Annotated in this window: 58 protein-coding genes and 2 tRNA genes (1 of these 60 only partly in view); 52 read left to right on the top strand and 8 right to left on the bottom strand. The window is 66.6% G+C overall.

The annotated features are described in order from the left end of the window. The 26 genes from AGI3411_RS26370 to AGI3411_RS26495 all read left to right on the top strand — a co-directional run. Positions 1–679 (top strand): YbfB/YjiJ family MFS transporter (locus tag AGI3411_RS26370; RefSeq protein ID WP_129530276.1); only part of this gene is annotated, 679 nt, incomplete at its 5' end. Then, positions 676–1,653, top strand: a complete 978-nt coding sequence (locus tag AGI3411_RS26375) for a tripartite tricarboxylate transporter substrate binding protein (protein WP_129530277.1) — start codon at positions 676–678, stop codon at positions 1,651–1,653. The genes AGI3411_RS26370 and AGI3411_RS26375, both read left to right, overlap by 4 nt. A gap of 18 nt (positions 1,654–1,671) precedes the next feature. Then, the gene (locus AGI3411_RS26380) at positions 1,672–2,733 is read left to right on the top strand and encodes an NAD(P)H-dependent flavin oxidoreductase (RefSeq protein WP_129530278.1); all 1,062 of its coding nucleotides are present in this window, start codon (positions 1,672–1,674) and stop codon (positions 2,731–2,733) included. A 243-nt stretch (positions 2,734–2,976) separates the two neighbouring features. Further along, positions 2,977–3,813: an ABC transporter ATP-binding protein gene (locus tag AGI3411_RS26385; RefSeq protein ID WP_129530279.1), complete on the top strand. Its 837-nt coding sequence runs from the start codon at positions 2,977–2,979 to the stop codon at positions 3,811–3,813. Then, positions 3,810–4,598 (top strand): lipid asymmetry maintenance ABC transporter permease subunit MlaE, encoded by a 789-nt coding sequence (gene mlaE / locus AGI3411_RS26390; RefSeq protein ID WP_129530280.1) that lies wholly within the window; start codon positions 3,810–3,812, stop codon positions 4,596–4,598. Before AGI3411_RS26385 ends, mlaE begins: the two co-directional genes overlap by 4 nt. A gap of 12 nt (positions 4,599–4,610) precedes the next feature. After that, positions 4,611–5,108, top strand: a complete 498-nt coding sequence (gene mlaD / locus AGI3411_RS26395; protein ID WP_129530281.1) for an outer membrane lipid asymmetry maintenance protein MlaD — start codon at positions 4,611–4,613, stop codon at positions 5,106–5,108. A gap of 79 nt (positions 5,109–5,187) precedes the next feature. After that, complete coding sequence (locus AGI3411_RS26400) at positions 5,188–6,012, top strand: MlaA family lipoprotein (RefSeq protein ID WP_129530282.1); 825 nt, start codon at positions 5,188–5,190, stop codon at positions 6,010–6,012. 39 nt (positions 6,013–6,051) lie between these two features. Continuing rightward, the gene (locus AGI3411_RS26405; RefSeq protein ID WP_129530283.1) at positions 6,052–6,678 is read left to right on the top strand and encodes an MlaC/ttg2D family ABC transporter substrate-binding protein; all 627 of its coding nucleotides are present in this window, start codon (positions 6,052–6,054) and stop codon (positions 6,676–6,678) included. A 170-nt stretch (positions 6,679–6,848) separates the two neighbouring features. Next, positions 6,849–7,655, top strand: coding sequence for an ABC transporter ATP-binding protein (locus AGI3411_RS26410; RefSeq protein WP_129530284.1), 807 nt, complete (start codon positions 6,849–6,851; stop codon positions 7,653–7,655). Then, positions 7,652–8,464, top strand: coding sequence for an ABC transporter permease (locus AGI3411_RS26415; RefSeq protein ID WP_129530285.1), 813 nt, complete (start codon positions 7,652–7,654; stop codon positions 8,462–8,464). The genes AGI3411_RS26410 and AGI3411_RS26415 overlap by 4 nt, the downstream gene beginning before the upstream one ends. Positions 8,465–8,469: 5 nt before the next feature. Then, positions 8,470–8,715: a BolA family protein gene (locus tag AGI3411_RS26420; protein ID WP_129530286.1), complete on the top strand. Its 246-nt coding sequence runs from the start codon at positions 8,470–8,472 to the stop codon at positions 8,713–8,715. Then, positions 8,715–9,983 carry a UDP-N-acetylglucosamine 1-carboxyvinyltransferase gene (gene murA, locus AGI3411_RS26425; RefSeq protein WP_129530287.1) on the top strand — a complete coding sequence of 423 codons (1,269 nt, stop codon included), beginning with the start codon at positions 8,715–8,717 and terminating at the stop codon, positions 9,981–9,983. Before AGI3411_RS26420 ends, murA begins: the two co-directional genes overlap by 1 nt. A 76-nt stretch (positions 9,984–10,059) precedes the next feature. Then, positions 10,060–10,731, top strand: coding sequence for an ATP phosphoribosyltransferase (gene hisG, locus AGI3411_RS26430; RefSeq protein ID WP_129530288.1), 672 nt, complete (start codon positions 10,060–10,062; stop codon positions 10,729–10,731). A 53-nt stretch (positions 10,732–10,784) separates the two neighbouring features. Further along, complete coding sequence (gene hisD, locus AGI3411_RS26435; RefSeq protein WP_129530289.1) at positions 10,785–12,089, top strand: histidinol dehydrogenase; 1,305 nt, start codon at positions 10,785–10,787, stop codon at positions 12,087–12,089. Beyond that, the gene (gene hisC, locus AGI3411_RS26440) at positions 12,086–13,174 is read left to right on the top strand and encodes a histidinol-phosphate transaminase (protein ID WP_129530290.1); all 1,089 of its coding nucleotides are present in this window, start codon (positions 12,086–12,088) and stop codon (positions 13,172–13,174) included. The genes hisD and hisC overlap by 4 nt, the downstream gene beginning before the upstream one ends. Position 13,175: 1 nt before the next feature. Continuing rightward, positions 13,176–13,763, top strand: a complete 588-nt coding sequence (hisB, locus tag AGI3411_RS26445; RefSeq protein ID WP_043545036.1) for an imidazoleglycerol-phosphate dehydratase HisB — start codon at positions 13,176–13,178, stop codon at positions 13,761–13,763. A gap of 33 nt (positions 13,764–13,796) precedes the next feature. Further along, positions 13,797–14,495, top strand: coding sequence for an imidazole glycerol phosphate synthase subunit HisH (locus AGI3411_RS26450; protein WP_129530291.1), 699 nt, complete (start codon positions 13,797–13,799; stop codon positions 14,493–14,495). Positions 14,496–14,550: 55 nt separating this feature from the next. Next, a complete protein-coding gene (hisA, locus tag AGI3411_RS26455; RefSeq protein ID WP_129530292.1) occupies positions 14,551–15,291 on the top strand; it encodes a 1-(5-phosphoribosyl)-5-[(5-phosphoribosylamino)methylideneamino]imidazole-4-carboxamide isomerase in 741 nt (246 codons plus the stop codon). Then, positions 15,288–16,106 (top strand): imidazole glycerol phosphate synthase subunit HisF, encoded by an 819-nt coding sequence (gene hisF / locus AGI3411_RS26460; RefSeq protein ID WP_129530293.1) that lies wholly within the window; start codon positions 15,288–15,290, stop codon positions 16,104–16,106. Before hisA ends, hisF begins: the two co-directional genes overlap by 4 nt. A 243-nt stretch (positions 16,107–16,349) precedes the next feature. Next, a complete protein-coding gene (gene hisI, locus AGI3411_RS26465) occupies positions 16,350–16,754 on the top strand; it encodes a phosphoribosyl-AMP cyclohydrolase (RefSeq protein ID WP_129530294.1) in 405 nt (134 codons plus the stop codon). After that, positions 16,751–17,101 (top strand): phosphoribosyl-ATP diphosphatase, encoded by a 351-nt coding sequence (locus AGI3411_RS26470; RefSeq protein ID WP_129530295.1) that lies wholly within the window; start codon positions 16,751–16,753, stop codon positions 17,099–17,101. Before hisI ends, AGI3411_RS26470 begins: the two co-directional genes overlap by 4 nt. Positions 17,102–17,118: 17 nt before the next feature. Next, on the top strand, positions 17,119–17,487 hold the full coding sequence (locus AGI3411_RS26475; RefSeq protein WP_129530296.1) for a histidine triad nucleotide-binding protein: 369 nt from the start codon (positions 17,119–17,121) through the stop codon (positions 17,485–17,487). A gap of 14 nt (positions 17,488–17,501) precedes the next feature. Beyond that, complete coding sequence (gene tatA / locus AGI3411_RS26480; RefSeq protein WP_129530297.1) at positions 17,502–17,729, top strand: Sec-independent protein translocase subunit TatA; 228 nt, start codon at positions 17,502–17,504, stop codon at positions 17,727–17,729. 72 nt (positions 17,730–17,801) lie between these two features. Continuing rightward, entirely contained in the window at positions 17,802–18,320 is a 519-nt protein-coding gene (gene tatB / locus AGI3411_RS26485) for a Sec-independent protein translocase protein TatB (RefSeq protein ID WP_129530298.1), read from the top strand. Further along, positions 18,317–19,108 carry a twin-arginine translocase subunit TatC gene (gene tatC, locus AGI3411_RS26490; RefSeq protein WP_129530299.1) on the top strand — a complete coding sequence of 264 codons (792 nt, stop codon included), beginning with the start codon at positions 18,317–18,319 and terminating at the stop codon, positions 19,106–19,108. The genes tatB and tatC overlap by 4 nt, the downstream gene beginning before the upstream one ends. 75 nt (positions 19,109–19,183) lie before the next feature. Then, positions 19,184–19,549, top strand: a complete 366-nt coding sequence (locus AGI3411_RS26495) for a helix-turn-helix domain-containing protein (protein WP_129530300.1) — start codon at positions 19,184–19,186, stop codon at positions 19,547–19,549. Positions 19,550–19,572: 23 nt separating this feature from the next. Here AGI3411_RS26495 and AGI3411_RS26500 read toward each other — a convergent pair whose 3' ends face one another. Next, complete coding sequence (locus AGI3411_RS26500) at positions 19,573–20,733, bottom strand: trypsin-like peptidase domain-containing protein (RefSeq protein WP_129530301.1); 1,161 nt, start codon at positions 20,731–20,733, stop codon at positions 19,573–19,575. Between the two features lie 19 nt (positions 20,734–20,752). Here AGI3411_RS26500 and AGI3411_RS26505 point away from each other — a divergent pair, with 19 nt between their 5' ends. From AGI3411_RS26505 to AGI3411_RS26515, 3 genes are all read left to right on the top strand, one after another. Next, complete coding sequence (locus AGI3411_RS26505) at positions 20,753–21,529, top strand: Nif3-like dinuclear metal center hexameric protein (protein ID WP_129530302.1); 777 nt, start codon at positions 20,753–20,755, stop codon at positions 21,527–21,529. Positions 21,530–21,772: 243 nt separating this feature from the next. Continuing rightward, positions 21,773–22,399 (top strand): glutathione S-transferase family protein, encoded by a 627-nt coding sequence (locus tag AGI3411_RS26510; RefSeq protein WP_129530303.1) that lies wholly within the window; start codon positions 21,773–21,775, stop codon positions 22,397–22,399. A gap of 45 nt (positions 22,400–22,444) precedes the next feature. After that, the gene (locus AGI3411_RS26515) at positions 22,445–23,776 is read left to right on the top strand and encodes an MFS transporter (RefSeq protein ID WP_129530304.1); all 1,332 of its coding nucleotides are present in this window, start codon (positions 22,445–22,447) and stop codon (positions 23,774–23,776) included. A gap of 17 nt (positions 23,777–23,793) precedes the next feature. On the opposite strand, the gene AGI3411_RS26520 is transcribed toward AGI3411_RS26515, so the two are convergent. Further along, the gene (locus tag AGI3411_RS26520; protein WP_129530305.1) at positions 23,794–24,822 is read right to left on the bottom strand and encodes a helix-turn-helix transcriptional regulator; all 1,029 of its coding nucleotides are present in this window, start codon (positions 24,820–24,822) and stop codon (positions 23,794–23,796) included. Between the two features lie 146 nt (positions 24,823–24,968). On the opposite strand from AGI3411_RS26520, the gene AGI3411_RS26525 reads away from it, so the two are divergent. Continuing rightward, complete coding sequence (locus tag AGI3411_RS26525) at positions 24,969–25,730, top strand: aldolase (RefSeq protein ID WP_129530306.1); 762 nt, start codon at positions 24,969–24,971, stop codon at positions 25,728–25,730. A gap of 75 nt (positions 25,731–25,805) precedes the next feature. Here AGI3411_RS26525 and mscL read toward each other — a convergent pair whose 3' ends face one another. Further along, a complete protein-coding gene (mscL, locus tag AGI3411_RS26530) occupies positions 25,806–26,252 on the bottom strand; it encodes a large conductance mechanosensitive channel protein MscL (protein WP_129530307.1) in 447 nt (148 codons plus the stop codon). Between the two features lie 140 nt (positions 26,253–26,392). On the opposite strand from mscL, the gene petA reads away from it, so the two are divergent. The 6 genes from petA (at position 26,393) to AGI3411_RS26560 (ending at position 30,736) form a co-directional block, all read left to right on the top strand. Then, the gene (gene petA, locus AGI3411_RS26535; protein ID WP_129530308.1) at positions 26,393–27,034 is read left to right on the top strand and encodes a ubiquinol-cytochrome c reductase iron-sulfur subunit; all 642 of its coding nucleotides are present in this window, start codon (positions 26,393–26,395) and stop codon (positions 27,032–27,034) included. A gap of 70 nt (positions 27,035–27,104) precedes the next feature. Then, the gene (locus AGI3411_RS26540; protein ID WP_129530309.1) at positions 27,105–28,493 is read left to right on the top strand and encodes a cytochrome b; all 1,389 of its coding nucleotides are present in this window, start codon (positions 27,105–27,107) and stop codon (positions 28,491–28,493) included. A gap of 23 nt (positions 28,494–28,516) precedes the next feature. Beyond that, positions 28,517–29,368 carry a cytochrome c1 gene (locus tag AGI3411_RS26545; RefSeq protein WP_129530310.1) on the top strand — a complete coding sequence of 284 codons (852 nt, stop codon included), beginning with the start codon at positions 28,517–28,519 and terminating at the stop codon, positions 29,366–29,368. A 153-nt stretch (positions 29,369–29,521) separates the two neighbouring features. Next, positions 29,522–30,133 (top strand): glutathione S-transferase N-terminal domain-containing protein, encoded by a 612-nt coding sequence (locus AGI3411_RS26550; protein ID WP_006388039.1) that lies wholly within the window; start codon positions 29,522–29,524, stop codon positions 30,131–30,133. 12 nt (positions 30,134–30,145) lie between these two features. Next, positions 30,146–30,595 carry a ClpXP protease specificity-enhancing factor gene (locus AGI3411_RS26555; RefSeq protein ID WP_129530311.1) on the top strand — a complete coding sequence of 150 codons (450 nt, stop codon included), beginning with the start codon at positions 30,146–30,148 and terminating at the stop codon, positions 30,593–30,595. Between the two features lie 65 nt (positions 30,596–30,660). After that, a tRNA-Thr gene (locus AGI3411_RS26560) sits at positions 30,661–30,736 on the top strand. A gap of 58 nt (positions 30,737–30,794) precedes the next feature. On the opposite strand, the gene AGI3411_RS26565 is transcribed toward AGI3411_RS26560, so the two are convergent. Next, positions 30,795–31,760: a Bug family tripartite tricarboxylate transporter substrate binding protein gene (locus tag AGI3411_RS26565; RefSeq protein ID WP_129530312.1), complete on the bottom strand. Its 966-nt coding sequence runs from the start codon at positions 31,758–31,760 to the stop codon at positions 30,795–30,797. 30 nt (positions 31,761–31,790) lie between these two features. Next, positions 31,791–33,212 (bottom strand): amidase, encoded by a 1,422-nt coding sequence (locus AGI3411_RS26570; RefSeq protein ID WP_129530313.1) that lies wholly within the window; start codon positions 33,210–33,212, stop codon positions 31,791–31,793. 147 nt (positions 33,213–33,359) lie between these two features. On the opposite strand from AGI3411_RS26570, the gene AGI3411_RS26575 reads away from it, so the two are divergent. From AGI3411_RS26575 to AGI3411_RS26595, 5 genes are all read left to right on the top strand, one after another. Continuing rightward, entirely contained in the window at positions 33,360–34,178 is an 819-nt protein-coding gene (locus AGI3411_RS26575) for an IclR family transcriptional regulator (protein ID WP_129530314.1), read from the top strand. Positions 34,179–34,246: 68 nt separating this feature from the next. Beyond that, a tRNA-Asn gene (locus AGI3411_RS26580) sits at positions 34,247–34,322 on the top strand. A 126-nt stretch (positions 34,323–34,448) separates the two neighbouring features. Continuing rightward, positions 34,449–35,363, top strand: a complete 915-nt coding sequence (gene gcvA, locus AGI3411_RS26585) for a transcriptional regulator GcvA (protein ID WP_129530315.1) — start codon at positions 34,449–34,451, stop codon at positions 35,361–35,363. Positions 35,364–35,459: 96 nt separating this feature from the next. Further along, positions 35,460–35,933, top strand: a complete 474-nt coding sequence (locus AGI3411_RS26590; RefSeq protein WP_129530316.1) for a RidA family protein — start codon at positions 35,460–35,462, stop codon at positions 35,931–35,933. A 23-nt stretch (positions 35,934–35,956) separates the two neighbouring features. Next, complete coding sequence (locus AGI3411_RS26595) at positions 35,957–37,153, top strand: aminotransferase class V-fold PLP-dependent enzyme (RefSeq protein WP_129530317.1); 1,197 nt, start codon at positions 35,957–35,959, stop codon at positions 37,151–37,153. Here AGI3411_RS26595 and AGI3411_RS26600 read toward each other — a convergent pair. Then, positions 37,150–38,046, bottom strand: a complete 897-nt coding sequence (locus AGI3411_RS26600) for a DMT family transporter (RefSeq protein ID WP_129530318.1) — start codon at positions 38,044–38,046, stop codon at positions 37,150–37,152. The two genes, AGI3411_RS26595 and AGI3411_RS26600, sit on opposite strands and share 4 nt — an antisense overlap. Before the next feature lie 165 nt (positions 38,047–38,211). On the opposite strand from AGI3411_RS26600, the gene AGI3411_RS26605 reads away from it, so the two are divergent. The 8 genes from AGI3411_RS26605 (at position 38,212) to AGI3411_RS26640 (ending at position 49,083) form a co-directional block, all read left to right on the top strand. Next, positions 38,212–39,102, top strand: a complete 891-nt coding sequence (locus AGI3411_RS26605; protein ID WP_129530319.1) for an AraC family transcriptional regulator — start codon at positions 38,212–38,214, stop codon at positions 39,100–39,102. 87 nt (positions 39,103–39,189) lie between these two features. Beyond that, positions 39,190–40,632, top strand: coding sequence for a DUF2868 domain-containing protein (locus tag AGI3411_RS26610; RefSeq protein ID WP_129530320.1), 1,443 nt, complete (start codon positions 39,190–39,192; stop codon positions 40,630–40,632). Then, entirely contained in the window at positions 40,625–42,013 is a 1,389-nt protein-coding gene (locus AGI3411_RS26615) for a GTPase/DUF3482 domain-containing protein (RefSeq protein ID WP_129530321.1), read from the top strand. Before AGI3411_RS26610 ends, AGI3411_RS26615 begins: the two co-directional genes overlap by 8 nt. Before the next feature lie 366 nt (positions 42,014–42,379). Continuing rightward, positions 42,380–43,987, top strand: a complete 1,608-nt coding sequence (locus AGI3411_RS26620; RefSeq protein ID WP_129530322.1) for an ABC transporter substrate-binding protein — start codon at positions 42,380–42,382, stop codon at positions 43,985–43,987. Between the two features lie 175 nt (positions 43,988–44,162). Further along, positions 44,163–45,134 (top strand): ABC transporter permease, encoded by a 972-nt coding sequence (locus tag AGI3411_RS26625; protein WP_129530323.1) that lies wholly within the window; start codon positions 44,163–44,165, stop codon positions 45,132–45,134. Positions 45,135–45,152: 18 nt separating this feature from the next. Further along, positions 45,153–46,079, top strand: coding sequence for an ABC transporter permease (locus tag AGI3411_RS26630; protein WP_129530324.1), 927 nt, complete (start codon positions 45,153–45,155; stop codon positions 46,077–46,079). Between the two features lie 7 nt (positions 46,080–46,086). After that, positions 46,087–47,817 (top strand): dipeptide ABC transporter ATP-binding protein, encoded by a 1,731-nt coding sequence (locus AGI3411_RS26635; RefSeq protein WP_129530325.1) that lies wholly within the window; start codon positions 46,087–46,089, stop codon positions 47,815–47,817. Between the two features lie 57 nt (positions 47,818–47,874). Beyond that, positions 47,875–49,083: a metal-dependent hydrolase family protein gene (locus AGI3411_RS26640; protein WP_129530326.1), complete on the top strand. Its 1,209-nt coding sequence runs from the start codon at positions 47,875–47,877 to the stop codon at positions 49,081–49,083. Positions 49,084–49,107: 24 nt separating this feature from the next. Here AGI3411_RS26640 and AGI3411_RS26645 read toward each other — a convergent pair whose 3' ends face one another. Both AGI3411_RS26645 and AGI3411_RS26650 read right to left on the bottom strand, forming a co-directional pair. Next, positions 49,108–50,028, bottom strand: coding sequence for a polysaccharide deacetylase family protein (locus AGI3411_RS26645; protein ID WP_129530327.1), 921 nt, complete (start codon positions 50,026–50,028; stop codon positions 49,108–49,110). A 127-nt stretch (positions 50,029–50,155) separates the two neighbouring features. Continuing rightward, positions 50,156–51,631 carry a YdgA family protein gene (locus AGI3411_RS26650; RefSeq protein WP_129530328.1) on the bottom strand — a complete coding sequence of 492 codons (1,476 nt, stop codon included), beginning with the start codon at positions 51,629–51,631 and terminating at the stop codon, positions 50,156–50,158. 303 nt (positions 51,632–51,934) lie between these two features. Between AGI3411_RS26650 and AGI3411_RS26655 the strand changes: the two genes are divergently transcribed. The 3 genes from AGI3411_RS26655 to AGI3411_RS26665 all read left to right on the top strand — a co-directional run. Continuing rightward, entirely contained in the window at positions 51,935–53,491 is a 1,557-nt protein-coding gene (locus AGI3411_RS26655) for a DEAD/DEAH box helicase (RefSeq protein ID WP_165359281.1), read from the top strand. A 42-nt stretch (positions 53,492–53,533) separates the two neighbouring features. Beyond that, positions 53,534–54,163 carry a LysE family translocator gene (locus AGI3411_RS26660; protein WP_129530329.1) on the top strand — a complete coding sequence of 210 codons (630 nt, stop codon included), beginning with the start codon at positions 53,534–53,536 and terminating at the stop codon, positions 54,161–54,163. A gap of 109 nt (positions 54,164–54,272) precedes the next feature. Beyond that, positions 54,273–54,744: the 5' end (the start) of a peptide chain release factor 3 gene (locus tag AGI3411_RS26665; RefSeq protein ID WP_129530330.1), read on the top strand. The gene runs 1,136 nt beyond the window's last position; the window shows 472 of its 1,608 coding nt (coding positions 1–472); the start codon lies at positions 54,273–54,275; the stop codon falls past the right edge of the window.

A 54,744-nucleotide genomic window follows, 5' to 3' on the forward strand; every position in this document is an offset into this window, starting at 1 on the left:
CGGGCTGCGCCGCCGGGCCGCGCCCGTCCCGCCGCGCGCCGCCTCGGCGCCGGCCGCTGGCCTGCCTCCCGGCATGCTGGGGCTGGCCCTGCACTACGGCATCTTCGGCGTGGGCTACATCATTCCTGCCACCTTTCTCCCCGCAATGGCCAAGGAGACCATCCCGGACCCCGCCGTCTTCGGCTGGGCCTGGCCGCTGTTCGGGCTGGCCGCGGCGGTATCCTGCCTGCTGGTTCCGCGCCTGAGCCGGGGCCGCGACGACAGACGGATCTGGCGCGGCGCGCAGGCCCTGATGGCCGTGGGCATGCTCACCGTGGCGATATGGCACCATATTGCCGCCGTGATCCTGGCCGCCTTGCTGGTGGGCGGCACGTTCATGGTGATCACGCAGGCGGGTATGCTGGCGGCCCGGCGGGACGCCGGCGCGTCGGCCTCCCGCGCCGCCGCGATCATGACCGCGGCCTTCGCGGCGGGCCAGATATTGGGGCCGCTTCTGGCCTCATGGGCGGCGGACTGGGGCGCGGGCCTGCCCCAGGTGCTGGCGGGCAGCGCGGCGCTGCTGGCGCTTTCGGCATGGCGCTTGGGAAAAATCACGACAGATCGCGAAGGCGCTGGGCATAATGCGATCGGCCCGCAGGGCTGTTCCACTAGAAAGCAGAAAGAGGAGTTCCCAGCATGAAACCGTTGCGCCCCCTGATCGCCGCCGCCGCGGCAGCCGCCGCCTTCAGCGGCGCCGCCCAGGCCCAGACCGCGGACTGGCCGGTCAAGCCCATCACCATGATCGTGCCCTACGCGCCGGGCGGCTTCGCCGACACCCGCGTGCGCCTGCTGGCGCGCAAGCTGGGTGACACGTTGGGCCAGCCCATCGTGGTCGAGAACAAGGCGGGCGCGGGCGGCGTCGTCGGCACCAACCTGATCGCGCGCGCCGCCCCCGACGGCTACACCATCGGCACGGGCAACCTCGCGCCCATGGCGGTCAACCCGTCGCTGATGAAGGACATGCCCTACGATCCGCAAAAGGACCTGGCGCCCATCATCCTGATCGAAAACAGTCCGCTGGTGCTGAGCGTGAACAACACGCTGCCCGTGAAAACGCTGGCGGACCTGATCGCGCTGGCCAAGAAAGAGCCCGGCAAGCTGTCGTTTGGCTCGTCCGGCGTGGGCGGCGCCCACCACCTGTCCGGCGAGATGTTCCGCGAACAGGCCAAGATCGACATCGTCCACGTGCCCTACAAGGGCGGCAGCCTGGCCGCGACCGATCTCATGGGCGGCCATATCTCGATGATGTTCGAAATGGGCTATTCCGCGCTGCCCGCGATCCAGGGCGCCAAGATCCACCCCATTGCCGTCACGTCCGCCAAGCGCCTGGCCGTGCTGCCCGACGTGCCCACCATGGCCGAATCCGGCCTGCCCGGCTTCGAGTCGTACAACTGGCAGGGCATCGTGGCCCCCGCCGGCACGCCCGCCCCGATCATCGCCAAGCTCAATGCCGAGTTCAACCGCATCCTGAAGGAGCCCGACGTGCAGAAGGCCATCGCGGACACCGGCAGCCAGGCCGGCGGCGGCACGCCCGAGGAATTCGCGGCTTTCATCAAGAGCGAAACCGAAAAGTGGGCGCACGTCATCAAGGCTGGAAATATCCAGCTTCAATAATCTTCCAGGAGACATCCCATGGCTTCCCGTCTGATTGATCTGCTCAAGCTGCTTCACCCCGTCGTCCAGGCGCCCATGGCCGGCGGCGCCACGACGGTGGAATTGGTGTCCGAGGCGTCGAAGGCGGGAACCCTCGGTTCGCTCGGGGCGGCCTATATGAGCCCCGAGCAGATAGCGGCCGCGGCGCAGGCGATCCGCGCGCGCACCGAACGCCCCTTCGCCATCAATCTGTTCGCGTCCGTGCCGGAGGAGGCCATACGCGGCGACGCCAGCCGCATGCTGGCCCTGATGGCGCGCTATCACCAGCAGTTGGGCCTGCCCGCGCCCGCCGAACCCGCCCCCCAGCCGGACCCGCTGAAGGGACAGATCGAGGCGATCCTGCTGGCGCGCCCTGCCGTTTTCAGCTTCACCTTTGGCCGCATGCCTCCTGAAGCACTCGCGCGCTGCCGCGAGGCGGGCATCCTGACCGTGGGCACCGCGACCACCGTGCGCGAGGCCGTCGTGCTGGAGCAGGACGGCGTGGACGCCATCGTCGCGCAGGGCGCCGAGGCTGGCGGGCACCGGGGCACCTTCCTGGGCGGCTTCGAGGAATCGCTGATCGGCACCATGGCGCTCGTGCCGCAAGTGGCCGACGCCGTCTCGGTGCCCGTGATCGCCTCGGGCGGCATCATGGACGGGCGCGGCATCGCCGCCGCCCTGGCCTTGGGCGCCGACCTCGCACAAATGGGGACGGCTTTCCTGACCACGGAAGAATCCGGCATCACCGAGGCCTACAAGGCCGTCCTGCCCGCCTCGCGCTCGGAGCAGTCGCGCGTGACCCGGGCGTTTTCCGGCCGCCCGGCCCGCGGCATCGAAAACGCGTTCATGCGGGACGCCGATGCCCTCGCGGACGACATCCTGCCGTATCCGCTGCAAAACGCCCTGACGCGGCCCATGCGCACGGCGGGCGGCAAGGCGAGCAATATCGACGTGCTTTCCCTGTGGGCCGGCCAGGCCGCCCCCCTGGCCCGGCGCGAAACCACGGCGGACCTGATCCAGCGGCTGGCCCGGGAAATGGCCGCGGCGCAGGCGCGCCGCTGAACCGGGATTGTTCCCTGGTCCGAAAACACTGTTCCACGGGCAGCCCGTCGCGTTGTGATTGCAAAGCGTCGGGCTACAATGGCGCCTCGCCGCCGGGAGCCAAGGCCTGACTTTGTCCCGGCATATGAGTAACAGGGCGCTTCCCGACGCCGCCTGTCTTGTCCGCGCCGGCCTCATGCTCCGCCAGACGCGTCGACCAGACAGCAGGGCAAGCTCCGCCGCCGAAACACCCTTTCGTTGCCCATGCCCGCTCAAACAAGCAGCACCCCGGAATTCGCCCTGCGCCTGGAAGGCGTGGCGCTCGGCTACGGCGATTTCACCGTCCTGCGTGATATCTCCATGGATGTGCGCGCGGGCCAGGTGGTCGCCATCATGGGCGGCTCGGGCTCGGGCAAGACCACCCTGCTGCGGGCGGCCACCGGGCAGCTCACCGCGCAGCAGGGCCACGTGCTGGCCTTCGGCCAGGACATGGCGCACGTCACGCCGGCCGAACTGCAATCGCTGCGCACGCGCATGGGCGTGCTGTTCCAGCAGGGCGCGCTCTTCACCGACCTGAACGTCTTCGAAAACGTCGCCTTCCCGCTGCGCGAGCACACCCGGCTGGAAGAAGCGGAAGTCACCGAGCGCGTGCTGGACAAGCTCGACGCCGTGGGCCTGCGCGCCGCCGCGCACCTGAAGGTCTCCGAAATCTCGGGCGGCATGGCCCGGCGCGTGGCGCTGGCCCGCGCCGTGGTGCTGGAGCCCGAACTCATCCTGTACGACGAACCGTTCGCCGGGCTGGATCCGATCTCGCTGGGCATCACCGCCCGCCTGATCCGCAGCCTCGCCGACCGGCTGGGCTGCGCATCGGTGCTGATCACGCACGACGTGCAGGAATCGTTCTCCATCGCGGACCAGGTGTACCTGGTGGGCCAGGGCAGGCTTGCGGCCGCCGGCACCCCGGAAACGCTGTCGGCCTCGCAGGATCCCTATGTGCAGCAATTCCTGAAGGGCGAACCCGACGGCCCCGTCGCGTTCCAGTATCCCGAAACGCCCGCTTTCCAGAAGTGGCTTTCGCAACAGAAGGGGCGCAAGGCATGAGCGGATCCCGCAACGCCGTCGGCGCGCTGGGCAGCTGGGTGCGCACCCGGGTCTCGGGCATCGGCTACTTCACCCGGTTCTTCGGTGCCATGCTGGCGCGCAGCGGCATTGCCCTGTCGCGCCCCCGGCTGGTGTCGCAACAAGTCCATTTCATCGGCAACTATTCGCTGCTGATCATCGCGGTGTCCGGCATGTTCGTGGGCTTCGTGCTGGGGCTGCAGGGCTACTACACGCTGAACCGCTATGGCTCCGAAGAGGCCCTGGGCCTGCTGGTAGCCTTGTCGCTGGTGCGCGAACTGGGGCCGGTCGTCACGGCGCTGCTGTTCGCGGGCCGCGCCGGCACCTCGCTCACGGCGGAAATCGGCCTCATGAAGGCCGGCGAGCAACTCGCGGCCATGGAAGTCATGGCCGTAGACCCGATCCGCCGCGTGCTGGTGCCGCGCCTGTGGGGCGGCATCATCGCCATGCCCATCCTGGCGGCCGTGTTCTCCATGGTGGGCGTCCTGGGCGGCTGGGTCGTGGGCGTGGTCATGATCGGCGTGGACGCCGGCGCCTTCTGGTCGCAAATGCAAAATGGCGTGGACGTCTGGAAGGACGTCGCCAACGGTGTCATCAAGAGCCTGGTGTTCGGCGTCTCGGTGACGCTGGTCGCGCTTTACGAAGGCTGGCAGGCCAAGCCCACCCCCGAAGGCGTTGCCCGCGCCACCACGCGCACCGTGGTCGTGGGCTCCCTGGCGGTGCTCGGGCTGGACTTCCTGCTCACCGCCTTGATGTTTGGAAATTGATACGGATCGATCATGTCACGCGAAAAAACCGACTTCTGGGTAGGCCTGTTCGTATTGCTGGGCGCGGTCGCGCTGGCATTCCTGGCGTTGCGCGCCGGCAACTTGAGCACTTTTTCTTTCGCGCCGACCTATACGGTAACGGCCAACTTCGATAACGTAGGCGGCCTCAAGGTCCGCGCGCCCGTCAAGAGCGCCGGGGTCGTGGTGGGCCGGGTCGACGGCATTTCGTTCGACGACAAGACCTTCCAGGCGATCGTATCGGTCAAGCTGGAGACGGCCTATCAGTTCCCCAAGGACACGTCGGCGTCCATCCTGACGTCGGGCCTGCTGGGCGAACAGTATCTGGGCCTGACCGCGGGCAGCGAAGAAGAAAACTTTGCCGACGGCGGAAAGATCCGCTACACGCAGAGCGCCGTCGTCCTTGAACAGCTGATCAGCCAGTTCCTGTACGGATCGGCCGAGAAGCAGGGCACGACTTCGGCAGAGCCCGCCACGAAGACGCCTAATTAAAGACAATGCGAAAGACGCGGTAACAAGCCGCGCGACAGTACGCAATATCATAAGAATTATGGATAGGGATGCCCTGATCATGAATAAGAAAGCGATTTCCCGGATTGCCACGGTCGCAGCGGCTGGCGCCCTGATGGCGGGCTGCGCCGCGCCACAGAACCCGGATCCGCGCGACCCCTGGGAAGGCTTCAACCGGGGTATCTACAAGTTCAACGACACCGTCGACCGCGCCGTCTTCAAGCCGGTGGCCCAGGCGTACACCTTCGTCACGCCGGAACCGGTGCGCAGCTGCGTCCACAACATATTCAGCAACGTCGGCGACCTCTGGTCCGGCACCAACAGCTTCCTGCAGGGCCGGGGCCACGACTTCGTCAACACGCTCGGCCGCTTCCTGTTCAACACCACCATGGGCGTGGGCGGCTGCTTCGACGTCGCCTCGGCCAACGGCGCGCGCCGGATCCCGAACGACTTCGGTACCACGCTGGGCGTCTGGGGCATCGGCCAGGGCCCGTACCTGGTGCTGCCGTTCTTCGGTTCGTCCACCGTGCGCGACGGCGCCGGCCTGATCGGCGACTACGCCGGCACCACCTACGGGTACATGGGCGTGGACGCCATCGACAACGTCCGCCTGCGCAACTCGCTCTGGGGCCTGCGCGTGGTCGACACGCGCGCCAGCCTCCTGGACGCAACCGACACGGTCGACCGCGTGGCGCTCGACCCGTACAGCTTCGTCCGCGACGCCTACCTGCAGCGCCGCGCCGCCATGGTGCTCGGCCACAAGGTGGATGACGAAGCCTCGCTGCCCAACTACGAAGACGACGAGGACGACGCTACGCCCGCCGCCCCCGCCACGCCCGCCGCGCCAGCCCCCGCTGCGCCCGCGGCGCAACCCGCAGCCAAGTAGGCGGCGGGACTGCGCCATCAGTACCAGTAAGGAGTTTTGATGCGAGTTTCTTTTGTTTCCCTGCTGCAACGGCTGGTTTTCGCAAGCCTCCTGGGGCTGGCCGCCACCGCTGCGCAGGCCAAACCCGATCCCAACGGCCCTCCGGACCAGTTCGTGCTGGCCGCGGCCAATGAAACCCTCGATGTGCTCAAGGCCGACGGCGCCGTCAAGGCCGGAAACACCGCCCGCATCAACGAGGTCGTCAACGCGCACATCCTGCCTTACGTCGACTTCCAGAAAACGACGCGGCTGGCCGCCGGCCGCTACTGGCGCCAGGCCAACGACCAGCAGAAGACGGCCCTGGCCGAGGCTTTCCGCGGCACGCTGGTGCGCACCTACAGCGGCGCCCTGACCCGCGTCACGTCCAGCACCACCATCCGCACCCTGCCGTTCCGCGGCGATCCCAAGGCCGATGACGTCGTTGTGCGCACGCTGATCAGCCAGTCCAACGGCCAGCCGACGGGCGTGGACTACCGGCTGGAAAAGACCCCTCAGGGCTGGAAGATCTACGACATGAACGTCGAAGGCATCTGGCTGATCGAGAACTACCGCAACCAGTTCGCCCAGCAGATCAACCAGAATGGCATCGATGGCCTGATCGACGCGCTGAACCAGCGCAACAAGTGATCCCCATCCAGGCGATCCCGGCCCGGCGCGCCCCTTGAGGCCCGCCGGGCCGATCATTTCGGGGACGGATACCGCGCCGATCCGCACGGGCGCCAGGGGCATCGCCGCTTGCCGCCACAGGGCGCTTATATAATGAGCGATTCGCTCTTTTCGGGCCACTTCCCCCCGTCATGTCTGCTGTCAGTCTAGAAAACGTCTCCAAGATCTACTCCCCGCGCCAAAGCGGCTGGCGGAAGCTGCTCGGGCGCGCGCCCGGATCCGGCTTCCAGGCCCTGGACAACGTCAGCCTGAACATCGAACACGGCGAGTTCTTCGGGCTGCTCGGCCCCAATGGCGCCGGCAAGACCACGCTGATCTCGATCCTGGCCGGCCTGGCGCACGCCACCTCCGGGAGCGCCACGGTCTGTGGATACGACGTCGTGGCCGACTACAAGTCGGCTCGGCGCGCCTTGGGCGTGGTGCCGCAGGAGCTGGTCTACGACCCGTTCTTCACGGTGCGCGAGACCCTGCGCATCCAGTCCGGCTATTTCGGGCTGCGCAAGAACGACGACTGGATCGACGAAATCCTCTTCAACCTGGGGCTGGCGGACAAGGCCAATTCCAATATGCGGGCGCTGTCCGGCGGCATGAAGCGCCGCGTGCTGGTGGCCCAGGCGCTGGTGCACCGCCCCCCCGTAATCGTGCTGGACGAGCCGACCGCGGGCGTGGACGTGGATCTGCGCCGCACGCTGTGGGAATTCATCTCGCGCCTGAACAAGGCCGGCCACACCATCATGCTCACCACCCACTACCTGGAAGAAGCCGAAGCGCTGTGCGGCCGCATCGCCATGCTCAAGGGCGGGCGCATCGTGGCGCTGGACACCACGCAGGCCCTGCTGGCCCGCGTCGGCGGCGTTGACCTCGAAGACGCGTTCGTCCGCATCATGCACCAGGACGAGTCCGCCGCCGCTCCGCAACCCGAAGAGATCCCGTCATGACCCAGCCCATCGCGAGCGCCAGCCAGCCGCTGGTGCAGCCCCGCCTGGACGCGGGCTCCGGCTTTCCCACCCTGTTGCGCAAGGAATTGCTGCGCTTCTGGAAGGTCAGCTTCCAGACCATTGCCGCGCCGGTGATCACCGCGCTGCTGTATCTGCTGGTTTTCGCGCACGTGCTGGAAGGGCGCGTCATGGTGTATGGCAGCGTGCCCTACACGGCGTTCCTGATCCCCGGGCTCATGATGATGAGCATGCTGCAGAACGCGTTCGCCAACCCGTCATCGTCGCTCATCCAGAGCCGCATCACGGGCAACCTCGTGTTCATGCTGCTGCCGCCGCTGTCGCACCGCGACATCTTCGGCGCCTACGTGCTGGCGGCGATCGTCCGCGGCCTGGCGGTCGGCCTGTGCGTCTGGGTGGTGGCGCTGTTCTTCGTGTCGCTGGTGCCCTCGCATCCGCTGTGGCTGATCGTCTTCGCCGTGCTGGCTTGCGGCATCATGGGCGTACTGGGCCTGATCGCGGGCCTGTGGTCCGAAAAATTCGACCAGCTCGCAGCCTTCCAGAACTTCCTGATCATGCCGGCGACCTTCCTGTCCGGCGTGTTCTATTCCATCCACACGCTTCCCGCCTTCTGGCAGAGCGTGTCCCACTGGAACCCCATCTTCTACACCATCGACGGTTTCCGCTACGGATTCTTCTCGGTGTCGGACGTCTCCCCGTGGCGCAGCCTGGCGGTGGTGACGGGAGTGTTCCTCGCGCTATCGCTTTATGCGCTGCGGCTCCTGGCCAGCGGCTACAAACTCAGGAATTGACGTCCATGCTTCCCACCCCCGCGCAAGTCCGCCAATACATCGCGGAAGGCCTGCCCTGTGAACATCTCGACGTGCAGGGCGACGGCTCGCATTTTGACGCGGTCATCGTCAGCGCCGCCTTCGAAGGCAAGCGCCTCATCCAGCGCCATCAGCTGGTCTATGCCGCGCTGGGCGACCGCATGAAGGCCGAAATCCATGCGCTGTCCATGCGCACCCTGACGCCCGCCGAATACCAGCAAGCAGGCAAGTGATGGACAAGCTACGCATCACCGGAGGTTCGCGCCTGCACGGCGAAATCTCCATTTCCGGCGCCAAGAACTCGGCCCTGCCGATCCTGTGCGCCGGCCTGTTGACCGCAGACGCCCTGACCCTCAGCAACGTGCCGCATCTGAACGACACCGCCACCATGCTGCGCCTGCTGGGCCGCATGGGCATGCGCGCCGAGCGCGCCGCGGACGGCACGGTCACGCTGCAGGCCAACCAGATCGACAAGCTGGAAGCCCCCTACGACCTGGTCAAGACCATGCGGGCTTCGATCCTGGTGCTGGGTCCGCTGCTGGCGCGCTTCGGCGAAGCCCGCGTCAGTCTGCCCGGCGGCTGCACCATCGGCCAGCGCCCCGTGGACCAGCACATCAAAGGCCTGGCCATGCTGGGCGCCGAAATCAGCATCGAACACGGCTTCGTGGTGGCGCGCGCCAAGCGCCTGAAGGGCGCCTCCGTGCGCACCGACATGGTCACCGTCACCGGCACCGAGAACCTGCTGATGGCCGCGGTGCTGGCCGAAGGCCGGACCGTGCTGGAAAACGCCGCCTGCGAACCCGAAGTGGTGGACCTGGCCGAACTGCTCATCAAGATGGGCGCGCGCATCCAGGGCCACGGCACCAGCCGCATCGTGATCGACGGCGTGGATCGCCTGCACGGCGCCGAACACCGCGTCATATCCGACCGCATCGAAGCCGGCACCTTCCTGTGCGCGGTCGGCGCAGCGGGCGGCGACATCGTCCTGCGCAACACGGACGCGGACATCCTCGGCGCCACCCTGAGCAAGCTGACCGAAGCCGGCCTCACCATCGAGACCGGTCCCGACTGGATCCGCTGCGCCATGTCCTCGCGTCCCCGCGCCGTGGGCTTCCGCACGGTGGAATACCCGGGCTTCGCCACCGACATGCAAGCCCAGGTCATGGCGCTGAACACCGTGGCCGAAGGCACCTCGGTCATCGTCGAGACCATCTTCGAAAACCGCTACATGCACGTGCAGGAATTGCGGCGCATGGGCGCGGACGTCGACATCGACGGCCACACCGCCATCGTGCGCGGCGTGCCGAAGCTGTCGGGCGCCACCGTCATGGCCACCGACCTGCGCGCCTCGGCCAGCCTGGTCATCGCCGGCCTCGCGGCCGAAGGCGAGACCCTGGTCGACCGCATCTACCACCTGGACCGCGGCTACGACCAGATGGAAGTGAAACTGCGCGCCCTGGGCGCGAACATCCAACGCGTTACCGGCAAGGAACAGGCATGAACAATAGTTGCCCCCACGCTGCGCCTTCGGCTTGCTGCCCCCCGAGGGGGCGCGTTCATCTTGAGGCGGCTCGGCGATGAACACCACCGTCCCCCCCCTGACCCTGGCCCTGTCCAAAGGGCGCATCTTCGAAGAGACCATGCCCCTCCTGGCCGAGGCCGGCATTGAAGTCCCCGAGAACCCCGAAAGCTCGCGCAAGCTGATCCTGCCCACCAGCGATCCCGGCCTGCGCCTGATCATCGTGCGCGCCTCGGACGTGCCCACCTACGTGCAATACGGCGCGGCCGACCTGGGCATCGCGGGCAAGGACGTGCTCATCGAGCACGCCAAGGAGCAGCCCGGCGGCCTGTATCAACCCATCGACCTGAACATCGCCAAATGCCGCCTGGCCGTCGCGGTGCGCAAGGGCTTCGACTACGACGGCGCCGTCCACCAGGGCGCGCGCCTGCGCGTGGCCACCAAGTACGTGCATTCAGCCCGTGAACACTTTGCGTCCAAGGGCGTGTACGTCGACATCATCAAGCTGTATGGTTCGATGGAGCTGGCGCCGCTGGTGGGCCTGGCCGACTGCATCGTGGACCTGGTGTCCACCGGCGGCACCTTGCGCGCCAACGATCTGGTCGCGGTGGAGGACATCATGCCGATCTCATCGCGCCTGATCGTCAACCAGGCCGCGCTGAAAACCCGCGGCGCCCGCCTGCAACCGCTGCTGGACGCCTTCGAAAGAGCCGCCTCCCGTAACGCCTGACCCTCGCCCGCCGCGATGCCGCGGCGGCCGTTATCTGCTTGCTCCATGACGCCATGGCCCTGATCAATCGTCTCGACTCCCGCGATCCCGGATTCAAATCCGCCCTGTCCAAGCTGCTGGCCTTCGAAGCCACCGAGGACGAGTCCATCGACCGCGCCGCGGCCGGCATCCTGGCCGACGTGCGCGCCCGCGGCGACGCCGCGCTGGTGGAATATACGCAGCGCTTCGACCGCATGCCCGGCGTCTCCGCCGAGGCGCTGGAGATCCCCAAGGCAGACTGGCATGCGGCCCTGGCAGCGCTGCCCGCCGCCCAGCGCAACGCGCTGGAAGCCGCCGCCGACCGCGTGCGCGGCTACCATGAGCGCCAGCGCGTCGAAACCTGGACCTACACCGAGCCGGACGGCACGATGCTGGGCCAGCAGGTGACTCCGCTGGACCGCGTGGGCCTCTACGTGCCCGGCGGCAAGGCCGCCTACCCCTCGTCGGTGCTGATGAACGCCATCCCGGCCAAGGTCGCGGGCGTGCAGGACCTGATCATGGTCACCCCCACGCCGGACGGCGTGCGCAACCCCATCGTGCTGGCCGCCGCCGCAATCGGCGGCGTGGACCGCGTGTTCGCCATCGGCGGCGCGCAGGCCGTCGGCGCGCTGGCCTACGGCACCGCCACCGTGCCGGCAGTCGACAAGATCGTCGGCCCGGGCAACGCCTACGTCGCCGCCGCCAAACGCCGCGTGTTCGGCGTGGTCGGCATCGACATGATCGCCGGCCCCAGCGAAATCCTGGTCATCTGCGACGGCAAAACGCCGGCCGACTGGATCGCCATGGACCTGTTTTCGCAGGCCGAACACGACGAGCTGGCGCAATCCATCCTGCTGTGCCCCGACGCCGCCTTCATCGAAGAGGTCCAGGCCGCCATCGAACGCCTCCTGCCCACGATGCCGCGCGCCGACATCCTGCGGGTCAGCCTGGCCAACCGCGGCGCGCTGATCCAGGTCCGGAGCCTGGAAGAGGCGTGCCAGATCGCCAACGACATCGCGCCCGAGCACCTGGAGATCTCCACCGAGCAGCCGGAAAAATGGACCGCGCAGATCCGCCATGCCGGCGCGATCTTCATGGGACGCTTCAGTTCCGAAGCCCTGGGCGACTACTGCGCCGGCCCGAACCACGTGCTGCCGACCTCGCGCACGGCCCGTTTTTCGTCGCCGCTGGGCGTGTACGACTTCCAGAAGCGCTCCAGCCTGATCCAGGTTTCGCACCAGGGCGCCCAGCAACTGGGCCGCATCGCCGCCGAACTGGCGCTGGGCGAGGGCCTGCAGGCGCACGCCGCCAGCGCCCAGTACCGGATCGACAAGCCATGAGCATCGCCGGCCGCATCGCCAGCACCGTCCGCGCGGACATCCGCGAGCTGACCGCCTATCCCGTGGCGCACGCCGAAGGCTGCATCAAGCTGGACGCCATGGAATGCCCCTACGAGCTGCCGGAGGCGGTGCGCGAGGACATCGCCCGCAGCGTGCGCGATACCCCGCTGAACCGCTACCCGGCCGCCGACCTGTCGGCCCTGAAGGGCCAGATCAAGACGGCCTTCGGCGTTCCGGACGCGGCGGACGTGCTGTTCGGCAACGGCTCGGACGAACTCATCCATCTGGTCGTGCAGGCCTGCTGCAACCCCGGCGACACCGTGCTGTCGCCCTGGCCCTCTTTCGTGTATTTCGACATGGCGGCGCGTTTCGACCACGCCCGCTTCATCGGCGTGCCGCTGACCGAAGACCTGGCCCTGGACCTGCCGGCCATGCTGGCCGCCATCCGCGAACATCAGCCCAAGGTGGTGTTCCTGGCCGTGCCCAACAACCCCACCGGCGGCCTGTGGCCCGACGAGGCGATCCTGGCGATCATCGCCGCCGCTCCCGGGCTGGTGGTGCTGGATGAGGCCTACCAGCCCTTCGCCGGCAGCACCTGGATGCCCCGGGTGCTGGACGCGTCCAACGTGGTCGTCATGCGCACGGTGTCCAAGATCGGCCTGGCCGGCCTGCGCTTCGGCTACCTGGCCGGCCACCCCGCCTGGGTCGCCGAATTCGACAAGGTGCGTCCGCCGTACAACCTGGATGTGCTGACCCAGGCCACCCTGTCGGCCGTGCTGCGCCACAAGGCAGTGCTGGACGAACAGGCGGCCCGGCTGCGCGCGGACCGCGAGCCGCTGGCGGCCGCCCTGGCCCAATTGCCCGGCGTACGGGTATTCCCTTCCGCCGGAAACTTCGTACTTGCCCGCTTTTCCGGCAAGCTGGACGGCAACGCCGTGCATCTCGCGCTGAAAACGCGCAAAATATTGATTCGCAACTTCTCCAACGCCCATCCGCTACTGGCCAATTGCCTGCGCATCTCGGTGGGCACCCCGGCTGAAAACGCCGCCTTGCTATCCGCCCTGCAAGAGATTCTGAGTGCTTAACATGCGTACCGCAGAGATCACCCGCAACACCAACGAAACCCGCATCCGCGTGGCCATCAACCTCGATGGCACCGGCAAGCAGACGATCGACACCGGCGTGCCCTTCCTGGACCACATGCTGGACCAGATCGCGCGCCACGGCCTGATCGATCTCGACATCAAGGCCGAGGGCGACCTGCATATCGATGCGCACCACACGGTGGAAGACGTGGGCATCACCCTGGGCATGGCCATCGCCAAGGCGGCCGGCACCAAGGCCGGCCTGCGCCGCTACGGCCATGCCTACGTACCGCTGGACGAAGCGCTGTCGCGCGTGGTGGTGGACTTCTCGGGCCGTCCCGGCCTTGAGTACCACATCCCCTTCACCCGCGCCCGCATCGGCGATTTCGACGTGGACCTGACCCGCGAATTCTTCCAGGGCCTGGTCAACCACGCCCTGATCACGCTGCACATCGACAACCTGCGCGGTTTCAACGCCCACCATCAGGCTGAAACGGTTTTCAAGGCCTGTGGCCGCGCCTTGCGCATGGCCCTGGAAGTCGATCCCCGCATGGGCGACGTCGTGCCCTCCACCAAGGGCGTGCTGTAACGTTCGCGATCCCACCGCTCCAGGCAGAAAGAAGTGACCACTATCGCCATCGTCGACTACGGAATGGGCAATTTTCATTCCGTCGCCCGCGCCCTGAAGTACGCCGCCCCCGATGCGGACGTCCGTATCTGCAACCAGCCCCAGGAAATCGCCGCGGCCGACCGCGTCGTGTTTCCCGGGCAGGGCGCCATGGCGGACTGCATGCGCACCCTGAATGAATCGGGCCTGCGCGACGCCGTTGTGCGCGCCGCGCGCGAAAAACCCCTGCTTGGCGTCTGCGTAGGCGAACAGATGCTGTTCGACTCCAGCGAAGAGGGCGGCACGTCCTGCCTGGGCCTGTTCCCGGGTGTGGTGCGCCGCTTTTCGGGCCCGCGTTTCGCGGACCTGCTGGCCGGCGACGACGACGCCTGCCTGGCCGATACCGGCGCGGCCGGGCTGGCCGACACCAGCCCCGAACGCCTCAAGGTTCCGCACATGGGATGGAACAAAGTGCGCCAGACGCGCTCTCATCCTATCTGGGCCGGCATTCCGGACGAAACGCACTTCTATTTCGTCCATAGTTACTACGCCGACCCGGCGGATCCCGGCCTGACCGTTGGTGAAACCGATTATGGTCTCGCCTTTACCTGCGCAGTGGCGGCAGCTAACATTTTCGCGGTGCAGTTTCATCCCGAAAAGAGCGCCGAACACGGTTTGCGCCTGTATCGCAATTTTGTAGACTGGCAGCCGTAGGCCCTGGCCTGCGTCCGCCCGCCCATTCAACCCCTATATTTTCTCGCTGCCCACCATGCTGCTGATCCCCGCCATCGATCTCAAAGACGGGCGCTGCGTGCGCCTGCGCCAGGGTGACCTGGACGATGCAACGGTGTTCTCCGAAGACCCCGCCGCTATGGCCACCCGCTGGCTGGACCAAGGCGCCCGCCGCCTGCACCTGGTCGACCTGAACGGCGCCGTTGCCGGCAAACCCAAGAACGAAGTGCCCATCAAGGCGATCCTGGACGCCGTCGGCGACGATATCCCCGTGCAGATCGGCGGCGGCATTCGCGACCTCGACACCATCGAACGCTATCTCGATGCCGGCATTTCCTACGTGATCATCGGCACGGCCGCCGTCAAGAATCCCGGTTTCCTGCAGGATGCCTGCGGCGCCTTCCCCGGCCAGATCATCGTCGGCCTGGACGCCCGCGACGGCAAGATCGCCACCGACGGCTGGAGCAAGCTGACGCGCCACGACGTGCTGGACCTCGCCAAGAAGTTCGAAGACTACGGCTGCGAGGCCATCATCTACACCGACATCGGCCGCGACGGCATGCTGTCGGGCGTCAACGTCGAAGCCACGGTCCGCCTGGCCCAGCACGTGCGCATCCCCGTCTACGCCTCGGGCGGCATCGCCGGCATCCAGGACATCGAAGCCCTGTGCGCCGTCGAGGAAGAAGGCGTCGAAGGCGCCATCCTGGGCCGCAGCATCTACGAAGGCACGCTCGACTTCCAGGCGGCGCAGGCCCGCGCCGACGAATTGGCAAAATGACGACCTCCAGCAGCACCCCCGGCGCCGGCGCGCCCGCCTCGAGCGCGCTGACCCGCCGCATCATCCCCTGCCTCGACGTCACCGCCGGGCGGGTCGTCAAGGGCGTGAACTTCGTGAATCTGGCCGACGCGGGCGACCCCGTCGAAATCGCCCGCCGCTACAACGAGCAGGGCGCCGATGAACTCACGTTCCTGGACATCACCGCCACCAGCGATGGCCGCGACCTGATCCTGCCCATCATCGAACAGGTGGCCTCGCAGGTCTTCATCCCGCTGACGGTGGGCGGCGGCGTGCGCCAGGTATCCGACATCCAGCGCCTGCTCAACGCCGGCGCCGACAAGATCAGCATCAACAGCGCCGCCGTGGCCAATCCGGAACTGGTCCGCGCGGCCTCCGACTACCACGGCTCGCAATGCGTGGTGGTGGCGATCGACGCGCGCCGCGTGTCGGCCGCGGGCGAACCGGCCCGCTGGGAAGTCTTCACCCATGGCGGCCGCAAGGCCACCGGGCTGGACGCCGTGGCCTGGGCCCGCCGCATGGCGGCCTATGGCGCCGGTGAAATCCTGCTGACCAGCATGGACCGCGACGGCACCAAGTCCGGTTTCGATCTGGAACTCACGCGCGCCGTCTCCGACGCGGTGCCCGTGCCCGTCATCGCCTCCGGCGGCGTGGGCTCCCTGCAGCATCTGGCCGACGGCGTCACCGCCGGCCGCGCCAGCGCGGTCCTGGCCGCCAGCATTTTCCACTTTGGCCAGCATACCGTGGGCGAATGCAAACGCTTCATGGCTGGCCAGGGTATCCCAGTGAGGTTGTGATCCCCCCCGAAGCGCCTTCGGCGCTTCCCCCCGGGGGGGCGCCGCCACGGACCGGCAAAGCCGGCTCCGCGCGGCCACCGCTGGTGGGGTATCGCTTGCTGATGACGGGAAGGCCTTCGAATGCGCGGAGGAGGTAGCCCCCCCTGTTTGGGGCGGCTCACGCGTGCAACAATGTATTGCCGTAAGATTATGGATCGCACTGCGCCGGTTTCATGCGCCGCGCGCGGGACTATGGATAGAAAGATGAGCAACGAACCCGCCTGGATCGCCGACGTCGTCTTTGACGAAAACGGCCTGATACCCGCCATCGCGCAGGACGCCGACAACGGCCAGATCATGATGGTGGCCTGGATGAACCGCGAATCGCTCGCCGAAACCGCGGCCACCGGCCGCGCCGTGTACTGGTCGCGCTCGCGCCAGCGCCTGTGGCGCAAGGGCGAGGAATCCGGCCACGTCCAGCAGGTGCATGAACTGCGCCTGGACTGCGACGGCGACGTGATCCTGCTCAAGGTGCACCAGGAAGGCGGCATCGCGTGCCACACCGGCCGCGCCAGCTGCTTCTACCGCCGCCTGGAAGGCCAGACCGACCAGGCCAGCTGGGTCACGGTGGACCCCGTGCTCAAAGACCCCGAACTGATCTACAAATGACCCACCAAGCCGCAAGCGCCGCCCACATCCTGGCGCGCATCGCCGACACCCTGGAAACCCGCCGCCCCGAGAACGGCGGCGATCCCAAGGCCTCTTACTCCGCCAAGCTGCTGGCCAAGGGCCCCGATGCCTTCCTGAAGAAGATCGGCGAAGAAGCCACGGAGCTGGTCATGGCCGCCAAGGACGGCGTGCCGGACCGCATCGTCAGCGAAACCGCCGACCTGTGGTTCCATTGCCTGGTGGCGCTGGCCCACTTCAACCTGCGCCCCGAAGACGTATTGGCCGAACTGGCCCGCCGTGAAGGGCTGTCGGGCCTGGCGGAAAAAGCGAGCCGCCCGCAAGACTGACCACGGAAACCCGGAAAATGAGCGACAACTGTATCTTCTGCAAGATCGCCACTGGCGACATCCCGTCCAAGAAGGTCTATGAAGACGAGGATTTTGTTGCGTTCCACGACATCAATCCCGCCGCACCGGTGCATTTATTGTTGATCCCTCGACGTCATGTCATATCCATGCAGGATATTACGGCCGAGGACGCAGGTTGGTTGGGTAGAATGATGTCATTGGCACCGCGGCTTGCCGCAGAAAACGGTTGCCGCCCGGGCCCTGATGGCGGATTTCGCATCATGATCAACTCTGGCGTCGAAGGCGGCCAGGAAGTCCCGCATCTGCATTTCCACATCATCGGCGGCTCGCGCCCCTGGAAAGGGCGCGTGGCCCCCAACGCGTAATTCGGAGAAACATCATGGGTAGTTTCAGCATTTGGCATTGGTTGGTCGTCCTGGTCATCGTGGCGCTGATTTTCGGCACCAAGAAGCTGCGCAACATCGGCTCGGACCTGGGCGGAGCGGTCAAGGGTTTCAAGGAAGGCATGAAGGAAGCCAACGGCGACAAGCCGGCCGAACCGATCGCGCAGCAGCGCGTCTCCGGTGAAACCATCGACGTGCAGGCCAAGGAAAAATCCAACTCCTGAGCCTTCGCCTGCCTCCCGGGCCCGCCCTGACCGGGCCGGCCCTCATCGCATCAACTTCCAAGCGGCCGTCGAATGTTTGATGTCAGCCTCACTGAACTGATGGTGATCGGCGTCGTCGCCTTGATCGTCATCGGACCCGAACGCCTGCCCAAGGTGGCCCGCACCGTCGGCCACCTGCTGGGGCGCGCGCAGCGTTACGTCAATGACGTGAAGTCCGATATCCAGCGCGAAATCGAACTCGACGAGCTGCGCAAGTTCAAAAACGAAATGGAAGACGCCGCCCAGGGCGTGCAAAAGTCCCTGAACGAGACGCAAGCCTCGCTCCAGGAACCGGTTCAGCAGTTCCGCGCCGAGCTCGACGAAGCCGCCCGCGCCGCCAGCGGCACGGCCACGCCGGAGGCCGCCGCGGAAGCGCCCGCCGAGCCCGTCCGCACGATCGCCCCGCCCGGCCAGAACCACAGCCTGGACCTGGATCTTCCCCCGGCGGCCGAGCCCGCGCCAGCCGCCGCAGCCCCGCAACCCGCCCCGGCGCCCAGCGCGCCCAAGGCTGACGAGGCCAAGCCCGTCTTGCCCTCCGGAACACCAACGTGACCCAGGACGCCTCCCAAGAAGAAGGCCAGCAGGAGACCTTCATCTCCCACCTGGTCGAGTTGCGCACCCGACTGCTGCGCGCCGTCGCCGCCGTGGTCGGTGTGTTCATCGTGCTATTCATCTACCCCGGCGCGTCGGCCATCTACGACGTGCTGGCCCAGCCCATGCTTGCCTCGCTGCCGGAAGGCACGCGCATGATCGCCACGGGCGTGATCACGCCCTTCATGGTGCCCGTCAAGGTCACAATGATGGCCGCGTTCATCGTGGCGCTGCCCGTGGTGCTGTACCAGGCCTGGGCGTTCGTGGCCCCGGGGCTGTACAAGCACGAAAAGCGCCTGGCGCTCCCGCTCATCGTTTCCAGCACCTTCCTGTTCATCGCGGGCATGGCGTTCTGCTATTTCGTGGTGTTCCGCACGGTATTCCATTTCATCGCCACGTTCGCGCCGCAGTCCATCACTCCGGCGCCGGACATCGAGGCCTATCTCAGCTTCGTCATGACCATGTTCATGGCGTTCGGCATCACGTTCGAAGTGCCCGTGGCGGTGGTGCTGCTGGTGAAGATGGGCGTGGTCGAACTCTCCAAGCTGAAATCCGCGCGCGGCTACGTCGTGGTGGGCGCCTTCATCATCGCCGCCGTGGTCACGCCGCCCGACGTGGTCAGCCAGTTCATGCTGGCCGTGCCGCTGTGCCTGCTGTATGAGATCGGGCTGATCTGCGCCCGCATGGTCACGCCCAAGCCCGATGCGGCGGACGAGGCATCGTCAGGCTCCCTGACCGAACGCCAGTAACGATCCCGGACGGTCCTGCCCCAAGCAGGACCGTTTCACGTTGTGGGCCGATGGCTGCAACCCTAAATTGCAGCCATGTCACTCGCCCAACGCCTGCACACCCTGATGCGGTGGCGCGGCATCAAAAGCCAGAACCAGCTGGCGCGCATCTCCGGCGTGCCGCAATCCTGCATCCACCGGATCCTCACTCGCCAAGACCGCTATTCCCCGTCGCGGGCCACCTTGCTGCGGCTGGCCCGGGCGCTAGACACCAGCGTGCCCTGGCTGACCGACGGCGTGGGGCAGGCCGCAATCGCCGCGCCATGCGGCGGCGCCGGCCAGCCCGACGATGCCGCCGACGGCTACTGCGCCGAAATTCACGCGCTGCTGCGCCAACAACCCGAAAGCACCAAAAAGACCGTGCTGCTGGCGGTCCGGCTGATGCTGAAAGGCACCGCCTAACCGTCATCCGGCAGGCACAGACCCTAGCGGGGCTTGCCCGGGCGCGTGCCCACCACCACCGCCAGTTCCACCAGCTTGCCGCCGCGCAGGACGCTCAGCGTAGCGCGCTGGCCGGGCGGCAGCTGCGCAATCTCGGACAACAGATTGGTGGTGTCGACCATGCGCTTGCCGTTGACGGACTGCACGATGTCGCCCACTCTCAGGCCGCCTCGCGCAGCGGGCCCGTCGCGCATTACGCCGGCGATGATCACGCCCGTCGTATTGCGGTCCAGTTCGAAGGCGCGGGCCAGTTCCGGCGTCACGTCCTGCGGCTCCACGCCCAGCCAGCCGCGCTTCACCCCGCCGGTCTTGACGATCTCGTCCATGACCTTGCGCGCGATCTCGATGGGCGTGGCGAAACCGATGCCCATCGATCCGCCGGATTCCGAATAGATGGCGGTATTGATGCCGACCAGGTTGCCTTCGGCGTCGATCAGCGCGCCGCCCGAATTGCCCGGATTGATCGCCGCGTCGGTCTGGATGAAGTGTTCGTAGGTATTCAGCCCCAGGCCGTTGCGGCCCAGCGCCGACACAATGCCCTGCGTCGTGGTCTGCCCCACGCCGAACGGATTGCCAATCGCCAGTACCACGTCGCCCACGCGCAGGCCGCGGTCGGGGGCCAGCGTGGCGGCCGGCAGGGCGCGCAAGGAGGCCAGCCGCAGCACCGCGAGATCGGTGTCCGGATCCGCGCCCACCACCTTGGCGGCATCGCGGCGGCCGTCGGACAGCGCGACCTCGATCGCGTCGGCGGCCTGCACCACGTGATAGTTGGTCAGCACATAGCCGTCCTGGTTCACGATCACGCCGGAGCCCAGGCTGGTCGACGCCTGGCGCCGCGTCACGCCCGGCACCTGGCCGAACAGCTGGCGCAGCACCGGATCGTCGGGCAGCGGGATCAGCGGCACGTTCACGTGCTTGGTGGTGTATACATTGACCACGGACGGCGCGGCGCGGGCCACGCCGTCGGCATACGACGCCACCCCCATCGCGCGCCCCGCGGGCGGCCTGGCCGCCGCCGTGGCGGCCTGCGGCCCCGCGGCCGGGCCCGCCAGCCGCAACAGATCCGGCCGCAGGGTAGTGACCACGAATAGAATACCCAGGCAGACCGTGACGGCCTGAGCGAATATCAGCCAATATCGGCGCATGTTTCTGATAGGACAAGCAATGAGTAAAGTCGACGCCCACGTCCTGGCCAACTGGCTGGACGATACCCTGCAAACCGCACGCTTCAAGGACTATTGCCCCAACGGGCTGCAGGTGGAAGGCCGATCCGAAATTGGACACATTATCGCCGGAGTCACGGCCAGCGAAGCGTTGCTGCGTGTGGCGGTCGAACGCGGCGCGGATGCGGTGCTGGTGCATCACGGCTGGCTCTGGCGCAACGAAGACCGCCGCGTGATCGGCACGCGGCGCGCGCGCATGGCCCTGGCCCTCAAGAACGACCTGAATCTTTACGCCTACCACCTGCCCCTGGACGCGCACCCCGCGCTGGGCAACAACGTGCAGCTGGCGCGCGTGCTGGGCCTGGCTCCCGCGCTGCGCGATGACGGCTCGCCGCAAACCTGCGGGCCCGACAACCTGGTCTGGCTGGGCGAGGCGCCGGACTTGAAAACGCTGGGCCAGCTGGGCGAGCGCGTCGCCGAGCGCCTGGGCCGGCAGCCGCTGGTCGTGGGCGACCCCGACCAGCCGCTGGCGCGGGTCGCCTGGTGTACCGGCGGCGCCCAAGGCATGATTGCCGATGCCGCGGACGCGGGCGCCAGCGCCTACATCACGGGCGAAGTGTCCGAATCCACGGTGCACCTGGCGCGCGAAACCGGCGTGGGCTTCATCGCCGCGGGCCACCACGCCACGGAACGCTACGGCGTCCAGGCGCTGGGCCAGGCCGTGGCGGAGCGCTTCGGCATTACGGTCGAATTCGTGGACATCGACAACCCGGCCTGATCCCGTCCCGCACGTTCCATCGACACGCCAGAAAAAGCGCCCCCGGGGCGCTTTTGTCATTTCATCGGCACCCGCGCCGGCCTTCCGCGGCCGGCAGGCGCGCGCGCGCCGCTGCGCGTCGCATCCGGTCAATCGGGGTTCTCTCCCTGTCAACTCCGGTGGCGCCACCCCGCCCTAGCATTCCATGCAGCAGCTCCCGGTCCGGCTTTTCCGGCCGGGTTTTTCTCACCCGGGCTACACAGAATGCTGACACTCTACGACCACCCACGCTCCGGCAACTGCTACAAGGTCCGGCTCTTTCTCGCACTCATCGGCCAGGACTATCAAAGCTGCTTTGTCGACGTCCTGGCGCGCAAGAACCAGACCGAGGCGTTCGAGCGCATCAGCGCGTTCCAGCAAGTTCCCGCGCTCGTCGACGGCGGCCTCTCCATCTGGGACAGCCACGCCATCCTGCTCCATCTCGCCCACCAGTACGCCCCTCAATGGCTGGCGCCGCCGCCTCGGCTCGGCGCCATGCACGCCTGGATCTCGGTATCCGCCAACGAAATCGCAAACAGCCTGCAGCCGCTCCGGCTGACGCACGTGGTCGGCAACGCCGAGGCGGCGCACCACCTGGGCGTCAGCGAATCGCTGCTGGACGTGCCCGGCATGGAACGCCGCACGGCGCGCGTCCTGGGCCGCATGGACAAGCGCCTGGCGCAAACCCGCTGGCTCGCTGGCGGCGACGTGCCAACCGTGGCCGACATCGCCTGCTACGGCTACGCCGCGCTGGCCGAGGAGGCCGCCATCGACATCACGGCCTATCCGGCCCTTGCCGCATGGCGCCAGCGCATTCAGCAGCTGCCCGGATACGTCCCGCCGGGCTCATAGATCGCACGCCCCACAAAAACCAATAAACCGCCAAGAGGAAACAACATGGACGCCATTCAGACCGCACAACCGCTGTCCCGACCACACAAGAAGCCGAACCTGTTTCGAATCGCCGTCGCCACGGTGGTCGGCACCGCCGTGGAAGCTTTCGACTTCCTCGCCTACGGGACGGCCGCTGCGCTGGTATTCAACAAACTGTTCTTCCCGCAATTCGACCCGGTCACAGGAACGCTCGCGGCCTTCGGCGCCTTTGCCAGCGGCATGCTTGCCCGACCCATCGGCGGCATCATCTTCGGCCACTTCGGCGACCGCATCGGACGCAAGTCGATGCTGACGCTGAGCCTGCTGCTGATGGGCATATGCACCGTGCTGATCGGGCTGTTGCCGACCTACGAACAGATCGGCATTTCCGCGGCGGTGTTGCTGGTCGTGCTGCGGATTGGGCAAGGCCTTTCGTTCGGCGGAGAAATGGGCGGCGCCATGCTGATGGCGGTGGAGCATGCGCCGCCGAAATGGAAGGCATTTTTCGGCAGCCTGCCGCTGGTGGGCGCGCCGTTGGGCATCCTGCTGTCGGTGGGCTCTTTCGCGCTGGTAACGCGCCTGCCCGAGGCCGATTTCCTTTCCTGGGGCTGGCGCCTGCCCTTCGTCGCAAGCGCCGTGCTCATCGTCGTGGGCCTGTTCATCCGCCACGGCATCGACGAATCGCCCGAGTTCGAGCAGGTCAAGCGCGAGAAGGCCCTGGCCCGGCAGCCGCTCGAGGAAAAAATGCCGCTGGGTGAACTCCTGCGCACGCATGGCAAGTCCCTCATCCTGTGCATCGGCTGCAAGATCGCCGAGGTAACCCTCATCTACACCTTCCTCGTGTTCTCGGTGTCTTATGCCGTGTCGAAGCTGGGATTCAGCCGGACCGACGCACTGCATGCCTTGCTGTATGGCGCCGGCGTGCTGATGTTCACCATCCCGCTCTTCGGCGTGCTGGCCGACCGCATCGGGGCGCGCCGAGTCTGTGGCTGGGGCGGGATGTTCCTGGGCGTCATGGCCATCCCGATCTTTCTTGCCGTGGGCAGCGGCTCGCTCGTGGCCTACAGCATTGCCGTCTTCATCGCCATGGCGTTCAACTACGCGATCATGATCGCGCCCCAGTCGAACCTCTACAGCGTCCAGTTCCCCGCGGAACTGCGCTATTCCGGGCTGTCCATCGGCGTGCAATTCTCCGCCGCCATCGGCGGCGGCCTGGCGCCTCTTATCTCGGCCACGCTGGTCCAGAAGTTCGACAGCATCCTTCCTGTCGGCATCTACCTGGCGTTCCTCGGCGTCGTCGCCGGCACCTCGGCCTTCCTCATGAAACCGACGCCGCAGGACGCGCGCCGCGGCTGACGCGCCGAAGCAAGCGCCTACGCGGGGCCGCCGCCGGTTCGGGCGGCCTTGCGGTACAGGGCGGGCGGCATCCCGAAGCGCTCATGGAAGCGGCGAATGAAATGGCTCGTGTGCTGGAAACCGCAAGAGACGGCGATTTCCTTGACCTCGACGTGCCACCGCCTCGGATCCTCCAGCGCTTCCTTGGCCAGCTGCAGGCGGCGTTCGCGCACGTAGCGGGTGTATTGCAGCGCGCGCGCCTTGAAAAGCCGGTGCACCCAGCGAGGGGAAACGCGCAGAACGTCCGCCACGGCCTGGACCGAAAGCTCCGGATCGGTGATGTGGGCCTCAATGTAGCTGGCCAGTATCTGCCAGTTATCCGCCGGCACCCGCGCGACGCTGGGAATCTTCTCGAGCGCCTGACTGGTGTAGATCGAGGCGAGCAGGGCAAGCAGCGCCTGCTCCGCAAACAACGACGACGTAGGGTTGGATTCCGCCTTGTCGAAGAACACGTGATGCAAGCAACGGTGGGCGGTCTGCACCATCGGCAGGCTCGCCACCGCGCGTTGCGCGGTGAACTGCGACATCGCAAGGCTGTGCGCGCCCAACAGGCGCGACAGCGGCCCCTTGACCACCACCAGGCGTGAATCGGTAAGCATGTGGATCTCGGAGGGCAGCGCGGTCGTGCGAAAGATGATGTCGCCGGGCTCCAGCAGCAGCGTGGCCTCGTTCTGCACGATGACGCCGTGCCCCGCAATCACGAAGCTCGCCAGGAACTCGGCGTGCTGCAGATCGGCGGCGTGCTCCGCGCGGTGATTCACGCAAATCGGCGTGGCCTCCAGGCTCACCACCAGCCCGCCCGCGCGCAGCCGGCAGGCCTGCAGCTGCAACCTCGGCTGCTCTGTCAGCGCCCGGAATTCCCCCGGCAGGATCAGCTTGTCCAGCTCACGCTGGTACCCGGAAATCTCCTGCGCATAGAAGGGACGGAACTGGGGCGCGAAATTGAGATCCACCTCGGACAAGGCGGGCCGGGCTGCTTGGTTCATCGTCTGGCTGGCACGTTGCATGGCTCGGCTCACTCTATCAGCCCGGCCGGCGGCGGCCGCGCGGCGCCCGGGTTCCTGTCGCATTGAGTCAACCCGCATTCGTGATCGGTCAATTGCGGCAAGCGCAGGCGGGCGTGTAATGGAGCCATTATCCCCAAGGAGACCCCATGCTAGACAAACAAGCCCATTCCGACGCCTTTTTTGCGCGCTCCGCGAACAAGCTCGACTTCGGGAGCTGGGGCGAGAAGGAAAAGGTGGCTTTGAGCTGCCGCATTCTCGCTAGCGAAGGCCATTCGGAAACCCTGGCGGGCCAGATCACCGTACGCAACGCCGACGGCACGTTTCTCACGACGCCGATGGCCCATGCGTTCGACGAAATAGCGCCCGGCTCCGTCATCCGCATCAATGAAGACATGGAAGTGCTCGAGGGCCCGGGCACGCCCAACCCTGCCGTGCGCTTCCATTTCTGGGTGTACCGCCACCGCCCCGACGTGCAGTGCATCATCCACACGCACCCGCCCTATGTGTCCACCCTGTCGATGACGGGCAAGCCGCTGGTCGTTGCGCACATGGACGCGACCCCGTTCCACAACGACTGTGCGCATTTGAAGGAATGGCCCGGCCTTCCTATCGCCGACCAGGAAGGTGAAATCATCTCGGGGGCACTGGGCGACAAGCGGTGCATCCTGCTGGCGAACCACGGATTCCTGGCCGCCGGGGCTTCGGTGGAGGAGGCGCTGTACCTGTCGGTGCTCATGGAGCGCGCGGCCCGCAATCAGCTGCTGGCCGCCGCGGCATACGGGGAAGTGACGCCTGTCGATAATGAGCTGGCCGCGGAATCCCATGATTTTCTGCTCAAGCCGAGCATCGTCCGCGCCAGTTTTGCCATGTTTGCGCGCCGCGTGGAGCGGCAAATGGCTGCCGGGTAGGCACCCGGGCCCTGCCAATCCGGGATCAAACCGGCCCACGGCGGGCGCGGCCGGCTCGATCCCGCGTGTTTCTGGTTACTTTTTGAGCAGATCGCGGATTTCGCGCAACAGCGCGACGTCCTCGGGCGTCGCGGCGGGCGCGGCCGGCGCTTCCTCGGCCTTGGTACGGGCCTTGTAGATGGCCTTGACCATCCAGAAGATCACGAAGGCCAGCAACACGAAGTTGATGATGATCGTGACGAAGTTCCCCCACGCGAAGACATTGGCCCCCGCTTTGGTGAGTTCGGCGTAGGTCATCGGCCCGCTATAGCCGTCCGGCATCGACAGAACCAGGAACTTGTTGGAAAAATCGACCGAACCGCCAAGCACGAAATTGACCAGCGGCATGACGATGTCCTTGACCAGCGAATCAACGATTCTGCCGAACGCCGCGCCGATAATGACACCGACCGCCAGGTCCACCGCGTTGCCTTTTACAGCGAAATCTCGAAATTCTTTGACGAAACCAGTCGCTTTGCTCATAAAAGCACTCCCTTCGTGATACGCCCCCCAATGGGCTGGCGCTATAATACGCGGTTGCTATGTTGTTACATATTCCCGCGAAGCCGATGCCGCAGAAGTGATGCTACTCGTAGAGCGGGCGCATCAACAAGGATAGGAAGATGAGTCAGGATACGCTGGTGCATGATGATGACGGTGCGGTTGATCCCAATCTGCCGCCCGATCCTTCGCGACGTTTCTGGGTAACCACCGCCTGTGCTGTGGGTGGCGTAGCAGGTGTCGCAACGGCAATACCGTTAGTGAGCACGTTTTCCCCCTCCGAAAAGGCCCGCGCGGCCGGGGCGCCCGTAGAAGTGGAAATCGGCGATATTCCCGTCGGTTCCATGAAAACGGTCGAATGGCGCGGCAAACCGGTATGGATCATCCACCGGTCTCCCGAACAGCTCGCCGGCCTCAAGACCCAGGATCCCCTGCTGGCCGATCCTGACTCCAAGCGGCCGGGATTCACCCCCGCATACGCCGAAAACGAAGGCCGGTCGCGCAAGCCCGAGATCTTCGTCTGCGTCGGCATCTGTACCCATCTGGGCTGCTCGCCCACCGCCCACTTCGAAACGGGTGGCGGCGGCGGCATGGGCTCCAACTGGCAAGGCGGATTCCTCTGCCCCTGCCACGGCTCCACGTTCGACCTGGCTGGCCGGGTCTACAAGAACAAGCCCGCTCCCGACAACCTCGAAGTCCCGCCGTACCAATATCTCAGCGACACCCGCATCATCGTGGGCGTCGATGAAGACAACAAGGCCTGACGCTCGCGTCGCGCTTTTTTCATTACGTAAGTAAATCCGCATTACGCCACGTGAGAGAAGGAGCCGTTACATGGCTGGCGAGAAAACCGTCGAGACGACAGGCCTGTTGGGCTGGCTGGACCGGCGCTTCCCGGTGACCTCCACCTGGAAAGCCCATCTGTCCGAGTACTACGCACCGAAGAATTTCAACTTCTGGTATTTCTTTGGCTCACTGGCCCTGTTGGTGCTGGTGCTGCAGATCGTGACCGGCATTTTCCTGGTCATGCACTACAAGCCGGATGCCGAACGCGCGTTCCAATCCGTCGAATACATCATGCGCGAAGTCCCCTGGGGCTGGCTGGTGCGCTACATGCACTCCACCGGCGCGTCGATGTTCTTTGTCGTCGTATACCTGCACATGCTGCGCGGGCTGCTCTACGGTTCCTACCGCAAGCCGCGCGAACTCGTGTGGATCTTCGGCGTCGCGATCTTCCTCTGTCTGATGGCGGAAGCCTTCTTCGGCTACCTGCTGCCCTGGGGCCAGATGTCCTACTGGGGCGCGCAGGTGATCGTGAACCTGTTCGCGGCCATCCCGTTCATCGGCCCTGAGCTGTCGATCTGGATCCGCGGCGACTACGTCGTATCGGACGCCACGCTGAACCGCTTCTTCGCCTTCCACGTCATCGCCATTCCGCTGGTGCTGGTCGGTCTCGTCGCCGCCCATCTGGTGGCGCTGCACGAAGTCGGCTCGAACAACCCCGACGGCATCGAGATCAAGCAGGGCCCGAAGGACAAGTACGGACGCCCGAAAGACGGCATTCCGTTCCACCCGTTCTACTCGGTGCATGACCTGATGGGCGTGGCAGGCTTCCTGCTGGTGTTCGCGTTCATCGTGTTCTTCGCGCCGGAAATGGGCGGCTACTTCCTCGAGTTCAATAACTTCATCCCTGCCGACTCGCTGAAGACGCCTCCGCACATCGCTCCGGTGTGGTACTTCACGCCGTTCTACTCGATGCTGCGCGCCACCACCGACGAGTTCACCTGGGTGCTGGCGGGCGCCGCCGTGCTGGGCGCCATCGCGCTGCTCATCAAGAGCAACCTGAAGGGCTTCATGCGCGTCGCCATCCCCGGCATCCTGATCGTCGTGGCCGTGCTGCTGCGCGCCATCGACGCCAAGTTCTGGGGTGTGGTCGCCATGGGCGGCACCGTGGTCATCCTGTTCTTCCTGCCGTGGCTGGACCATTCCCCGGTCAAGTCGATCCGCTACCGCCCGACGTGGCACAAGTGGATCTACGGCATCTTCATGGTCAACTTCCTGGTGCTCGGCTACATCGGTACGCAGCCGCCCAGTCCGCCGTTGAACATCACGTCGCAAATCGGCACGCTGCTGTACCTGGCATTCTTCTTCCTGATGCCGGTCTGGAGCCGCCTTGGCACCTTCAAGAAAGTGCCCGAGCGCGTTACGTTCCACGCCCACTGAGCCCACCAGATAACGGATTAACCATGATCAAGAAGCTGATTGGTGCCGTGGCCTTGTTGCTTGCGTGCACCTCCACTTTCGCCGCTGAAGGCGGCTTCCCGCTGGACAAGGCCCCGTACCGCGTCAACGACATGTCGTCGCTGCAGAACGGAGCCAAGCTGTTCGTCAACTACTGCCTGAACTGCCATAGCGCGTCCTCGATGCGCTACAACAAGCTCAAGGACATCGGGCTGACCGACCAGCAAATCAAGGAAAGCCTGCTGTTCACCGGCGAAAAGGTCGGCGACATGATGAATGTCGCCATGACCCCGAAGGACGCCAAGCAGTGGTTTGGCACGACGCCCCCGGACCTGTCCGTGATCGCCCGCGCCAAGTCCGTGAACGCCGGCCCCTCGGGTTCCGACTACATCTACACCTACCTGCGCACCTTCTACCGCGACACGTCGCGCGCCACGGGCTGGAACAACCTGGTCTTCCCGGCCGTCGGCATGCCTCATGCCCTCTGGGAACGCCAGGGTCCGCGCGAGCTCACGACCGTCGCCATGCACGAGGTGGAAGGCGCGGAAGGCGCGCCCAAAACCTGGGAACGCGTCACCACGGTGTACGATGCACAAGGTTTTTCCACGGTCAAAGCCGAACCGGTAGCCAACTACCACGGCCATGCCACCTTCGATGCCAAATTCAAGGCCGCCACCCCGGCCCAAGTCGCAACATACGACAACGACATCGCCGATCTGACCGCGTTCATGTCCTGGATGGCCGAGCCCGTCCAGACGTTCCGCGTTCGCCTCGGTGTCGGCGTCATGTTGTTCCTGCTGTTGTTCTTCCTGGTTACTTGGCGCCTGAATGCCTCGTACTGGAAACACGTGCGCTAACCGCAACGCCCCGCCAGGTTTTTCGCCGTCCCCGGTTGTAAATGGGGACGGGATCGGCGGATAGGGCCGTACGCCTATCCCGCCTGGCAATTGGGGCCAGCGCCTGCTAGATTAAGGCGCTGGCCTTTCGTTTTTAATAAAGGACTTACCGCCATGATGGTGCTCTATTCCGGAACCACGTGTCCGTTTTCGCAACGCTGCCGTTTCGTGTTGTTCGAAAAAGGCATGGATTTCGAGATCCGCGACATCGACCTGTACAACAAGCCCGAAGACATCTCGGTGATGAACCCGTACGGTCAAGTGCCCATTCTGGTCGAACGCGACCTGGTCCTGTACGAGTCGAACATCATCAACGAGTACATCGACGAGCGCTTCCCGCACCCGCAGCTCATGCCCGCCGACCCGGTCATGCGCGCCCGCACCCGCCTGTTCCTCTACAACTTCGAGAAGGAACTGTTCGTTCACGTCTCGACGCTTGAAGACCGCAGCGCCAAGCCCGACGAAAAGAAGCTGGCCAACGCGCGCCAGAACATCCGCGATCGCCTGGCCCAGCTGGCTCCCATGCTGCTGAAGAACAAGTACATGCTGGGCGAGGAATTTTCCATGCTGGACGTGGCCGTGGCCCCGCTGCTGTGGCGCCTGGATCACTACGGCATCGAACTGCCCAAGAACGCGGCTCCGCTGCAGAAGTACGCCGAACGCATCTTCTCGCGTCCGGCCTATATCGAAGCGCTGACGCCTTCGGAAAAAGTGATGCGTCGTTAAGGCTGTTCCGCAATGGGTGAAACTTCGACCAAACCGTATCTGATCCGCGCGCTGCATGAATGGTGCACCGATAACGGCTACACGCCGTACATCACCGTGCAGGTCGACGAGCACACCATGGTGCCCGTCGCCCATGTGCGCGACGGGCAGATCACACTGAACGTCGGCACGCTGGCCACCAACCGCCTGGTGCTGGGCAATGAATTCATCGAATTCCAGGCCCGCTTCAGCGGCGTGACCGAAAACGTCTATGTTCCCGTGGGCGCCGTCAGCGCCATCTACGCGCGTGAAACCGGCGCGGGCATGGGCTTCGAAGTGCAGCCCTACGAACCGCCGGCCGCCGGCGCCCAGGGCACGGCGGCCACCGCCGCGCCCGAAGGCTCCGACGCCGCCGCCACCCCCGGCGACGACGGCGGAGACGACGACGAACCCAAGCGCCCGCGCCTGACCATCGTTAAATAGTGCCTGCGGCGTGGGGGCTCGTTTTTCATTACAATGCAGTCCCTGCGCGTACCCCGGTACGCATCGCCGGTGTAGCTCAGTTGGTAGAGCAGCTCACTTGTAATGAGAAGGTCGAGGGTTCGATTCCTTTCACCGGCACCAAGAAACGCATGAAAAAACCGGCTCCCTGAGCCGGTTTTTTTGCGTCCCCGTACTTTATTCAGTCTGGCTTGATACCCGCAGCCTTGATGATCGCGACGTTGCGCTCCAGTTCGGTTTCCACCTTGCGGCGGAAGGTGGCTGCATCGCCGAACGTGGGCTCGAATCCCAGCTGCTCGAGCTTGGCGCGCGTATCCGGTTCGCCCAGCATCGCCTCGATTTCCTTGGACAGGCGGGCCACGACGGGGGCCGGCGTGCCTTTGGGCAAAGTGATGCCAAACCAGGTATCGAAGTCGTAACCGGCGACGCCGCTCTCCGCGACGGTGGGCACGTCGGGCAGTAGCGAGGAGCGCTTGCTACCGGTCAGGGCGATGGCGCGGACCTTGCCGGCCTTGACCTGGGGCAGGCCCGCAACCAACGTATCGATCGTCAGCGGAATCTGATTGCCCAGCAAGTCCGACATGGCGGGAGCGCTGCCACGGTAGGGCACATGCAGCAGCTTGGCGCCGGTGCGCTGCGCCAGCGATTCGCCGGCGATGTGGGGCGTGGAACCCGCGCCGTAGGAACCGAAGCTCAGCGGCTTGGCGGCGGATTTGCCGACGATATCGGCCACCGAGCCTATGCCGGTCTCGTTGTTGGTCAGGATCAGGAACGAGGTGCTGGCGGCAAGCGCCGCGAACTCAAAGCTCTTGATCGGATCGTAGTTCAGGTTCGGGTACAGCAGCGGGTTCAGTGTGAACGTAGGGCCGGCGGTGAGCAGGAACGTATAGCCGTCCGGCGCAGCGCGCGCGACGGCGGTGGCGCCGATGCTGGTGTTGGCGCCTGGCTTGTTTTCGACCACGACCGTCTGACCCAGGCGCTCGCCCAGCTTGACGGCAAACAGGCGGCCGATCACGTCCGTGGATCCGCCGGGCGGAAACGGAACGACCATCGTGATCGGCTTGGTCGGATAGTCCTGCGCCGGCGCCAGCGCCGGCGCGGCGGCCAGGACGCACAGGATCGCGGCCTTGGCGATGTGCTTGCTCATGCGGAATTCCCCTTGTGTGGTCTGTGGTGATCAGTTGGGCAGCGCCGGAGCGCGGCGCCAGTATTGCGTGGCTTGTTCGAAGGCATGGGCCAGTTGCAGCAGCGCGTGCTCCTGCCGGTAGCGGCCCACGATCTGGATGCCCACGGGCAGGCCCTCGGCGGTGAAGCCGCAGGGCACGGAAATCGCGGGATGGCCGGTCAGGGACAGGTAATAGCCCGAACGCATCCAGTCGATGTAGTTCTGCATGGCCGCGTCGCCAATCCGGCTCACCGTCTCTTGTTCCACCGGGAACGGCAGCACTTGGCTGACCGGGCCGATCATGAATTCGTATGTCTGCATGAAGGCATGCATGCGCGCGAACAGCGCCGCGCGATCCCGCTCCGCCTGCACGACGGCCGCCGCGGCTTGCTGCAGGCCCAGCTCGACGTTCCAGATCACCGTGTCTTTCAACAGGTGCCGGTTCTCGCGCAGCGCCGCCTCGTAGCCCACCGCGAAGGTTTGCCCGCGCAAGGCCTGGAACGCGGCGTCCGCGCCGGCGAAATCGGGGCAGGCGAGCTCCACGTGCGCCCCCAGGTCCGCGAACACCGGCAACCGCAACGCCAGCGCCTGCTCCACCGCGGGCTCGGTGGGCAAGCCGCCCCACGTCGGCGCGTAGGCAATCCGGACGCCATGGAAATCACGCTCCAGGCTGTCCAGGAAGCGGGCGGGATCCTGCTCGATGGCCAGCGGGTCGCGCGCATCGGATCCGGCCGTGGCGGCCAGCAGCAGCGCCACGTCGGCCACCGTGCGCGCCATAGGACCGGCGACGGTCAGTGTGTTGTAGGGGCTGGCAGTCGGCCATTGCGGCACCCGGCCGGGCGAGGGCCGCAAGCCCACCACGTTGCAGAACGACGCGGGATTGCGCAGCGAACCGCCCATGTCGGTGCCATCGGCCAGCGGCGCCATGCCGGTAGCCAGCGCGGCGGCCGCGCCGCCGCTGCTGCCGCCCGCGGTCAAGCGCAGGTCATAGGGGTTGCGGGTAGCGCCGAACACCTTGTTGAAGGTCTGCGAACCGGCGCCGAATTCCGGCAGATTGGTCTTGCCCAGCGTGATGGCCCCGGCGGCGCGCTCGCGGCTGACGATCAGGCTGTCGCGCTCCGGCACGAAATCGCGGTACAGGGGCGAACCGTAAGTGGTGCGCATGCCTGCCGTCAGGAACGAATCCTTGTGGACGATGGGCAGCCCGTGCAGCAGCCCCAGCGCGTGTCCGCCCGCCTGGCGTTCGTCGGCCTGGGCCGCGGCGGCCATTGCGCCCTCGGCGTCCAGCGTTACCACCGCGTTCACGTGCGGGTTCCAGGCGTCGATGCGCGCCAGATGCGCGGACACCACCTCGCGAGCGCTCAGGCGTCCGGCGGCGATTTCCCCGCGCAACGCAACGGCGGACATCTCGCACAGGGTCGATTCGATAGTCATGTTTTGCCTAAATCGTATTGCTATGCAATACAAAGTATTGAATAATCAACTTTATAGTGGGTATTCCACATCCGAACAATTCGGGGAAACTAGCGTCCGTGGCCTGCCGGCCGTGTCGGCGCGCTTCCCGGCACTCGAGGAAACGCCATGGCGACGCGCCCGTTATCCGCTTCCGAAGCCGCCTCGGCGGCCCTGCCGTCCGCCGCTGAAACGGACGACCCGCTCTTTGTCGCGTCGCTGGAAAAGGGCGTGCGGGTGCTGGAGGCATTCCGCGACGCCAGCGACTCGCTGGGCCTGACCGACATCGCCACGCTGACCGGCCTGGGCAAGAGCGCCGCCCAGCGCTTCGTGCATACCTGGGAGCGGCTGGGCTATCTGATCAAGGACACGTCTTCGCGCCGCTACCGCCTGGGCCCGCGCGTGGTGGAGCTGGGCTACTTTTTCCTGCGCAATGACCGGTTGGTATCCATGGCCGCGCCGCATCTGGTGGCGCTGCGCGATCGTTGCGGGCTGGCGGTGCACATGAGCGTGCTGGCGGGCGCCGACATGGTCTATCTGCTGCGCCTGCCCAGCCGCCAGATGACGCTGGCGGAGATGCTGCCCGGCCGCCGCATGCCCGCGTGGTGCAACAGCGCGGGGCGCATGTTGCTCTCGCAGCTGGACGACAAGGCGCTGCAAGCGGCGCTCGATCGTTCGCCACCGCGCGCGTTCACGCCGCGCACCGTAGTGCAACCCGACGCGCTGCGGGCGGTGATCGGCCAGGCACGTGAAGACGGCTATGCCACGACCGAAGACCAGGTCCTGCAGAACCAGGTCGGCGCGGCCGTGCTGCTGCGCGATGTCCGCGATCTGCCGCTGGCGGCCATCAGCGTCAGCGCGCCGCGCCACGATTACCCCGTCGAACGGCTGCTGAGCGACATCGTGCCGCAGCTGTTTCGCACGGCGCAGGCCATCCAGCACGCCTGAATGGCCCCAGCCGGGGGCCGTTTTGCATTCCTTCCGTTTTTTGTGCATAATTCGGGCCCTCTACCTGTTCCCCGATAGCTCAGTCGGTAGAGCGACGGACTGTTAATCCGCAGGTCGCTGGTTCGAGCCCAGCTCGGGGAGCCAAAGAATGCAGTACTGAAAGGCCCGCAATCCGTTGCGGGCCTTTTGCATTGTGCGCCGGCCCGTTTGCCTTGCCCGCCGTCCGGCGTACGATGATGCGCATTTCCTCACCCCGATTCCGCCTGCCCCATGCGTTCCGCGCGATCCCTGCCTGCCCTGGTTTCCCTGCGCGCCTTTGAAGCCGCCGCGCGGCGCCTGAGCTTCTCCCAGGCAGCGCAGGAGCTGTTCGTCACACAAAGCGCCGTCAGCCACCACATCCAGCGCCTGGAAGCGGCGCTGGGCGTAGCGCTATTCGAACGCCGGACCCGCGCGGTAGCCCTGACGGCGGCCGGCCAGGCCTACTACGAACGGGTGCACGCGGCATTCGAATTGCTGCGCCAGGGCACCGACGAGATCCGCGCGCCCGCGGCGGCGCGCAGCAAGCTGCGGGTCGGGCTGCTGGCCTCATTCGCCACGCGCTGGCTAGCGCCGCGCCTGGCGGGATTCGCCGCCGCCCATCCGGACATCGACCTGCAACTGCTGCCCGACATTGCGCTGGCCGACGTCGCGGGCGGCGAGGTCGACGTGGCGATCCGTTACGGACGCGGCGCCTGGCCCGGCGTGCGGGCGCGGCTGCTGATGGCAGAGCGCCTGTCCATCGTCTGCGCCCCCGAGCTCATCGCGGGAAAGAAGCGCCCGCGCAGCCCGGACGACCTGCTGCGCTATCCCCTGCTGACGTCCCACGCCAGGCACCCGTTCGAATGGGACGCCTGGGCGCAACGCCACGGCCTGGACCTCGGCCGCGTGCGGCCCGTGCGCCTGCACGACTACAACATCGTGGTGGAAGCCGCGTTGGCGGGGCAGGGACTGGCCATGGGACGGCACCGCCTGATCGGCGCCCAACTGGCCAGCGGCGCGCTGGTCGAAGCGCTGCCCGGCACCACGCTGGAAGCCCCCCGCATCGGCTGGTGGTTCGTCAGGCCGCGCGGCGCGCTCAGCGACGCCGCGGAACGCTTCCACGCCTGGCTGCAGCAGGCCGCCGCGGCGCCGGACGAAACACATTAGTTTTACTCATGTGTACTGTGCAAGAATTGATTGGTCACGGCGCGCCGCGGCCGATAGCATGAGGACTGCCCTTTCGATCCCACTCAGGAGTCCCTCATGACCCGCACGATCTCCGGCCGCGTGGCCGAACTTGGCCTTGCCCTGGAAGCCGCCGCCGCACCCGCCGCCAACTATGTCTCCTGCGTGCAGGAAGGCAATCTGCTCTACATTTCCGGCCAGATCTCCCGCAAGGACGGCAAGGCGGCCTATCTGGGACGGCTGGGCGACCAGATCTCCGATGTCGACGGCGTGGAAGCCGCGCGCCTGTCCGCGCTGGGTATCCTGTCGCAGATCGCCGCGGCGACCGGCGACCGTCTGGACCGCGTGGCGCGCGTCGTCCGGCTGGGCGTGTTCGTGGCCAGCACGCCGGACTTCAACCGCCAGAGCGCCGTCGCCAACGGCGCCTCCGACCTGATGGTGGACGTGTTCGGCGACGCGGGCCGCCACGCGCGCAGCGCCGTCGGCGTGGCGGCCCTGCCCCAGGGCGTTGCCGTGGAAGTCGAAGCCGTCGTCGCGCTCAGGCAGGCCTGACCGGCGCCCCCCCTGGAACCGCCATGTCCGCCCCCCTGACCCCCGATGCCATCAAGGCGCTGCGCGGCCTGACCCCGGGCACGCAAAGCACCGTCCATTTCAATCATGCGGGCGCGTCGCTGCCGTCGGCTGCCACGCTGCAGGCGATCCATGCGCACCTGCAGCGCGAAGCCGCGCTGGGGCCGATGGAGGCCGGCGTGGCCTCGCGGGAACAAACAGAAAGGGCCCGCCTGCTCGCGGCCCGGCTGCTCAATGCCCAACCGGAAGAAATCGCGCTTACCGGCGGCAACTCGTCCGGCTGGGGCGCGGCCTTCGCCGCGCTGCCGGCCTGGCGCCCCGGCGACCGCATTCTGGTCGGCCGCCACGAATGGGGCGGCAACCTGGCGGCCATGCGGCTCGCGGCACAGCGCACCGGCGCCACGGTGGAAACCATTCCTTCGGACGAAAGCGGCTGCGTGGACGCGCAGGCGCTGGAAACCATGCTGGACGAACGGGTGCGCCTGATCGCGCTGACCTGGCTGCCCGCCAACGGGGGGCTGATCAATCCGGCAGCCGCCATCGGGCAGGTGGCGCGGCGGCACGGCATCGCATACTTCGTGGACGCGGCGCAAGCCGTCGGCCAGCTGCCGGTGGACGTGGCGCAGATCGGCTGCGACGTGCTCAGCGGAGCCGGGCGCAAAGCATTGCGCGGTCCACGCGGCACCGGCCTGCTGTACGTGCGGCGCAGCTTTCTCGACACGCTGACCCCCGCATTCGTGGACACGCATTCGGCGCCCCTGGGCGCCGACGGCCAGCCCATGCTCCGCCAGGACGCCGCACGCCTGGAATCCGCCGAGAACGCGCTCTCGCTGCGCTGTGGGCTCGCCAACGCTTTGCAGGAAGCCTTGGACATCGGCCTGGACGCCATCCGCGCCCGCATCGATGACGTCGCCCAGGCCTTGCGCGCCGAACTGGCGGCCATTCCCGGCCTCACCGTGCTGGACCAGGGGCGCGAGCGCTCCGGCCTGGTGGCCTTCAATCTGGCGGGCCGCGACGCCGTCTCGGTGCAGCGCGCCATGGCCGCGCAGGGCGTGACCATCGGCAGCAACGGCGTGCCCTACACCCCGCTCGACATGGAGGCCCGCAGCCTGACGCAGATCGCGCGGGCGTCGGTCAGCTACCTGACCAGCGACGCCGAAATCGAGCGGCTGCTGGCCGGACTGCGCGGCCTGGCCACCTAGGCGGCCTCGGCGCGACGCGCGAAGGGCGACCACTTCGTGAAGACGAGCAGGTTGCCCAGCATCACGAGGCCCAGGCCCAGCAGCGCCGGCGGCGTCCATTGATAGCCTTCGGCATACGACGACACGCTCAGGGCCACGACCGGAAACAGCACCGTGCAATACGCCGCGCGCGCCGGCCCCATGCGCCCGACCAGCGTCAGGTAGGCCGTGAAACCGACGACGGAGCCGAGGATGGCCAGGTAGAGCAGGGCGCCCACATAAGTGGCCGAGCCGTCGAACTCGAACGGCAGGCCCGCCGCCACGCAGCCGGCCAGCAGGATCGCCGCGCCATAGAGCATGCTGTAGGCGTTGCCGGTCAAGGGCCGGATGCCCGCGCGCTGCTGCAGCGACGACAGCATGTTCCCGGTGGAAAAGCAGAAGGTGCCCAGCAGCGCGAAACCCAGGCCAAGCAGCGTTTCATGGCTGGCTTCCTGGCTGGCCAGTTCCGGCCAGAACAGCAGCACCAGTCCGGCAAAGCCGAACGCGCCGGCCACCATCACGCGCGGCGCGATGCGCGTGCCGAACCAAAGGCGCGCGTTCAGCGCATTCCACAGGGTCGCCGCCGAAAACACCACCGACACCAGGCCGCTCGGTATCCACTGCGTCGCGGTGTAGAAGCACAGGAAATTCAGGCAGAACAGGCACAGCCCCTGGCCCACGCACAGCCAATGCCCGCGCCGGTCCAGCCGTTGCAGCTTGCGGGCCAGCAGCAGGGCCGCGAACAGGATGACGCCCGCCAGCGCGAAGCGGTAGAAGATCGACACCGGAATGGCGACCACGCCCAGCTGGAGCTTGATGGCGATCCAGGTGGTGCCCCAGATGATGACAGTGAGGAAATACAGGAAGAGGTTCACGGTGCGGCGCGCGGCAAGGCGGAAACAGGGACACGGGAATCGGCGGCAGGCGGCCGCCCAGGGCACCAGTGTGCGCCTGCCGGCGCATGGGCGATTGCCGTTTCTTGCGGTTTTTGCAAGCTCGCGCGCGCGGCGCGCGCAAGATCGCAGTAGCATTTCAATCCTATGGCTATCGTTGCTTCGGCCCCGGCCGATTTCTCCGTTTTCCGCACGCTGGCGCGCTCCACCGCGACGCTGCTGCGCGCAGCGCCGCTGGGCGAAGGCGTCGCGATCTCGCAATGGTCGCGCAGCGCCCACGAAACCCTGGGCTACGAAACGCCCGGCCACCATACGCTGTCGCTCTATCTGCGCGGCGGCGACAAGTCTTTCCGCGTGGGCCAGAACTCGCTGCACGGCGGCGCCGGCAAGTTCTGCGTCCTGCCGGCCGAACACCACTCGCGCTGGAGCATGAACGACACGGTGCATTTCCTGCACCTGTACATTGCGCCGGAGCGCCTGGCCCGCGAAGCCGTCATGCGGCTGGACTGCGAGCCGCGCACGCTGGAACTGCGCGACCGCACCTATATCCACGACGACTCGCTGATCGACGTCTGCCGGCAGCTGCTGGGCACCGACTGGGCGCAGCCCGCAGACCGCGTCGCGGCCAGCAGCGCCGCCGAGACCGTGCTGCATCACCTGCTGAACCAAGGCGTCGCGCGCAAGGCCGGCGCGCCCACGAAAGGCGGGCTTGCCCCCGGCGTGCGGCGGCGCATCATGGACTACGTGGACGCGCACCTGGCCGAACCGCTCACGCTGGACCGGCTGGCGGGCGTGGCCGCGCTGTCCACCTACCACTTCGCCCGCATGTTCCATACCTCTTTCGGCGAGCCGCCGCACGCGTGGGTCAGGGCCAGGCGCCTGGCGCACGCCCGCGGCCTGCTGGCGGCCGGCAAGGGCGACCTGGCCGGCATCGCCCAGGCCAGCGGCTTCGGCAATGCCAGCCACCTGGCCCGCGTCTTCCGCGACGCCGTCGGCGTCACGCCCGGCCAATACCGCAGCGCCCGCGGCGGGCACTGACGCCCCCTCGTCCGGCCCCGTTTCCGGACCTGCCCGGTCTACAATGGCCCACCGCCTTTAGGCCTCACCGCGCCTCTGCCCGACGCGATGCCGTCCCCGACCTCTCGCGACCTTGCCCCCCTGGCTGAATCCGCCAACCCAAGCCGCTTACGCGCGCATTGGCTGGCGGAACTCGTCCGCCTGCGCGAAGCGCACTGGGGCCCGCTGGAAGACGCAGACGCGGTCCGCCGGGCGCGCCAACTGGACGCGGACCTTCCCGCCCGTATCCTGGCCCGCGCCGGGCTGCTCGCGCAGCGCGAGCGGCTCGCTCCCCTGGTCGACGCCTGGCGCCGCAGCGCGATGGGCATCCTGGTCGCGCTGTTCGCGCTTGCCGCCCTTTCTGGCGCGGCGGCCGCCCTGGGCGCGCTAGGCGACGGCTCGCGGCCGGTCAACGTCCTGTGGGCGCTGGGCGCCTTGCTGGGCCTGCACGCGCTGACGTTCCTGCTGTGGTTGTGCAGTTTCCTCTTCAGGGCGTCCGCCGCAACGGGGCTGGGGCGCCTGTGGCTCTGGGCCACGCGCAAACTCGCCCGCGGCCCGGACGGCGCGCTGGTCCCTCAGGCCTTCCTGAACCTCCTGGCCCGCGCAGGCGCCCTGCGCGGGCTGTTCGGCGCCATCAGCCACCTGCTGTGGCTCACGGCCCTGTGCGCCGCGCTGGCCACCTTGCTGGCCGTGCTGTCCACCGCCAGCTATCGTTTCATCTGGGCCACCACCTTGCTGGCGCCCGACACCTTCGTAGCGCTCACACGCGCCATCGGCTGGCTGCCGGCCCATCTGGGCTTCCCCATGCCGGACGCCGCCATGGTCCGCGCCAGCGACGGCACGCAGGCCCTGTCCGCCGACGCGCAAGTGCAGTGGTCGGTCTGGCTGATCGGCGTGCTGGTCGTCTATGGCATCCTGCCGCGCTTGCTGGCCGGAACCCTGTGCGCGGCCAGCACACTGCGCGCGCTGCGCGGCCTGCGCGTCGATCCCGCGCTGCCGGGCTTTTCCGCCTTGCGCGACAGGCTGGAACCGCCCGCCTTGTCCACCGGCATCGACCGCCCCGTCGATCCGCTGCACGAGCCCAGGGTGCGCGCGGCGCCCCCGGCAGGCCTGGACGGCCGGCCCGTCGTGCTGGGGCTGGAGCTGCCCGCGGACCTGGAATGGCCGCCCTCGGACGTCCCCGAGGCCGTGCAGCAGGCCGGCAATCTGGATACCCGCGAGGAACGCAACCGCGTGCTGGACGCGCTGGCCCAGGCCGCGGCCACCCGCCTCCTGATCGCGTGCGATGCCCGCCAAACGCCCGACCGCGGCACGCTGTCGCTGATCGCGGAACTTGCTGCCCATGCCGCGCAAACCCGCGTCTGGCTCATCCCGCCGCGCGCAAGCGCCGATGCCGCCGCCACGCGCGCGCCGCTCTGGCGTGAACGCCTGCTCGCGCTGGGCCTGCCCGCGGACGCCATCGTGCAAACGCCTGCCGCCCCGTTCGCATGGCTGGAGTCCGGCCATGCGTGACGACCTCATCAAGATCGCGCTGGTCGGCCACACCAACACCGGCAAGACCTCGCTGCTGCGCACGCTGACCCGCGACACCGGTTTCGGCGAAGTCGCCGACAGCCCCGGCACCACCCGCCACGTCGAAGGCGCGCGCCTGCGGCTGGAAGGGCGCGCGGTGCTCGAATGGTTCGACACGCCAGGCATGGAAGACAGCATTTCCCTGCTCGAGTACCTGGAACGGCTGGACCGGCCTGGCGAGCGCCTGGACGGCCCCGCCCGGATCCGCCGCTTCCTGGACACGCCCGAGGCGCACGGCCGCTACGAGCAGGAAGCCCGGGTGCTGGCCAAGATGCTGGACTGCGACGCCGCGCTGTATGTGATCGATGCGCGCGATCCGGTGCTGGGCAAGCACCGCGACGAACTCGCCATCCTGGCCGCCTGCGGCCGGCCCTTGCTGCCGGTGCTGAACTTCGTCAACGCGCCCGCGCACCGGGCCGACGAGTGGCGCGGCGCCATGGCCCGCCTGGGGCTGCATGCGGTCGTGGAGTTCGATACCGTCGCGCCGCCGCTGGACGGCGAACAACAGCTCTATGCCAAGCTCGGCGTGCTGCTGGACCGCCATGCCACCGCGCTGGCGCAGCTGTCCGACAGCCTGGCGGCCCAGCGCCGCGCGCGCCGCGGCGCGGCCTACGACATGCTGGCCGATCTGCTGGTCGACGCGGCCGCCCTGCACGTCTCCAGCGCCAGCGACGAATCGGCGCTCCTTGCCGCCTCGAACCGGCTGCGCGAACAGGTGCGCCAGCGCGAGCAGGCCTGCGTCGACGCCCTGCTGGCGCTCTACAACTTCCGCCGCTCCGATTTCGCCGATGATGCGCTGCCGCTGCAGGGCGAGCGCTGGGGCATGGACCTGTTCCATCCCCAGGCATTGAAGGACATGGGCGTGCAGGTCGGCATGGGCGCCGCCGCCGGCGCGATGGCGGGCGCCGCGGTGGACCTGTTCAGCGCGGGCCTCAGCCTCGGCACCGGCATGCTGATCGGGGCCGCCGCCGGCGGCCTCTGGCAAGGCGTCGAAAAACTGGGCAAGCGCGTGGCCGGCAAGCTGCGCGGCTGGCGCGAGATCAGCGTCGACGATGCCGTGCTGCGCCTGCTGGCGCTGCGCCAGCGGCAATTGATCGAAGCCCTGGAGCGCCGCGGCCATGCCGCGCGCGAGCCGCTGAAACTCGACCGTCCGGATGACGAAGCCTGGCGCAAAGGGCCCTTGCCCGAAGCCTTGAAGGAAGCCCGCAGCCGGCCCGAATGGTCGGCTCTCGGCGACGGCTACGAAGACAGCGACCGCCGCAAGCGCGTCGTGGGCGCATTGGCGAAAACCCTTGCAGAAGCGCCGCTGCCCGCGGCATGACCCGCTGCCCCAGGGAGCGCCGGGGCATCCACCATTCAAGGCTGCCTGCAAGCACGTACTAACCCCAATCCAAACCGATTGACGCTTAAACGAATGCGTCTATAAGATTCGTTTTGCATCGGCGCGGGTCCGTCCCCGTCCTGATAGTCACAAGGTCACAAGGGGTTGGGTCGATCGTGAAGTCGAAGTCCTACGCAGTGATTCCCGGCAGCGCCATCATCGGCCCGCGCGCAATTCGCGCCGCGTCCCGCTCGGCCCTACTCCGCCTTTCGTCGTAAGCAGCAACGCCATGCCCCCGCCCTCGATGGGGCCGGGGCCCTGTCACTTCTGTCGCGCTACCCGCGCACTACACGGAGCATGAGGGCTATGCGTACTTTTCCCCACCTGAAGCAAGCGGCGCTGGCTGCGGCCGTCGCGGCATCCCTGGCGTTCAGCGCCGGCGCTGCCGCCAAGACTTTCCACTGGTCGTACCAAGGCGATGCCACGTCCATGGACCCGATGGCCCTGAACGAAACGTTCACGCTGGGCTTCCAGGGCAATATCTACGAAACGCTGGCCGGCTACGACGGCAACCTGAAACTGACCCCGCTGCTCGCGGAAAGCTGGGAAAACCCCGAGCCCACGAAGTGGGTGTTCAAGCTGCGCAAGGGCGTGAAGTTCCATGACGGCTCACCGTTCACGGCGGACGACGTCATCTTCTCCTGGAAGCGTAGCCTGACCCCGGGCTCGGACATGAAGGGCTACGGCGCCAAGGCGTCCGACATCAAGAAGGTGGACGACTACACCATCGAAGTCACCACCCCGACGCCCAATCCCATCCTGCCGCGCGAATGGGTGTTCCTGTACATCATGAGCAAGTCGTGGTCGGAAAAGAACAAGACCACGGAAGCCACCAACGTCAAGGGCGACAACCAGGGCAACTACGCCAACCTGCACGCCAACGGTACCGGCCCCTTCATGCTCACCGAGCGCCAACCCGACGTAAAGACGGTGCTCAAGCGCTTCGACGGCTACTGGAACAAGAACATCAAGACCAACGTGGACGAGGTCATCTTCCAGCCGATCTCGCAGGAAGCCACCCGCGTGGCCGCGCTGATCTCCGGCGAAATGGACCTGGTGCAGCCCGTGCCCGTCCAGGACTGGAAGCGCCTCGAAGACGCCAAGGGCGTGAAACCCCTGACCGCGCCCGAAGCGCGCGCCATCTTCATCGGCATGGACCAGGACCGCGACGAACTGCTGTTCTCCGACGTGAAGGGCAAGAACCCCTTCAAGGATCCCAAGGTGCGCGAAGCCGTCGTGCTGGCCGTGGACACCAAGGCCATCAACGAGAAGATCATGCGCGGCGCGGCCAAGCCGCTGGGCTCGCTCATCGCTACCTCCATCAACGGCTATGACGATTCCTTCGGCACGCCGTACAAGCCGGATCCCGAGCGCGCCAAGAAGCTGCTGGCCGAGGCCGGTTATCCCAAGGGCTTCACGGTCACCATGGACTGCCCGAACGACCGCTACGTCAACGACGAAAAGGTCTGCCAGGCGGTCGCGGGCATGCTGGCGCGCATCGGCATCAAGATCAACCTGCTGGCGCAGACCAAGTCGAAATACTTCGGCAAGATCCTGCTGCAGGCCGGCAACCAGACCAGCATGTACATGCTCGGCTGGACGCCCAGCTCGACCGACGCGCACAACACGCTGCTGAACCTGACCTCCTGCCGCAACGCCAAGACGGCCGCCGGACAGTTCAACCTGGGCGGCTACTGCAACAAGAAGGTCGATGAGCTCACCGACAAGATCGGCGTCGAAACCGACCAGGCCAAGCGCAACGCGATGATCAAGGAAGCCTTCGGCATCGTACGCAGCGACTTCGGCTACCTACCGCTGCACCAGCAGCCCATGTCCTGGGGCGTGAAGGAAAACATCCAGGTCATCCAGCGCGCCGACGACGTGCTCGACCTGCGCGACGTTGTCCTGCCGTAGCCATCCGGCGCCTTGAGTCCCGGACGGCAGGCGCCGTCCGGACGCCCCGGCTCCCGTTCCGGGGAACGCAGCCCCGCATCATCTGAACAAGGGCCTGTTCACGCTGAAAGGGACCTCGCACGAGTACCCGGATGAGGGTTCTTTCAGTATCGGCAGGCCTTAGAGGCTCCCAATAATGCTTTCTTTTATTGCGCAACGGCTTATCCAGTCGGTGCTGGTGATGTTGACGGTGGCGCTGATCGCGTTCGCCATGTTCCGCTACGTCGGCGACCCCATCGCCAGCATGGTCGGCCAGGACACGACGCCTGAACAACGCGCGCAGTTGCGCGAACAGCTGGGCCTGGACGATCCGTTCGTCGTGCAGTACGCGCATTTCGTCGCTGATGCCGTGCGCGGCGATTTCGGCATGTCGTACCGCCACCGCCGCCCCGTCAGCGAACTGATCGAAGAGCGCATGCCGGCCACGCTGGAACTGTCTTTCGTCTCCGCCGTCATGGCGCTGGTCCTCGGCATACCGATGGGCATCTACACAGCGCTCAAACGCCGCGGCATTCTGTCCAAAGCCTTTATGGCGATTTCGCTGGCCGGCATATCGCTGCCTACGTTCCTGATCGGCATATTGCTCATCCTGTTCTTTGGCGTGCAGCTCCGATGGCTGCCCAGCTTCGGGCGCGGCGACGTGGTGAGCCTGGGATGGTGGACGACCGGCTTCCTGACCAAGTCGGGCTGGCTGGCGCTGATCATGCCCGCCATCACGCTGGCCCTGTTCCAGATGACGCTGATCATGCGCCTGGTGCGCGCCGAAATGCTGGAAGTGCTGCGCGCCGATTTCATCAAATTCGCGCGGGCCCGCGGCCTGCCGGAGCGGCTGATCAATTTCCGCCACGCCCTGAAGAACACGATGGTTCCCGTCATCACGATCACGGGGCTGCAACTGGGCTCGATCATCGCCTTCGCCATCATCACGGAAACCGTGTTCCAGTGGCCGGGCATGGGACTGCTCTTCATCCAGGCTATCAGCATGGTGGACATCCCCGTCATGGCGGCCTACCTGGTCCTGATCGCCTTCATGTTCGTGGTTATCAACCTGGTCGTCGACCTGCTGTACTTCGCCGTGGACCCGCGTCTGCGCGTGCAGAGCAAATAGAGCACCAAAGGAATCAGCATGATTGCTCGCATCGCTCCCTTCTTCTCCCGCGCCGCCGACAGCGACCTCTGGCACAGCTTCAAGCGTTCGCCCGGCGCCATCATCGCCGCGATCGTCACGCTGGCCATCCTGCTGGGTGCGCTGTTTGCGCCCATCGTTGCGCCGCACAACCCCTTCGACCTGGCATCCCTGAGCATCATGGACGCCAACACGCCGCCGTCCTGGGAAGAGGGCGGCAGCCCGGACTTCCTGCTGGGCACCGACGACCAGGGCCGCGACATTCTGTCGGCCGTGCTGTACGGGTCGCGCGTATCGCTGCTGGTGGGCTTCGCCTCCGTGCTGTTCTCGATGGTGCTGGGCGTCACGCTGGGCCTCATCAGCGGTTACGCGGGCGGACGCGTGGACAGCTTCATCATGCGCATCGCGGACGTGCAGCTGTCGTTCCCGGCCATTCTCGTGGCGCTGCTGATCGACGGCGTGGCCCGCGGCCTGCTGCCGCGCGACATGCACGACCAGCTCGCGCTGTATGTCCTGATCTTCGCCATCGGTATTTCCGGATGGGTGCAGTACGCGCGCACCGTGCGCGGCTCCACGCTGATCGAACGCAACAAGGAATACGTGCAGGCGGCCCGCCTGATCGGCATCGGCCCCATCACCATCCTGCGCCGGCACATCCTGCCCAACGTGATGGGCCCGGTGCTGGTCATCGCCACCATCCACCTGGCCATCGCCATCATCACCGAAGCCACGCTCTCGTTCCTGGGCGTCGGCGTTCCGCCCACCGCGCCGTCGCTGGGCACGCTGATCCGCATCGGCAACAGCTATCTGTTCTCGGGCATGTGGTGGATCTCCATCTTCCCCGGCATCGCGCTGGTGGCGCTGGTGCTGTCGGTCAACCTGCTGGGCGACTGGCTGCGCGACGCGCTCAACCCCAAGCTGCGCTGAGGACGCCATGGCCCTGTTGAACATCGAAGACATCCGTATCGAATTCCCCAGCCGCCGCGGCACGCTGGTGGCGGTGGACGGCGTATCGCTGTCCCTGGAAAAAGGCGAGATCCTGGGCGTGGTCGGCGAATCCGGCGCAGGCAAATCCACCATCGGCAACGCGGTGATCGGGCTCCTGGAGGCGCCCGGCCGCCTGGCCGGCGGCGCGGTGCTGCTGAACGGCGAACGCATCGACACGCTGAGCGCGGCGCAGAAACGCAAGGTCCGCGGCCGCCGGATCGGCATGATTTTCCAGGACCCGCTGACCTCGCTGGACCCGCTGCAGACCGTGGAAAGCCAGCTGGTCGAGACCATGCAGGTGCACCTGAACCTGTCGCACGACGAAGCCAAAAAGCGGGCGATCCAGCTGCTGGTGCAGGTCGGCATCGACAAACCCGAACTGCGCGTCAAGCAGTACCCGCACCAGTTCTCCGGCGGCATGCGGCAGCGCGTAGTGATCGCGCTGGCGCTGTGCTGCGAGCCCGAAGTGATCATCGCCGACGAGCCCACCACCGCGCTGGACGTGTCGATCCAGGCGCAGATCCTGGAACTGCTGAAAAAGCTGTGCCGCGAAGAGCAGGTGGGCATGATCATCATCACGCACGACATGGGCGTGATCGCGGACGTGACGGACCGCGTGGCGGTGCTGTACCACGGCAAGCTGGTCGAACAGGGGCCCACCTCCAAGATCCTGGGGGACCCCGACCATCCGTACACGCGCAGCCTCATCTCGGCCGTGCCGCGCCCCGACATCAAGCTCAAGCGTTTCCCGCTCGTGACCTACATCGAGGACGTGAAAACGCCGGCGCAGCCGCTGGACCTCGCCACCCACTGGCTGGGGCAGCGGCGCGACTTCGGCTCGCGCACGGACGGCCCGCTGGTGCAGGTGCGCGACCTGAGCATGCGCTTCGTTCTGAAGAGCGCGCTGCTCAAGCGCAACCAGCGCACGCTCGACGCCGTCAAGCGCGTGAATTTCTCGATCGGCGAAGGCGAGGTCTTCGGCCTCGTGGGCGAATCCGGTTCCGGCAAGTCCACCGTGGCGCGGCTGATCTCCGGCCTCTATACGCCGAGCGAAGGTTCGGTCAATTTCGGCGGCGTCGATCTCACCGCGCTCAAGGGCGAAAAGCAGCTGAATCCGTTCCGGCGGCAGATCCAGATGATCTTCCAGGATCCGTTCTCTTCGCTCAACCCGCGTATGCGCGTGCTCGACATCGTGGCCGAGCCCATCCGCTTCCACAAGCTGGCCGCCAGCGAGGCGGAGGCGCGCCGCATCGTGGCAGACCTTCTCGACGTGGTGGGACTGGGCGACCGCGCCGCCGAACGCTTCCCGCACGAATTCTCGGGCGGGCAGCGCCAGCGCATCTGCATCGCGCGGGCCCTGGCCACGCGCCCCCGTTTCCTGATCTGCGACGAGCCCACCTCGGCGCTGGACGTCTCGATTCAGGCGCAGATCCTGAACCTGCTGAAAGACCTGCAAGAAGAGCTCGGCCTGACCATGCTATTCATCAGCCACGACCTGCCGGTGATCCGCCAGATGTGCGACCGCGTGGGCGTGATGCGCTACGGCGAACTGCTGGAAGTCGCCGAGACGGAGGAGCTCTTCGAACGTCCTCAGCATCCCTACAGCCAACACCTGCTTGGCCTGATGCCCCGCCTGCAATCCATGTCCCGCGAAGGGCTGGACGTGGTGGCGGGGTAGGGCCTGTTCCCCCTGAAAGGAACAGGCCCTAGCGCCAGGCACCATCCGGAGCGAGACATGATGGCAACACGACAGACCCTCTTCATCGGCGGCCAGGTTTTCGACGGAAAGGGCGGGCTACTGCCCAAGCACGGCGTGCTGGTCGAAGGCCAGCGCGTGGCGCGGGTGGCCCCGGCCGGCGAGTTCTCCGGCTACGCCGGGGCAACGGTGCGCACCGAGGGCATGACCTTGATGCCAAGCCTGGCCGACTGTCACGTCCACCTGGTCTATACCGGCAGCGCGGACCCCAACGCGCACCTGAGCAAGCAGGGCCCGGCGCAGATCACGCTGACGGCGCTGGAAAATGCCCAGGCCAGCCTGCGTGGCGGCATCACCGCGGTGCGCGACTGCGGCGGCAAAGACTATCTGGAATTCGGCGTACGCGACGCCATTGCGCGCGGCGTATTCCCTGGCCCGACCATCCGGGCCTCGGGCCGCATCATCTGCATGACGGGCGGCCACGGCAACCGCATCGGCCGCGTGGCCGACGGCTGCGAAGACGTGATCAAGGCCGTGCGCGAACAGGTCCACGCCGGCTGCGACCTGGTGAAGATCATGGCCACGGGCGGCGTCATGACGCCCGGAGTCAGCCCCATGGACGCGCACTACAGCGCGGAAGAAATGAAAGCGGGTGTGCACGAAGCCAAGCGCTTTCGCAAGAGCACGGCCAGCCACGCGCAGGGCACGCTGGGCATCCTGAACGCGGTGCGCGCCGGTATCGACTCGATCGAGCATGGCATTTTCATGGACGACGACTGCCTACGCGAGATGCTGGAGGCCGAGACCTACCTGGTCCCCACCATCGCGGCGGTGCGCAACATCATCGCCAACGCCGACAACGGCATCCCCGCCTATGCGGTCGAAAAGGCGCGCGCGGTGGAACAGCGCCACCGCGAATCCTTCCAGATGTACTACAAAGCGGGCGGGCGCATCGCCATGGGCACCGATGCCGGGACGCCGTTCAATCTGCATGGCGAAAACGCCATGGAGCTGGCCTACATGGTGGAGTTCGGCATGACACCCATGGACGCGCTGATCGCGGGAACGTCGCGCGGCCACGACCTGATGGGGCTGGACCGCCACGGCGTCATCGCCGAAGGCAACATGGCCGACCTGCTGCTGGTGCGGGGCGACCCCACGGAAGACATCCTGAAGGCGGCCGACAAGCGCTTCCACGTCGCCGTGATGCGCCAGGGGGAGCTGGCCGCCGGCGCCTTGCCGTCCTGATAGAACTCGGGGCGGCCGGCTGCGCTAGGGCAGCAATCCGGCGTCCCGCAGCAGCGGCTCTTCATACACGGCATCTTCCGCCGGATAGCGCAGCCCCGGGAAATCGAGCGCCTTCGCGCGCGCCCAGACAATGCTCTCTCCGGCGGGAAGCGTGTCGGGCGCTTGCGCATACAGCGGATCCTGGAACGCGCTGCTTGCCGATGCGATGTTCCAGCCATGGGCCGTCAGCGCCGCGATCACATCGGACAGCGCCGCGGCGTTGATCTGATTGGTATGGAGCAGCATGACATGGACAGGACTTCTTCCCAGGACGTCGCGCGCCAGGCCGTCGTAATAGTCCGCGCGGTCCAGCAGATGGCGGAGGTAGGCCTGCTTCACGCGCTCGGCCTTGCCGGCATCGCCCGCCTTGAGATGCGCGGCGTAGACGATGTTGTAATACCAGTCGCTGGCATCGATGGACACTGGCGCGCTTCTGTAATCGTTCCTGGCCATCCATTCGCGCATGCCATCGCGCTTGGCCTGCGTATCGCCTTCTTTCAGGTACGGAAACCGCAACATCGGCCCAAAGCCGGCCAGGCCCTTGAACGCCTCGTCTGCCGTCCGCACGTCAGCGATGAACCAGTCCAGCGACACCTTCGGATCGGCAAGGCTGCGGTGGCTGGCCGTGTGGTTTCCGATTAAGTGTCCGGCCCGGCCCCACGCTTCCACCAGTTCCAGCCCGCCGGCGGCGCCCATCCGCGCCAACGTAGGGAACAGGGCCGCATTAATCCCGTGGCCGCGCAAGGCGGCCAGCATTTGCGCATTCCATTGAGCGGCCTCGGGCTGCTTGCCCGGGTTGAAACCGTCGTCGAAGGTCAATGCGAGGGTTCTCGCGGAGCACCAGGATGCCCATAGCGCAAGAACAAGAACGGCGAGCAAGCGGAAGGGAAGGAACCGGAAAGCCATGTCGTGGGATGTCGCGCGCGATGCTGCCAGGAAAGGGATGATCCGGATGGCCGCGCCCAGACCCGGAGCAAAAAAAGCCGCCGCGCCCTGAGGCTGCGGCGGCATTCGTTGCGGCGGTGGCCGGCGGTTAGCGCGCGCCGCCCATGGCCCCGCTCAGGACCATCATCAGGAACTGTTCAACCGGCATCTTCTTGCCGTTGAAATCCACCTGGCCGTCGGCGTAGTTCAGGTAGGTCACGATGTTGTCGTTTTCGACCTTGGCCAGGCCCATCGCCGTGGCCATAGTGCCCACCATCTCGGCCTGGCCCTTGGCGGTCTGCACAGCCTGTTCAGCCGGCACGCCGCGCACCTGCGGCTCGATGGCCATCAGGTCGCCCAGGTTGCCCTTGGACAGCACCAGCTTGGCGTTGAGCTTGCGGACGACTTCCTTCGCCGTATCGGCGAATTCGCCTTCCAGCGAAGCCGGCTTGGTCAGGTCCAGATCCAGGTTGAAGGTCGAGGTGCCGTTGGCGGTGCGCACTTCCAGCGGCGACACCGACAGCGTCGGGTTGCCGGCCAGGAGCAGTTCGACGTTGGTCTTGAGCACCTGCTTCTCTTCGTCCGTGAACTCCGGCGACTGCGCTTCGCCCTTGCTCTGCAGCACGCGGCGCGAAGCGGCTTCGTAGACGTCGTTCAGGGCCTTGAAGGCCTTCGCGTCCAGGCGCTTCGCGTCGACGACCAGCTTCAGGCCGGCCATGTCCTTGTCCTGGATGCTGATCATGCCGAAATCGACGTCCATCTTGGCGCCCATGGTCGCATCGGCTTCCGTCATGTCGACGGCGATGACGGTGTCCTTCAACTGGACGGGCGGCTTCTCCTTGGAGGTGATCGTCCAGTTCTTCAGGCCCAGCTTCTGGCTGCCCACGTACATCTCGTTCTTGGCCGGCGTCATGTCGCTGGTCAGGCTCAGGCCCTGCATGGCCATGCTGACGATGTCGTTATCTTCGGACGCCGGGCCCTTCAGCACCAGGCTGTCGGCCAGCAGCGAAACCGTGCCGTGCTTGCTGCCGGTGGCGTAGGTGACGTCGCCCTTCATGCCGGAGAACGCCAGGCTGGTGTCGTCCTTGGCGAACTCCACCGGGGCCATGTCGAAGTTGCCCGAGACGTTCTTCGCGTAGCTGACGCTATATGCGCCCGACAGGGGAACCGTGCCCTTGGTCGCGGCGAACCATTCCTTCACGACGGGCGTCTCTTCCAGCTGGAAGCGGCTGGCCACCATGGCCGGCGCGAAGGAGCCGGACTTCAGCTTCGACAGCGGGAAGGGGCCGTGGTCCAGGTATTCGACGAACTGGATGGCATGTTCCTGGGCCGGCTTGCCGTCGGCGGCGGGCTCGGTGAACTTCACGCGATAGCGCTCGGTGGACGAAAACACGCCGCGCTCGAAGGACATCAGCTCGACGACGGGGGTCACACCCCACTTTTCGCCGAACTTCTGAAGCTCGGCATTGGCCTGATCGATCGATTGCTTGACGAAGGCCTCGGCCTTCTGGCCCGTATACCAGGCCGTGCCGGTCCAGACCGCGCCCAGCGCGACGACGACGCCCACTATTGCCGATTTCTTCATAGCGATCCTTTATTCTTCAAATGGATGAAAGCGCACGGATTATAGGGAGTGACGCCTAGGGAAAACACTTATTTGGTGCATAGGCACTGCAATTTGTTACTTAGTGATACCCGGCAGCGGGTTTGCCACGGTGCTGCAACGCGACATCGGCTACAATCCGGCTGTGTGTTTTGCCAATCTACACACGTCCGCTAGGCCCTTCGCTGCCAAGCTTCGCCCATCAGGGCGCTTCCCATTTCTCCTTGTTCGTCCGCCTGGATTGGAGTCTCTCAACTTGAGCGACGGGCTGCCGTTGGAGTTGTCTTGACTACCTCTTCCCCTTTCGCCGACCTCGGGCTGGCTGATTCCCTGTTGCGTGCCATCGCCGATACCGGCTATACCGCGCCCACCCCCATTCAGGCCCAGGCCATTCCCCAGGTCCTGAAAGGCGGCGACCTGCTCGCCGCCGCCCAGACCGGCACCGGCAAGACCGCCGGCTTCACGCTGCCCATCCTGCACCTGCTGATGCAGAAAAAGCCCGAGCAGAGAAAGCCCGGCCGCCCGCGCTGCCTGATCCTGACCCCGACGCGCGAACTGACCGCGCAGGTCGCGGAATCGGTGCAGACCTACGGCAAGTACACCTCGCTGACGTCCATGGTGATGTTCGGCGGCGTCAATATCAACCCCCAGATTTCGGCGCTGCGCAAACCGCTGGACATCCTGGTCGCGACCCCCGGCCGCCTGCTGGACCACTGCGGCCAGAAGACGATCGACCTGTCCGGCGTCGAGATCCTGGTGCTGGACGAAGCCGACCGCATGCTGGACATGGGCTTCATCCGCGACATCCGCAAGATCCTCGCGCTGCTGCCCAAGCAACGCCAGAACCTGCTGTTCTCGGCCACGTTCTCGGACGACATCCGCACGCTGGCGCGCGGCGTGCTGAACAACCCCGGCGAAGTCTCGGTCACCCCGCGCAACACCGCCACCGAGCTCGTCACCCAGACGGTGTATATGGTCGAGCAGCATCACAAGCGCGACCTCCTCAGCCACATCATCCGTGAAAGCGGCTGGCACCAGGTGCTGGTGTTCACCCGCACCAAGCACGGCGCCAACCGCCTGGCCGAAAAGCTGGTCAAGGACGGCCTGACCGCCGCCGCCATCCACGGCAACAAGAGCCAATCGGCACGCACCCGCGCGCTGGCCGGCTTCAAGGACAGCTCCGTGGCCGTGCTGGTCGCGACCGACATCGCCGCCCGCGGCCTGGACATCGACCAGTTGCCCCAGGTGGTGAACTTCGAACTGCCCAACGTGCCCGAGGACTACGTGCACCGCATCGGCCGCACGGGCCGCGCCGGCTCGACCGGCGCCGCGGTCTCCCTGGTCGACAACAGCGAGATCAAGCTGCTCAAGGACATCGAGCGCCTGATCAAGAAGACCATCGAGCGCAAGCCCGTGGAAGGCTGGACGGCGCCCGCCACCAGCGCCGCGGCATTCGAGCGCCAGGAACGCGAAGAAGACAACCGCAGCCCGCGCGGCGGCAATCGCAACGGCCGCGGCGGCAACGCCAATGCCGGCCGTTCGCGCCCGGGCCAAGGCCAGGGTCAGCCCCGCGCCGCTGCGGGCGGCCGTGCTCCGGCCCCCGCCCGCGCCGGTGAAGGCCGCGCCAGCCATGGCCCGCGCGACGGCAAGCCCGCCGACCGCACGGCGCACGCCGGCCGCAACGAAAGCCGGCCCCAGCAGAACCATCGCCATCCGGAAGGCTCCGCCCGCCCGGCCGGCAATGGGGGCTCGGGGCGCCCGGCTCAGGGGCGCCCGGCTCAGGGTCGTCCGGCTCAGGGTCGTCCGGCCGGCGGCCCGCGCGCCGCGCTGCTCAGCAAGTAATATCACCGGCAACCCCAGAACTGCGATCCACGGACCCGCGCCATGCCCTTATCCACCTGGTTGACGTTTTTCCTGGCCTCCTGGGCCATTTCGTTCTCGCCCGGCGCGGGAGCGATCTCGGCCATGTCGTCCGGGCTGAAATACGGGTTCTCGCGCGGCTACTGGAATACGGCTGGCCTGATCATGGGCATCCTGTTCCAGTTCGTCGTCGTGGCCGTGGGCCTGGGCGCCGTGCTGGCCACCTCGGAAATGGCCTTCAACGTGGTCAAGTACCTGGGCGTGGCCTACCTGATCTACCTGGGCGTGCGCCAGATCCGTACGGACGCGGCGCCGGTTACGGTCGATTCCGGCGATCCCAAGCGCGCGTCGGTCCGCGACCTGGTGCTGCGCGGCTTCCTGATCAACACCATGAATCCCAAGGGCACGGTATTCCTGCTGGCGGTGGTGCCGCAATTCGTGGACACCGCGCTGCCGCTGACGCCGCAGTACGCAGCGCTGGCCGGCACGCTGGCGTTCACCGACCTGGTGGCCATGGGCGTGTACACGCTGCTGGCGGCGCGCGTGCTGCGCATGCTGCGCGACGCGAAGCACATCCGCTGGATGAACCGGACCTTCGGTTCGCTGTTCATCCTGGCGGGCGTGTTCCTGGCGTCGTTCCGCCGCCATTCCTGACCCCCATGCGCGGGGCATGCGCCGTCAACGGCGCATGCCCCGCGCGCTTTCGTGCCCGATACCGGACCACGCCGGGCGAAGCAACGGCGTTAAGTAAAATCCTCCGATCATGAACATCACCCAAGAAGTTGCGCGGCGCCGTACGTTCGCCATCATTTCCCACCCAGACGCGGGCAAGACGACGCTGACCGAAAAGCTGCTGCTGTTCGCAGGCGCGATCCAGATCGCCGGCAGCGTCAAGGCCCGCAAGGCATCGCGCCACGCGTCCTCCGACTGGATGGAAATCGAAAAGCAGCGCGGCATTTCCGTGGCGTCCTCCGTGATGCAGATGGAATACCGCGACTGCGTCATCAACCTGCTGGACACCCCGGGCCACCAGGACTTCTCCGAAGACACCTACCGCGTGCTGACGGCGGTGGACGCCGCGCTGATGGTGATCGACGCCGCCAACGGCGTCGAACCGCAGACCATCCGCCTGCTGCAGGTCTGCCGCGCGCGCAACACGCCCATCATCACGTTCATCAACAAGATGGACCGTGAAGTGCGCGAACCGCTGGAACTGCTGTCCGAGATCGAAGGCC

It is taken from the genome of Achromobacter agilis, assembly GCF_900496965.1.
Taxonomy (GTDB): Bacteria; Pseudomonadota; Gammaproteobacteria; order Burkholderiales; family Burkholderiaceae_B; genus Achromobacter; species Achromobacter agilis.

Coding starts and splice junctions, on each gene's coding strand:
- AGI3411_RS26375 (WP_129530277.1), top strand. CDS start 676: ATGAAACCGTTGCGCCCCCTGATCGCCGCCGCCGCGGCAGCCGCCGCC.
- AGI3411_RS26380 (WP_129530278.1), top strand. CDS start 1,672: ATGGCTTCCCGTCTGATTGATCTGCTCAAGCTGCTTCACCCCGTCGTC.
- AGI3411_RS26385 (WP_129530279.1), top strand. CDS start 2,977: ATGCCCGCTCAAACAAGCAGCACCCCGGAATTCGCCCTGCGCCTGGAA.
- mlaE (WP_129530280.1), top strand. CDS start 3,810: ATGAGCGGATCCCGCAACGCCGTCGGCGCGCTGGGCAGCTGGGTGCGC.
- mlaD (WP_129530281.1), top strand. CDS start 4,611: ATGTCACGCGAAAAAACCGACTTCTGGGTAGGCCTGTTCGTATTGCTG.
- AGI3411_RS26400 (WP_129530282.1), top strand. CDS start 5,188: ATGAATAAGAAAGCGATTTCCCGGATTGCCACGGTCGCAGCGGCTGGC.
- AGI3411_RS26405 (WP_129530283.1), top strand. CDS start 6,052: ATGCGAGTTTCTTTTGTTTCCCTGCTGCAACGGCTGGTTTTCGCAAGC.
- AGI3411_RS26410 (WP_129530284.1), top strand. CDS start 6,849: ATGTCTGCTGTCAGTCTAGAAAACGTCTCCAAGATCTACTCCCCGCGC.
- AGI3411_RS26415 (WP_129530285.1), top strand. CDS start 7,652: ATGACCCAGCCCATCGCGAGCGCCAGCCAGCCGCTGGTGCAGCCCCGC.
- AGI3411_RS26420 (WP_129530286.1), top strand. CDS start 8,470: ATGCTTCCCACCCCCGCGCAAGTCCGCCAATACATCGCGGAAGGCCTG.
- murA (WP_129530287.1), top strand. CDS start 8,715: ATGGACAAGCTACGCATCACCGGAGGTTCGCGCCTGCACGGCGAAATC.
- hisG (WP_129530288.1), top strand. CDS start 10,060: ATGAACACCACCGTCCCCCCCCTGACCCTGGCCCTGTCCAAAGGGCGC.
- hisD (WP_129530289.1), top strand. CDS start 10,785: ATGGCCCTGATCAATCGTCTCGACTCCCGCGATCCCGGATTCAAATCC.
- hisC (WP_129530290.1), top strand. CDS start 12,086: ATGAGCATCGCCGGCCGCATCGCCAGCACCGTCCGCGCGGACATCCGC.
- hisB (WP_043545036.1), top strand. CDS start 13,176: ATGCGTACCGCAGAGATCACCCGCAACACCAACGAAACCCGCATCCGC.
- hisA (WP_129530292.1), top strand. CDS start 14,551: ATGCTGCTGATCCCCGCCATCGATCTCAAAGACGGGCGCTGCGTGCGC.
- hisF (WP_129530293.1), top strand. CDS start 15,288: ATGACGACCTCCAGCAGCACCCCCGGCGCCGGCGCGCCCGCCTCGAGC.
- hisI (WP_129530294.1), top strand. CDS start 16,350: ATGAGCAACGAACCCGCCTGGATCGCCGACGTCGTCTTTGACGAAAAC.
- AGI3411_RS26470 (WP_129530295.1), top strand. CDS start 16,751: ATGACCCACCAAGCCGCAAGCGCCGCCCACATCCTGGCGCGCATCGCC.
- AGI3411_RS26475 (WP_129530296.1), top strand. CDS start 17,119: ATGAGCGACAACTGTATCTTCTGCAAGATCGCCACTGGCGACATCCCG.
- tatA (WP_129530297.1), top strand. CDS start 17,502: ATGGGTAGTTTCAGCATTTGGCATTGGTTGGTCGTCCTGGTCATCGTG.
- tatB (WP_129530298.1), top strand. CDS start 17,802: ATGTTTGATGTCAGCCTCACTGAACTGATGGTGATCGGCGTCGTCGCC.
- AGI3411_RS26495 (WP_129530300.1), top strand. CDS start 19,184: ATGTCACTCGCCCAACGCCTGCACACCCTGATGCGGTGGCGCGGCATC.
- AGI3411_RS26500 (WP_129530301.1), bottom strand. CDS start 20,733: ATGCGCCGATATTGGCTGATATTCGCTCAGGCCGTCACGGTCTGCCTG.
- AGI3411_RS26505 (WP_129530302.1), top strand. CDS start 20,753: ATGAGTAAAGTCGACGCCCACGTCCTGGCCAACTGGCTGGACGATACC.
- AGI3411_RS26510 (WP_129530303.1), top strand. CDS start 21,773: ATGCTGACACTCTACGACCACCCACGCTCCGGCAACTGCTACAAGGTC.
- AGI3411_RS26515 (WP_129530304.1), top strand. CDS start 22,445: ATGGACGCCATTCAGACCGCACAACCGCTGTCCCGACCACACAAGAAG.
- AGI3411_RS26520 (WP_129530305.1), bottom strand. CDS start 24,822: ATGCAACGTGCCAGCCAGACGATGAACCAAGCAGCCCGGCCCGCCTTG.
- AGI3411_RS26525 (WP_129530306.1), top strand. CDS start 24,969: ATGCTAGACAAACAAGCCCATTCCGACGCCTTTTTTGCGCGCTCCGCG.
- mscL (WP_129530307.1), bottom strand. CDS start 26,252: ATGAGCAAAGCGACTGGTTTCGTCAAAGAATTTCGAGATTTCGCTGTA.
- petA (WP_129530308.1), top strand. CDS start 26,393: ATGAGTCAGGATACGCTGGTGCATGATGATGACGGTGCGGTTGATCCC.
- AGI3411_RS26540 (WP_129530309.1), top strand. CDS start 27,105: ATGGCTGGCGAGAAAACCGTCGAGACGACAGGCCTGTTGGGCTGGCTG.
- AGI3411_RS26545 (WP_129530310.1), top strand. CDS start 28,517: ATGATCAAGAAGCTGATTGGTGCCGTGGCCTTGTTGCTTGCGTGCACC.
- AGI3411_RS26550 (WP_006388039.1), top strand. CDS start 29,522: ATGATGGTGCTCTATTCCGGAACCACGTGTCCGTTTTCGCAACGCTGC.
- AGI3411_RS26555 (WP_129530311.1), top strand. CDS start 30,146: ATGGGTGAAACTTCGACCAAACCGTATCTGATCCGCGCGCTGCATGAA.
- AGI3411_RS26565 (WP_129530312.1), bottom strand. CDS start 31,760: ATGAGCAAGCACATCGCCAAGGCCGCGATCCTGTGCGTCCTGGCCGCC.
- AGI3411_RS26570 (WP_129530313.1), bottom strand. CDS start 33,212: ATGACTATCGAATCGACCCTGTGCGAGATGTCCGCCGTTGCGTTGCGC.
- AGI3411_RS26575 (WP_129530314.1), top strand. CDS start 33,360: ATGGCGACGCGCCCGTTATCCGCTTCCGAAGCCGCCTCGGCGGCCCTG.
- gcvA (WP_129530315.1), top strand. CDS start 34,449: ATGCGTTCCGCGCGATCCCTGCCTGCCCTGGTTTCCCTGCGCGCCTTT.
- AGI3411_RS26590 (WP_129530316.1), top strand. CDS start 35,460: ATGACCCGCACGATCTCCGGCCGCGTGGCCGAACTTGGCCTTGCCCTG.
- AGI3411_RS26595 (WP_129530317.1), top strand. CDS start 35,957: ATGTCCGCCCCCCTGACCCCCGATGCCATCAAGGCGCTGCGCGGCCTG.
- AGI3411_RS26605 (WP_129530319.1), top strand. CDS start 38,212: ATGGCTATCGTTGCTTCGGCCCCGGCCGATTTCTCCGTTTTCCGCACG.
- AGI3411_RS26610 (WP_129530320.1), top strand. CDS start 39,190: ATGCCGTCCCCGACCTCTCGCGACCTTGCCCCCCTGGCTGAATCCGCC.
- AGI3411_RS26615 (WP_129530321.1), top strand. CDS start 40,625: ATGCGTGACGACCTCATCAAGATCGCGCTGGTCGGCCACACCAACACC.
- AGI3411_RS26620 (WP_129530322.1), top strand. CDS start 42,380: ATGCGTACTTTTCCCCACCTGAAGCAAGCGGCGCTGGCTGCGGCCGTC.
- AGI3411_RS26625 (WP_129530323.1), top strand. CDS start 44,163: ATGCTTTCTTTTATTGCGCAACGGCTTATCCAGTCGGTGCTGGTGATG.
- AGI3411_RS26630 (WP_129530324.1), top strand. CDS start 45,153: ATGATTGCTCGCATCGCTCCCTTCTTCTCCCGCGCCGCCGACAGCGAC.
- AGI3411_RS26635 (WP_129530325.1), top strand. CDS start 46,087: ATGGCCCTGTTGAACATCGAAGACATCCGTATCGAATTCCCCAGCCGC.
- AGI3411_RS26640 (WP_129530326.1), top strand. CDS start 47,875: ATGATGGCAACACGACAGACCCTCTTCATCGGCGGCCAGGTTTTCGAC.
- AGI3411_RS26645 (WP_129530327.1), bottom strand. CDS start 50,028: ATGGCTTTCCGGTTCCTTCCCTTCCGCTTGCTCGCCGTTCTTGTTCTT.
- AGI3411_RS26650 (WP_129530328.1), bottom strand. CDS start 51,631: ATGAAGAAATCGGCAATAGTGGGCGTCGTCGTCGCGCTGGGCGCGGTC.
- AGI3411_RS26660 (WP_129530329.1), top strand. CDS start 53,534: ATGCCCTTATCCACCTGGTTGACGTTTTTCCTGGCCTCCTGGGCCATT.